Origin of the sequence: [Scytonema hofmanni] UTEX 2349 (genome assembly GCF_000582685.1) — a bacterium.
GTDB classification, from domain to species: domain Bacteria; phylum Cyanobacteriota; class Cyanobacteriia; order Cyanobacteriales; family Nostocaceae; genus Hassallia; species Hassallia hofmanni.
In genome coordinates this window covers 1-47373 of the sequence record NZ_KK073764.1, presented here as the reverse complement: position 1 = coordinate 47373, position 47373 = coordinate 1, and the positions used below count along the sequence as shown (strand labels likewise).

Genomic DNA, 47373 nt, shown 5'->3' with positions numbered 1-47373 from the left:
TTGGTTGCAGTTAATCCTGGCTCAGTTGCAATTAATCCTGGTTGAAGTGTAATTATAGTTGCAAATAATCCTGGTTTGGAAATGCGTTGATTGCAGGTTTGAGTGATTAGTATTGCAGGTTATTACAATTATGTTGGCTTTTGTGAAGAGTGGTAGCAGGGGGAGAAGATGAGTTACTTGAGCGATAAACACTCGGAACTAGCCTCAACTCAACAATCTAGCTTCATGCAATGGTTTGGGGGATTGTCCTTTGATAAGAAGATTGCCAATATTGGGGTTTCTCTCACCATTGGTATTACATCTGCTGCTATTGCTTGGACTGGGGAAAGTAGCAACCGGATTTATTTCTGCATCCGCACTCCCCAGAACGAATTACGCTGTGTCGATAATCACAACCGTCCCTACCGCATGACCTTGTGGCATTGGCAGCAGTGGAAGAAAGACGGAATGCCGACCACTGTTGTACCCAATCTCGGTATTTCACCCAAGGGCTTGGTTAAAGCCAGTAATCCCCACAAACCACTGTGGGCTTTGGGTGCATTCGTTGGGTTTGCCACTGCGGGATGGATGCTGCGGCATTTGCAGTCTGACGAACGCAAACTGGCTAATTTCCAAACTGTTGCTGAAAAACGTGACATAGCACAAGCTGAACTCAAAGCACAGTCAGAACTAATGGACAATTATCGTGAAGTGGCAGTCAAGCAGGTCGAATTGCAAGCTGATTTAGATTTAATCGCCAACGATCGCACTGTGGACATCCAAAAGGCTGAAATACTAGGTGAAACAGAAATCCTTATCACCCAAATGGAGGCAAAAGACGCGGTGTTTGAAGCAGAAACCGCTGGTATGAGTGAAGAACAACGCCAAGAATATATAAACTTCCTACGACAGCAGAAAACTCCTTACTTGCAAGGAACCCAGACTTTACAAGGAACCATTGATCCAAAGGACAAAGTATCGGATTCGGGGGAAAAAGAAATACTCTTTAAGGGTGAAAATACAGACTCCGAGTCCAACCACCAAACGAATGATGGAATTAGCCAAGAACCAACAAATACTTCTAACAATACTAATCCCACACTTGAACCACTTAACAGAATCTTGGCTGCAAAGCGTTCAACCTTAATTGTGGGTGGTACGGGTGCTGGTAAAAGCGTAACTGAGTCGTATATGCTGACCAAATTTAACGGGCGATTTCAAGGAGCCTCAGTTTGGGCGATCGCTCAGAAGAATGATTCTTTCTGCGGCTTAGATAAAAAAGGTCGGGTACTTTTATTTGACCCCCTAGAACCACAACTGGCGATGGCTGCTATCGACCAAGTTTACAACATTTACGATCAGCGCCGGAGGGTTCCAGAACATCGCCGCCATGAATTCGACAACCAACCAGTAAGGTTAATCCTTGCCGATTGGCATTCTCAATACGAAACAGTTAAGGACGAACAATGGTTTCAGCCTTATCTCAAGAAAATTAGCACCATTATTACAGTTGGCAGGGAACTGAATGTTTGCCTAATTATCGACACTCAATCATTCAATTTAGCAGCATTGGGTATCGGTGACAGCAATATTAGAAAGAACCTCTACATCATCGCACAAGGCAACTATAACGTTGAGCCAGACGGTACGGTTAATGATAGTTATGGTGTACTGTACAACCTAATAACTAACGCCAAGATTGTAGAAGATGCAGCACTAAGGCTTCAATTAAAAGAAAGATTTAACGAACTGAAACCACAATCCAAGCAATTAGGACAACCATTAATATTTATTTCAGTTGACCCCATGCAGTTGGATATTCTACCAGATATCACCAGCTATAAACCTGGACAAAAACCAGCTATCACACTCGATACTGTTAGCCCAGAATATCTCAACAATCTGCTGAAGCTGGAGTTCTATATCGACCAACCATCAACCAATGATTATGCCAGCGAACAAACCCAAGAGTCAAACATAAAGCTGACAGAAATCCAGGTGAAACTGATTGACTACCTCAAGGGTAAAGGTGCAAAAACTCCCAGGCAGATTAAACAGAATGCTGCCAAGTTGTTTAAGGGCATATCAGAGCAGACTATTAGAGATGAACTCAAAGTACTTGTAGCACTCGAAAAAGTAATTATTTCAGGTGAAGATAGCTACACATACGTCGAGTAAGTTGGACTGTTGGCATCGTTGTCATAACTGCGTTTATAAGTTTATATATGCCCATAAGCCAACACACCCTCTCACCAACCAACATACCAAAAGCATTGACATACATACCTGACAGCACCCAACACTTATCCAACATGCATCCAACTTCATCCATAATCCAACATCAAAGCAACTAATAATCCAACACCAAATATTTGTTAATTCAAAGCTGCAAATACATGATTTTTGTACTGAAAAAGCAGGTAAAATAACACTAATTGCATCGACAAAAATCCAGCATTCAATTAAATGACTCGCTTTATACATGACAAGTTTGCCAAGGATTATTTAGAAGAATTATTAAAAGATTATGGAGAGGTAAAATCATCCGAAAAAGTATCGGGAGAGATAAAAGAAATAGATGTATTGTTCACTCCTTCAGTCGAACAAGCCTCTAATTTACAAGTACTGGGTTTGCTAGGAAGACTTGCCGAATATCCTGCAATATTAGAACCATTCCGCAATCCTGCCTCTACCGACGAAATATGCGATTGTATTTTAAAATTATTAGAAGTAAAGGGTGGATTGCGACGAGAAGCACTCAGGAAATAAAACCAAACTCCAGGAGTCGGAAATACCCAAACTGTGGGTTCTGACTCCAACAATATCTGAACGCTTATTATCTAGCTTTAACGTTAACCAAAAAGAGGGATGGTTGTCAGGAGTATATTTTTTAGGTGATGCCTTACGGACAGCAATTGTAGCCATACATCAATTACCGGAAACACCTTCTTACGTTGTGGTTGAGATTATTGGGTAGAGGAAGTAAACAAGAACAAGCGATTGTTGAGTTGCAAGCGTTACCATTAAATCATCCATACCAAAAGGCAACACTCGAACTCGTTTATAACTTGCGTGAAAATTTGAGAGTAAATCAAGAATTAGATACTGATGATAGGGAGTTAATTATGCGATTAGAACCACTTTATCAAAGAGACAAAGAACAAGCTATACAGTCAGGAGAGCAACGTTTAATTATACGTCAGCTAAATCGCCGTATTGGTGAAATTGATGCATCATTAATCGAGCGAGTTCAAGGATTATCGATTGAACAATTAGAGAATTTAGGAGAGGCATTATTAGACTTTTCTAATGTTGCTGATTTATCAGCTTGGTTAAACCAACAACAAGGATAAATAACCGGGAAAATAGTTAAATTTTGACACTCTCAAAATCAGAATTCGGGAGAGTGTCAATGACAAATAGTTTATTACATTAAGCTGTCGTCAATGCCCATACCCCATACCCTTCTTAATCCCATAACGACACACTTGGATGTGAGTCGCTATTAGGTTTAAATGTTGATAAAAATTATTTCTTATGATAAAAATCCGCAAGGAATAGGGTCATCCCAACGTCAATTCACCCGATGGCATATCAACAACCAACCGTCGAGTAGTTAGCCATTGACGACCGAGTAAAACTTCAGTTAAATCTTTACCAACGTGAACGGGAATGTCGAACTCACTACCATCAATTCGTACCTTACCTGCGTAGATGTCAAATCTTACATCCCCCCGTGCAGGGAGCATTATTTGTTGGTCAAAATAAGTCCAACCAAGTGCATCTAAATCTTGGTCATTAATTGCTAACCAATACGAAAAACCCGTATCCAACATTGCATCAACTGGTAATTCTAATAAGTAAGGATGTTATTAAATTAATCTCAAAAAGTAGCGCATCCTCATCACCAAAAAAACCGTCTATCATATCGTGCCGCAAGCCCCAGACTCATTAAGGGATTGAGCCGAGATACGACCAAAATAGTGCCACTTATATTAGCAGACATCATTTTTAGGGGTTTTGAGCAGCATTAGCAGACATAAAACCCCAGTTTTCGGTCAATTTACGTCTGCTAATGTCAATTAGCGGACATGAAAAACTTAAAAACTAGTACAGCGCAAATGTATATAGGGTAAGTTTTTCGGGCGAAGTGGCACTAATTCGCACGTATCTCGGCTCAACCCCATTAATTCGGAAAGTATGGTGTATTTTACCAGGATGCTTTTCACGACACTGTTGCCAAACCACTTCTAAATTTTTATCGACGAAATACTCTCCACTATCGGGTTCAACCGCAACATACCAGTTGTAGTGAGTCTCAATCAATTCCGATTTGACTTTATCAAATATCGGTTTACAACGTTGGTAAAAAGCCTCACGTTCGGCTTCACGCTGCGCTTTTTGTTCCTCTGTCCATTGGATTTCGGGGAAAATGCGTCCCCTGCGTGCGGTACGAGTCGGTTTGGTTTCAGTCATGGTTGGTTCAAAGCACAATTGCAATATCTATATTGGACAGCATTTTCCGCGAGGAGAAGCGCTTTGGCAACCAAAATAAGCATATATGGAAGAAAGGGGAATTTAACAGGCTTTGTCAGTCCCATTAACCGATGCCCGCGCTCCAAGCCGCAGACGGCAGCGCTTCGCGATCGCGCTCTATCACCTTCCCAATTTTACATTCCATACCTTGCCCGCATTGTCAAACTTATCACCACAAAGGAACAATAAATCTCGATCAACCAATACACTCGCAATCTTTGATGCGCTGCTGATAAGTAACAGTCATTGCGTGGTAAATATAAGGAGAATCTGCGCTTAAAATATGTAACGCGCGTAGAATCTACCCTTGCCTACAACCGCGCATGACCAAGGAATATTATGACCCCATGACAGGCACAATTGATTTAGTCCATGCTCCGGATGAAGTCAAAATTTTTGAGATTGCCTACGGGGATTTTCTATGCCCAAGGTGTGAAAACTAACGTGCTGTTTTTCCAACGGGGAACGACGGAGAAGGGTAACACCAAGCAGGTGTGGTTTTATGATATGCGGACGAATATACCTGTTTTTGGCAAGCGGACTCCTTTAACTAGAGAGCATTTTAGTCCCTTTAAAGAAGTTTATGGGGATGATGCTAATGGGGGAAGTCCGCGTGTTGACCAAGGGGAGTTGGGACGCTGGCGCTGCTTTACACGGGAGGAAATTACTAAACGCGGCGAAAACCTGGATATAACTTGGCTGCGGGATGAAAGTTTGCAGTCGGGGGATAATTTACCGGAACCGGATATCATTGCAGCCGCTATTATGACAAGATTACAAACAGCGATGGAGGAGATGGAGGCGTTGACGGTGTTGCTGTCAGGTGAAGAAGAAACCGAGGAAGGTGCAGCACTTTTAGAATAAAAGCAAACCCACAATAATCAATTCTTATGACCCAAGCCTTACCAAAAATAGTTACCTTTGACGAATTTATCACCTGGTATCCTGAAAACTCTGGGGTACGCTACGAACTGCACAATGGGGAAATTGTCGAAATGTCACAGCCTACAGGGAAGCATGAAAGGATAAAAGGATTTTCGGCTGCTGAATTGACTGTAGAGTTTAGACGATTAAATCTCCCCTACTTTATTCCCAATCAAGCAATTGTAAAACCACCACAAAGAGAATCAGGTTATTTCCCTGATGTATTAATACTAAATGACGCAGCTTTGGTTGATGAACCTTTTTGGGAAAAGTCTTCTACTGTTACTAAGGGTGCATCAATTCCTTTAGTGATTGAGGTTGTCAGTACCAATTGGCGCGATGATTATTATCTCAAACTTGCCGATTATGAAGAAATGGGTATCCCCGAATATTGGATTGTTGACTATGCAGCATTGGCGGCTAGGAAGTTTATCGGTAATCCCAAACAACCCACTTTCTCAGTCTATCAACTAATTGATGGGGAATACCAAGTTAGTCTGTTTCGGGGTAGCGATAAAATTCTATCTCCTACTTTAAGAGAGTTAAATTTAACTGCGGAACAAGTTTTTCATGCTGGTCAATAATAAGTATTAAATTTACTAAATCATCAGAGGTAGGTAGTAAAGATGAGTGCAGAACAAGAATTATTAACTAAGTGGCGTTCTCTTCCACAAGACAAACAGGAAGAAGTTTTAGATTTTGTTGAATTTCTTCGCTTGAAAACCTCTGCAAATAAAACTCCCTTGGGAGAACGTTTACGCCAAATTCGCACTCTTATTGTTGCTGATGGTGAACCTTTATTAGATGAAGATGAAATAGAAAAAGAAATTGCTAGTCGTCGTGGTGGATTACAGGAAACATAACCCGTTAGAGTAACTTTTTATTAGGAGAAAAAGACGATGGATAGTATAAAAATCAGATCCCATGTGGGTAAAGATGGGATTTTACATTTAGATATCCCCTTGGGAATAACGGATAGAGAAGTTGAAATCATGGTGATTTATCAACCAATAGAAATATCAAAGCAGCAAAAAACACCAGAAGAATTAGGCTGGACTCCTGGTTTTTTTGAGCAAACTGCTGGTTGTTTAGCAGATGACCCAATTCAAAGATATCCTCAAGGTGAATACGAAGAACGAGAGCCGTTATTTGAATGATTTATTTGTTAGATACTAACGCTTGTATTGTTTATTTAAATCGCCCTATGTCTGGCGTGAGACAAAAAATACAATCGCTGTCACCACAAGATATTGTTGTGTGTTCGGTGGTAAAAGCTGAACTATTTTATGGTGCAATGCGAAGCAACAATACTACACGTACCCTAGCTTTACAAGAAGCATTCCTAAATAATTTCGTATCATTGCCTTTTGATGATTCCGCCGCCACTATTTACGGGAGAATTCGGGCTGAGTTAGCAGCTAGTGGTACGCCTATTGGTCCTTATGATTTGCAGATTGCTGCTATTGCAATGGCGAATAATTTAATCTTGGTTACGCATAATACGCGGGAATTTAGTCGAGTGAATGGGTTGCAGATTGAGGATTGGGAGGAAATGGAGTGAGTGAGGATAAATATCAATTATATGAAGTACGGAGTGCTTGGATCTGGACTACTACTAGTGAAGTGTGTTCGTCTGTAAGAGATGGAACTCATGATACGCCTAAGTACGTTGAAGAAGGGATTCCATTAATAACGTCTAAAAATTTAATTAACTATCCTTTTTCAACATACCAGTCAATAAATCCGACATTTCCAAAGAGTCTCTATTCCGATTATCATCATAAATCATCAATGTCCTGGGGTCAGCGTGCCGACTTAACTTCTGCACCTTCCTAATATTCCCATCAGTTGCATCCAACGCCGCCGTAATCGCGCTATGCCTCACCCTATGCGGTGACATCGGCTTTTTGACACCCGCCGCTTTAAACGCCCGTGCCACTATTTTATGAATAGCATCCCCCGTCAACCTATGCCCAGAGTTATGGAAATCCAACGCCGTAAAAATTGGTAAATTCTCATTATTATCCCCCCTCGCAATCAACCAAATAGCAATAGAATTCGCCACATCCTTAGACATATCAATATATTCTTCATTTGTCCCCTGACCCTTACCCAAAATCCTCAACTTCCGCCCATAAAAATCAAAATCACTCACATTTAACTGACACACCTCATTCCTTCTTAAAGCCAAACCCCACAACACCAGAAAAATTGCATAATTACGCTTACCAATCAACGTTTCCCTATCAAATTGTCCGATAACTTTAGCTATTGTTTTACTATCAACACCCCTAGTATCCCGGTAAGCTTTTACTTTCTCAGACTCCACATCTTCCAAAGAATAGTTACAAACACCCAACTTTCTCCCCATTTTAGAGAGCGATTTAATAGCAGCCAAACGCCGATTCACAGTAGCTTCCCGCACCCCACTTTGAATTAACAGCGCCTTATATTTCAACACCACATGCACAGCTTGCTCCCGCGTCAGGTGTAAAAACTCCAACACACTATCCCGATTGGGTAACACAGAAGTCATCTTTAAGAAGAAATCCTTAATATCTTTCTCATAAGCCCTTCTGGTATTCGGATTTCGCTTATCAGCCAAAAGTTGAGCTAACACATCTGGATCTGAGTGTAGCGGCTGGGAAAAATACCGCACCACCGGCGCATCCAAACAAGCCTCTAACGAGAGCTTGACAATTTCACCCCTTTCTGATTCATTTGGCATCAATACTCCCCCAGACGTTCGCGATAATGTAGGTTTCCACTAACGCATATCATATTACGTACACTCACTACCACAAAAGTTATATTTAATAATCCACTTGTGATGGGGTGCGGAATTCATCTGGTGTTTGATATCAATCGGGACTATGTGAAATTGCTGCTTTGATATCAATATTGATATCAAAAGCAACGGTCAGCAGAGTATAGAAAACTGTACAGAAAATTGTCTGTCGTGATAAGGGACAAGGACTAAGAAGAAATGCAGAACTTTGTTTATTAGATCCACGGGCAAAGTACGATACCGAGAGCGTGAAGTTTCTGCATTTTATAGAGCTATTTTGATTGCGAGCGATAGCGTTCGCGCTCATAGTCCTTTATAGCGGAAGCGCTGCCGCAATCAAAGCTCCTCGCATGGGGGTGTTTGTTCGTCGCTCCGAAGTGCCGGTGTGGTGTACATATATATAGATGTAGTTCAACAAATAGCGGTTGTCGCGGAGTTTTATTTCGACGAGTTACTTAGCATCGTTATCAACCTTTTAAGTTGCCCAACCCGCTTGCGCTGGTCGTACCTACGTTTGGCATCTGTGGTAATTTTCTCACGTAACGCATTATCTCCACTTGCAACTGTCCAAGCTGCTTCTAGGAAGGTTTCAACTGTAATTCCCCGTATGCGGCAAAATTGTGTCAGTTTTTGGTCGAGGTCTTTTTCTAAAACTATCGCCGAGTGCCGCTTGGTTTCTGGGTATTGTTCGAGTTCGGCGATTAGTGCAGCAATAGTATCAGCACCATTAGTTGTAGTTGGACTTTCTACTGACTCTACTGGCAACGGTAGTGTTGCAGCTTCTTCAAGTTCAAGTTCTTTTTCTGACTGAGATCCTTGCTGAACGAGCGCATCAATTCTTGGTTCAACAGTTCGGCGGTTGCGTTTGTTACGGAGTTGGTTAAGTATATTATCATCCATTGTTTATTTATTCCAATGTGTGCTAATTTTCTCGATTAAGATTTCAAACGGATATTCTAAGTCTTGATATCCCAACTCGCTAAGGGTTATACGTTTGTTGATTGCTTGTTTGAAACGTTCCGATTCCCGGATGGAGGGTAGAACTAATTGTTCGCCAACTTCCGAGCGCATAGAGTCAACAGATGCCCGACTTTCTTGCGCTTGGGTGTTTCCAAACCAGCGATCGCGGAAGGGTAGGACACCTAATACTTCGGCATCGGTTGCTCCCACATCGCGCAGACCATTGAGTAAGTCAAGGGTTCTGATTAAGGAACCATAACCTTTTACTGATGCTTCTGCGGGGATGACCAAAAAATCTGCCGCCCCCAGGACGGTTAAACAAATTTGCGATCGCTGCGGTGGAGCATCGATAATGCACACTTTGAATATTTTGGCAACTGCTTCTAATCTACGTTTGAGTAAGGTTGCACCCACCCCGCTATTAGATAGATAGTCCTGTACGGTGTCGAGTTGGTCGTCGGCGGGGATGAGAAATAAATTCTCGTTATATGCGGTGGGGTATATGCTATCTTCGGCGGGAACTGTTTTTTTGAGAAATTCCAGTAGAGTTGGTTGGTTGGGTTCCAACTCAAACCCTAAATAAGTAGTGAGGTTGTGCTGCGGGTCAGAGTCAATCATTAATGTGGGACAACAGGAGCGTGCAAGCAGCCGACCTAGAAATAAGGCTGTTGTCGTCTTCCCCTGTCCCCCACTGAGGCTGGCGATGCTAATTGTCAGCATATATACATTTTTGACTGCACTCTATTTAGCTTAAACTTATTTTATTATTTTAATAAATACTAAATTTAGTTTTTTAGCTATTCGTAAAATTAGCTTTTTAAGTAAAGCTACATGAGCGCGACCATTGATGGCACTCTTCTTCAGGCAGTCAGACGCGCGTCATCTCTAGAACAAAAAAACAACGCGCTGCTTATTAAAAATGACCCAAGCGATCGCGCAAGTACCGAACCGTATTGGGAATCATCCCGGCGGCTCCAAGGAGCAGCGACCGGGCATGAGGCTCGCAGAGCGCCCATTTTTTTCGCACTTTAATGAAGAGCGAACTCAAAACGAATGGGGGTTACTCTACCCTAGCCTGGAATCCCCCCAGAAACTGGGTTTCTCCAGAACGAATCGCACTCATTCGTATCTCGCTTCAATGCTCAAAAACAACGCAGAGTTATGGTTTATAGTTAATACTGAAGTACAAACCTTTGTCTTGAAGATTATCTCCCCTATTGCGTAACTCGACAAGTGGGATAGCATAATCCAGTCGCATATTAAGTTGTGGAAACGGTTGCCACAAGACTCCTAGACCAGCACCTGCGAGGAAATTATCGTCTGTTAACTGATTGGGATTTCCTGATTGATTCCACACTGTTCCCATATCAAAAAAGGGCGCAATTTGAAGGGTAGGTTTTCTAGCTTTATTGCGTTTCTAAAAGTTCTGATTCAGCTCGAAAGTCAAATTTGTCAAAAGGGTCTTGAACAATTTTTTCGCGTCTACGTTCTAACCTTAATTGGAGGGTACCGTTTTTGGGATTGAGTGGAACCTGATAACCTAAACTAACTGCATTCAAACCATCTTTATTAGAGAAGTGAAACGGGTCAGTTTGAAAGAATGTTCCTCCCCAAGCCTCAACCATTTCTTGGAGTAGTCCGTCTTCGTTGGGGAAGTTTCCGCAGTAGTAGCCTAAAAATTTAGCCATGTTTTAAAATCAGTGTGAAGTGTTGTTTTCGCTTTTTGAAGACTGCATTCTGATAGAGGCGATCGCTTATTCTTGGTCGGAGCGGCGATCGCCCTTGGCGGGCACTCCGTGCCATCGTCTCTTAGTCATCCGAACCACAGGCAACATTAAGCACCACAGCGGCAAAGCCAGTGCCTAACAGTCCAGAAAAGGTCAAGATTGCTACTCCCGTGTTAAATTTTGTAGCATTGGCAAAATATTCAGATAGTCCTGAAGTATTTCGGAAGTATATTGAGTATTTTTACTTAAAAAAATTCCTTGATTAAAAAAGATTTGAGAAGATTTGAGAAGACTGGATTTGTAAAAGAATGCGATTGATAAGCATCCAGAAGATTTTATAAGACCAATGCCCAAGAAAAACCCGATACTAAATACTTCAGTTATGCTTCTAATCTCAAGTTTTATGCTTAATGAATCTTTTGTATAACTATTGGATGCTTATGACAACCACTCGATTTGAGATAGTTTCTGGGGTAGCCTAGATGAAGTTTGGAACTCAGCAAGCCATATTTTTTCTATATCAGGTTCAGGCAAACGCTATTTGTCGTGTGAACCGCACAGCTTCACTTGCATTCTCTTCTAATTTCATTTCACCGGATGATAAAGTCCATCTTTTTCATAACGCCACCCCATCGGGCTTGGGGAGCAACGCAATGTTAATAAATTTATAAAATAGTTGTATTGTTTCAGCAATTGTACCTTTGGCAATGCGATCGCCAATCTGAAAATCCTTTGCTTCACTAAAATATTGTCGCTAAGTAGCTTTCTTCTCTCACCTTTGTAAGCATTGCCTGATTTTATCGTCTCCAAACTTTAATCGTCTGATCTCTTCCTCCACTAATTAGTGTTTCTCCATCAGGACTAAATGCGATAGATGTCACACCTCTGCGATGTCGTTCAGGCAAAATTTTTGATTCTTTTTTAGTAATTTCCCACTCTACAATTGTTTCATCATTACTTCCACTGACTAAAGTTTTACCGTCTGGATTAAATACAAGACAAGTAACGGCATCTGAATGTTGTCGCAGAGTTTGAGGTGTTTCTCCAGTATTTAGATGCCAAAGTTTAATGGTATTGTCATTGCTGCCACTAGCCAGAATTTCTCCATCTGGGCTAAATGCTAGCGTATAAACAGCGTCTCTATGTGCTGAAAGTGTACCTAAACATCTTTTACTATCTATATCCCATAGTTTGATAGTTTTATCGTAACTACAACTAGCCAGAATTCGTCCATTTGTTGGGTTAAAAGCAACACAGGTTACTTTATCAGAATGCCCAGATAATTTAGCGATTTCTTTGCCGCTTTCTACATCCCATAATTTAATATCTTGGTTATCATTAGCGGCTAAAATTTTGCCATTAGGACTAAAGGTGATTGAGTCAAACCCGAAAACATCCAAAAAATTACTCAAAAAAGTTTTCCCAAATGAATGAAGCACATTTGATGTACCTAACCGCCAAATATTTATTTGATAGGCTTTACACGCAGCAATTAGTTGACCATCTGGACTAATTGCTACAGAAGTCAGCCATAAATCAAAAATACCTGTTGGAGAAAATGGAACAGAAATTTCTTGTAGTATTTCCCGTGTGTTTGTTTGCCAACGTTTAATAACTTGATTGCCACCACTAATAAAATATTCTTGATTAGAATTAGGACTAAAAGCTAACTTTAATCCATAACGCATGACAGATTGTTGGGAAAAATCAGTTAAATTTTTGGCTAATATATCTATGATGCCAATTCCAGTAGATTGACTTTCAACTTGAGTATAATCATTCTCAGTTAAATTAGCGACACATAGCCAAGTTACTTTTTGAATAGCTTTAACTAAAGCTTGGATCGCTTGTTCATCCCACTGTTGATAAATGCGATCGCCTATATGTATCTCCTTCCCTTCCCCAATATTGACATTGTACTTACCTAGTTGCTGTACAATCTGGCGATCGCCAGCCAGAAGTAGCTGACGTAAAAATGTTATGTCCTCATCGGTTTGCTGTCCATTTTCAACCCGATGCAGAATTTGCTTGAGATGTTCATAAACTGTTTCAAATTCAAAATTTTGTAAAGAAGTTTCAATCTTAGATTGAGTAATTTGCGACCCAATTTCTAGATTATTAATATTACACTCTAATAATCTGTTAGCAAAATCAGAAAATACAACTGATTCTTGTCTTCTAGGAAAAATTCCTCCCAAATAAAAAGTCCACTTTACAGGGAGATGTCCTATTGGTGCTGACAAATCAAATGTAAACTTTGAGATATCTGATAGCCATTCATTATTAACATACCAGCCGATATCTTTACCTAATTTATACTCTGTTTCTTTATTGGCTTTTCCACCAGCTTCTTGCCACTTTTGAAGTTGTATACTAAATCCAAATCTTCCTTTACTGGCATTTATCCATAACTTGTCTATTGCATTTAAGACTATACAAGGAGCATTTTTAATTGCTTGATAATCTAATGTCCCTTCTTTTTCTCTATTAGTAGCTTTCAACATTAATCTAAATGTTTCTTCATCAGCTTCTCTCCATTGATTTTCTGCAAGTAGATTACGCAACTGTGTATAGTTAATTTCTTGATTTGAGTTTAATGTAACACTACTCAATATAGCTAAACTTTGCTCAATCCAATTCTGATTAAAAACTTCAGCATAAATTCTATTAGCAACTCTTAACACTTCTTCTTGTCTAATTACTAATCCTGTCAATATTAATTCTTGTATCACTTTCCTGCTAGGAGTAGTATATTCTTCTTGTAATATTAACTGATATAGTTTTAATATTTCACTTGCATTTTTAGAATTCAAAATTCTATTTTCAATTGTTAATAAATGTTGTGGACTGTCTTGTTCTTCCCAACGTTCTATAATTTTAGTTTTAACTAAATTGTCTAACCAAGCTTTTTTATTTCCATCTGCAACATATTCTTCTGATTCTTTTACCAATTGACATAGTTTTTGAGTTAAAAATGGTTGTCCACCTGTCCACTCTAAAATCTTTTTCAGTAATTCTTGTGGATTGTTTGTTCTTTCTGCTAATCCACGAGCTAAAGGTAAAGCCTCTTCATAAGAGAATGCTTCCAACTTAGTTCTTACATCAATGTTAAAAGGAGAAGTGTGTGGGTTTTCAATGGAGTGTAAGTCAGAAGGGGTAAAAATACCTGATAAAACAAAATTACAATAATAAGTATTATTTCTTGATTTATATTTTTGGGATTCATATAATCCTCTTAATAACATCAAAAAATCTTCAATCAAACCTGTATCAATAAGCCAATCGAGTTCATCTATGAAAATTATAATTTGTGAATTGACTTGTTTCAACAATATATCTTCAATAAAGCTGCTAAAAATCATACCAGCACTTTGCCATTCTTTATTTTCTTCCCACCAATCTTTTAGATTAATTGTATTACTTAGATTAAAATCTCTAACCAACATATAAATTAACAAGTAACAAAAATCATAAAAATTTATTTTATTACTACCAATCAATGTTAAATCTATTACAGCACAAACAAATCTTTCTTTTTTCAAACGTTTTATGATTTGCAGTATCAAACTAGATTTTCCCATCTGTATAGAAGCAGATATACTACACAAACGTCCTGCTTTTACAGCATTGTAAAATTTATCATCTACCTTGCGCTTAATATAAGAAGATGAATCTGAAGGTAAACAGCCTCCTATTTGATATTGAATATTAGGAAGAGAGTCTAAATATGCTTGAGTATTTTCTTGAGAATCTAATCTATTGTAGCTCTCCAACTCTTTAGCAACCTTTACATACTCCCCACCCAAACACCTCAATACCAGAGCCGTAACTGTTGCAAAACATCCTACTTGTTCAGCAATCTCACTATCCCCAAGTTGTTGCGGATTCTTCAATACAGCAGCGAAAGTCTCTAGCGATAACCCTGCTTTTTTGGCTACATATTTTGATACTTCATCCACCACATTCAAAACATACTTTGAAGGAACAGAATCAATTAATAACTCCCGTAACCCATCCATAAATTCGTATTGAACATAATCAGGATTGATATCTGCATTAATCTCAGATAAAGGCTTTAATAATCCGCCTAAAAACACCTCAGCCACATGAACTTGTTGAGCATCTTTTAACAGTGTTTCTCGAATTAATCGCACAATTGACAGACTAATTACAGGTGCAGAAGCTAACAATCCCGCCAATTTTCGTGCCATTGGTGAAGCTGTTACTCGAAACGCCTGTACACGCTGTTCTGCACTCAAATTACCATGAGTAATAAATAAACTAATTTCCTGATCAACAGGAGTTGCATTTAACTTAAACACATATCCCTGTGTCCAAATACTGCCCTTACCTGACAACATTTGCGCCCAAGTAGCGACCTTATCTTGTTCCAAGGTAAATACAGGAACTTTAACCCCTGTTTCCTCATCCAGTTCATCCCAAAATGACACTTCCTTAGCGATTAATTTCTGGTTACACGCTCCCGGAGTCAACCCCTGCAACCGCACTTCTGAGGCTCTACCTAAAGCAGTTCTTTTCCACAGCCACTTGGGGAGCATCTGGACAATTGCCATTGATCCTTGTTTTGCCCAGAGTTCTAATACAGGTGTAACCGCTCCATTGCGCCACACAGATGACACACAATCACTTACTAACAACACCAAACGCCGACCACTGGGATCAATTAATTCCTTGGGACTACGGGGAGTTTGACTTCTAGCCGTTGCAGCGATACCGCGACGAATCTGAACTTGTTCGTTTTCATCCGTAATCAGTCCCCATACCCGCACATCTCGGAAAATTCCATAGTTTTTCAGCAGTCGTTCTAATTCTCTAATTGTATGTCTCCAAATTTGCATGGAGATTGCTTCATCAACTACTAACTCCAAATCTAACCAAGGTTCTACTGCGGGTCTCAGTACAGGTATCCAAAGCCCTTCATCAGCAATTCGTTGGATAGTAGCGGCTTCATCTAAGACTAATTCTCTCCCAGAAGGAATACGACGCATTAGGGGCTTTAACGCCCGTGCTAAGGTTAAAGGCTCACGTAAAGAAGGAGCATCAGGGACTTTAAAGGATAAATCTGAGGATTTTGAAGCTCCTTGCCCATTTCGGGGATAAATACCTGCTTTTTGTTCCTCCAGTGACTGATTTGGTGTTTCTTCTAACTCTGAAATTTCTGGCTTGGATTTTGGCAATGTTCCCTGACTTGACTGACTTTCCTGGTTGTTAATTTCTCTTTCGTCTTCCGTTCTCAGGTTTAAATCAAAGGAGACTGACTCAGGTTGAAATTTCTGCATTTGCAGTGCCAGCCAAATTGTATCAGCAATTTCTTCGGCTGACATTTCTACTTCTTTACTCAATGCAGTAATTAACTGGTCAATCATCTGTCCTCCGCACTGGTTAAGTATTTCAGCAATACTTCTATCAAGTCTTTTTCTTCTTCTGGTGCTGGTTTAAACTCACGAGTGATTAGATAAATGGCATTTAACAGTTGATCTGTGGCTATATCCCCACCTTCTCGTAATGTTCTAAATTTTGCAACTAATTCATTGATTTTTTCTTCATCTTTCGTTATCACATCACTGCCTAAATGTGCTTTCACAATATCCTTTAAAGCAGTTGCATCAGGTTCATAAGGCATATTTAACCTTAAACAACGCCTCAAAAATGCTGGGGGAAAATCTCGCTCACCGTTATTTGTTAACAGAATAAAAGGGAAATTTTGACAACGCACTCGACCTGCTTTAATAGGGACATCCATTCCATCATAGGTGCGAACTTCTACCTGATTCACCTCTTTGGCAATCCGCGCTAATTCTGGAATTTCAAATTCCCCTTCTTCAAACAAGTTGAGTAAATCATTAGGTAAATTAATATCACTTTTATCTATTTCATCAATCAGCAGCACACGCGGACGGTGAGAAGGGAGAAGGGCTGTACCTAGTGGGCCTAGTTGAATGTAGCGACCAATATCTTTACTTTTATCACCCATCTGCACATCTTGCAGGCGGGCGATCGCATCATAACGATATAGTCCTTCCTGCAAGGTTGAACGAGCGGTAATATACCAAGGTAACACCTCCCCCAATTTTAATTCGTAAGCTACAGCATAAGCCAAAGATGTTTTACCTGTCCCTGGTTTTCCTGTTACTAACAAAGGTCGTCTTAAATACAGGGCTGCATTGACCATATTAATAACAGTATTTCTGTCATTATTTTTATCAGTGTGAATCCGAAAACTTTTACCCCGTTGCTCATTCCTTGTATTCTGCTCTAATCTCTGACAGAAACTTTGCCAGCGTTGCTCAATTTGTTCAACTATTTCATCATCTGCACCTATAAATTTACGCCAACTTGGGGGAGGAGGAAGTTGATTAATATTATCGTGCGGTTCACTATTGCCTTGAAAAATTTTCCAATCGGTCATGTTTTTAATTTAACTTCCTTGTTATTGTCCAGGTGCTTTTAATTCCAGCATGACATTAGGGGTAAGACGATGAGGATCTTCCCAAAGCAGGGCTAAATGAAACCCTAAATGTTCTTCAGTTTGAGCATCAGCTTTTTCTCTAGTCAGTCTAACTGATTCACACAAATGACATAATGGTTTAAAAGTTAATATTTCATCTATTGCAGCTACATGATCAAAATTAGGGATATCACATCTTGTCCAAATGGCAATTGGTGTCGTTGCTGTTAAGATAGCTTTAAATAAGTCCTTGGTTTTGGCTTTGGGAGGAGCGCAAGTTACCTTAAGTCCGATTTTTTCCTTTAAACTACTTCTCAACGACTTCCAATTAAAAGTTTCCATCTCCTCAAGATGTGCAAATAGTTCTTGAATGGGTTCATTATGTAAAACAGTTTTAACCTTGTCCCAATACTTGTACCAATCAGATAGATAAGAATCTAAATATTCAAGGTTCAAACGTTCTAGCGATCGCAGTCGAATTGGATACTTAATCCCCAAAGTTATTTCCTCTACTATTGGATCAGAAATTTTCCAGCGATCTACCTCTGTACCAATCAAATCACTGGGTAAAAATACCTCAACAATTAGCTGATATTGTTTACCTCGAAGATGTCTTAGACTTGTCTTCAAAAATTTGTTCAGTTGTTTTGGTATGTCATTAAATCTACACAATGTTCCCTGTTGCTGTTCATCTTTGTTCAGTAGTGATGTAAATTTAGATAGGTCATTTACTTGCACTGAGTCATCAATAATTAACCAAGCATTCAGTAAAAACTGCTCATTATCATCATCACAACGCTCAATGGTAGCGATTAAATAGGATTCAAGTAGTCCTTCTTTATCAGAAAAAAAATCTTTTGAGGATTTATTTGTCTTCTCCTCTGGATGCTTTTTTGATACTATGTTTTTAGCAACATTACTTAGTTTATTGCGAATTTCTTCAGGTAGACTTTCATCCTGACTTAAACAGTTAAAAAACTCAAATAATCTTCTAAATTCATTAAGCTCTTGTAAGATTTGTGTGATATTGTTTCCCTCTAAATTCCACACACTAGCATCGGGAGGTAAAGCATCTTGATACGCTTGTCGAATACTTTCTTGAGGGATATCAGAAAAATCTAAATCTTTTAAGGGTTCTTGAGAAAGATTACCAAGATTACTGTCTTTAGCCAGCAATTGAATAAATGTACAATTTTCGTAAATATTACGTTTATCAATATCTCTTTCGGCTGCATCGCCACCCTGAGTATTTTGATGAATACCGCTTGCTTCTTGAATTGCTTTAACTAAGGCTTCCATCGCTTCATTATCCCACTGGTTGTCAATGCGATCGCCTATATGTATCTCTTTCCCTTCTCCAATATTGACGTTATACTTACCCAATTGTGATGCAATCTGGCGACCGCCATCTGAAAGCGATCGCCGCAGTTGTTCAATATCATCTTCAGTCTGACTTCCTTTAAGGATACGCTCAAGAATGTCATTCAGATTATTTTGGTCAGCCACACTATTCCTTTCTACAAGAGTTTGATAGAATTTAACTATGCAAAATCAGCTTTCCAAATGTGAACTAGCACACACCTTATTGGACAAATTCAGCTAATAGCCAGCCAGATCGTCCATCTTGAGTTGTCACCCGTCGCCATCGGCGATCACTACTAAGTTCTCCCAAAATTACACGGGTACCATTTGGTAAAAAACCAATTTTTTGACCATTTGGAGTTAGGCGTAAATTAGCTGCGTTGACACCAGAACGATTCACTTGAATTACCCCAGAGATACGCTGCTTATGTTTCGTTGGTGACAAACCTCCTTTTGAAGAATTTTGTTGGAATGGTGAAATTTTAGATTCTTGGTTGGAAGAAACAAGACTTATTAAAAGTATAAAGAGAAGTGCGATACCGAAAGCAACTATACAACCAGCAGACGGATCTGTATAAGTAGAATTAGAAGATGTAGCTTTTCGGTAAATATTTGGACCAAAATTCAATTCAATACTAAGCTTAGGGAATAGCTCAATACCGACTAGTTTTTGAAGTTCCAGAATCAAACCTTTGAAAACCTTCCCCTGTGTTGCCCATTTAACTGGTTCAGCAGGAGAAAAACCTAATTCTTTGTTATAAAAATCGCTATTTTCTGGATGTGTGTAATATACCCGAAACTCAACAACAAGTGTACGCTCAAGAGAAAATACTTTGAATTTTTCTATAGCCTCATCTAAGTTAATTGTTCTTTCGGAACTCCTGCTATTCCAAAACTTGGTTTCCTGATTATTCCAATCAATATCATAGGCTAGCTCTATTCTAGCCAAATTTTGATTATCAAATCCGTAAATTGAGACTCTTTTAATCCATTCTTTAATAATTCCTTGTGTCACTTTCTCTACCCAATTTGGAGAAGCTGCATTTGTTTCTGTTAGTGCCTTTTCAATTTGAGCATTGACTAAATTTATCCAAGATTCCCTATTTATAATTCTTTGCTTTGACTCTTCTGAATTATTAGCTAGATTAATATCTGTATTTTGATTTGCATTATTATCTGACGCGGGAGGATCATCTAAGTTATAATTTGTACTATCCTCTAAAATTTTTTTTTCTTCATTGATATTATCAGACTTGATTAGACTAAAATCTGGATAAAAAGAGTTATTTTGTGATGAGAATACCCATTGTAACAAGTAAAGAACTCTCTTCAAAGTTGATAGCCTTGAGAGTTCCATACTCTGAGAGTTTCTATTTATGATTTGATTTAGCTCTTCTAATAAATTTGAGGCTGAATCGGTTGAAGGAGTTTGTGAACTTACATTGTACTTATCACTCAAACTTTTCAGGATATACTCTATGCGTTCAAAATCCCTTTCAAGTAAAGTCGTACCTTCTGTAATAATTTGTAACAATTTTTCTAGTTTATAGAGCTTTGGATCTTCTCTCTGCTTTAAGGGTGCTAAATTTATCTGAATCAACCTCTTTTGACGTTCCAGTTTGCGTATAATTCTAAAAATTGACTCGTCTCTACTTTCGATTTCCTTATAAAGGCGCTTGATAGTTCTCTCCAGAATATCTATACTATACTCACGTTTATTTAACTCGTTTAATCCTGAAATTCCCTGTTTTATCTTTTCTTCTAAAAGAAAAGCATTTTGTTGAATTTGATATAGTTTTAGTTGCTCTTTATTCAAAACTTTTGATAAATATTCTGGGCCTTTTAAGCAAGCGACAATTAGCTTCCAAACATAATCAATTGGGAACTCTGATTTGGCAAAAAATCCCAACAATATCCAAGTAATTAAATTACTAAGTAAAGACAGAAAAGTTATAACATAATGTATAAGGCGATAGTTTGCATCTATTGGCGGAAGCTCGATCTGTGCAGAGTCAGTATTTTCAGCCAGAACTTGCTGAAGAACTTGTCGGATAGTTTCGGCATCAGCACCTTGGTAAATGCGATCGCCCAGGTGGACTTCTCCTCCAGTTATCTGCCCAATATTAGTATTAAACTTGCCGTCTTGAGATACTAACTGCAACACACTGCCAGCCATGTTCAGTGATCGCCGCAGTTGTTCAATATCATCCTGAGTCTGACTTCCGTTAAGGATACGCTCAATAATATTACTCAGATTATCATGGTTAGCCACACTGTTCCTTCCTCACTACCCAATATCTTATTTTTGATTATTCTTGTTTTTAGATGATTCAGACTCGTAATAATCATCTCCAATCCTAAAATTACTGGCTTCGCCAAAATTCATATTTTTTTCTCCATTCTGTTGCACATTTTGTGTAACCTGAGTCCCGCCTTGTGCAGCAGACTGTTGGCTAGACTCGCTTGCAGCTTTATTACCCTGCGTCTCATCTCCCGCACTCTGACGTTTAAATAAATACCCATCCTGCACACGCATGAAGATGACAGGGGTAGCAAAATCGCGTTTGCGATACTGCGTATCGAGTGCAACTGTACGCCGTCCATTTTGCGCGGCAATATCTACCGGGTTATCTTGAGCTAATCGTTCGTAGAATTCGTAAGCAAACTGACTTGCCGTTAAATTAGATACCTCATATTGCATCGCCACGACTACCGATATATTCTGCTGCACAATTTTTGAGGCTACACTTACAAAAGCTTGTGATGCAGAGGACATTCCACTTTCACAAGCTTGCAACAACACAATACCTGGGCGATGTCGATTTAGTAACTCGGCAAAACCTCCAGCATCTACCCATGATGCTGTGTTCAATACTTTTTTTACTAAAGCAATTTGTCCAACTTCTTCCCCATCCTCATCTTGCAAACGACCATGACCGATAAAGTGGAAAATATGGGGCTGTTTTTCTAACAGAGCATCAATAGCGTTAGGAGTGGCTGGATTGACAATTGGCAATAACTCAATACGTTCAGATTGCTCCTTCGCTAAGTCTTCCAGTACCGATTTTACTGTTTCATACTCAACTGTACCTAAATCTTTTGGGGCTGCGATCGCTAATGCAATCCTTAACTTTTCTCCTTGTTCTAGCTGAATTGGCGGGGCTGGATGCCATTGGGCGCGTCGGCGAGAAAAGACCAAATTTGGATCTGTAGCTATCCAAATTTCACCTAAGTTTGCACTAGCAGGCAAGCACATGAATTCCCAAGGCAATGCAGCAATTTCAGGCATCCCCTGCTCATTAATATCTAGTTCGACTCGCAACAGTTGGCTTTCTTGCTGTACAACCTGGAAATGGAAATTTACAAAATCCTGACGCAGCGTATCGTCAAATAAAGTATTAAATAGCACTTCTCCAACCAGACGCGCTTGCTTAGAGTTTTTGATTTCGCCATTTCGTGCTGTATTAATCAGGGAGTTAATTTCTTCTAAGTTATCTTTGTAACGAAAGACACCAGAAGGTTCTCCCAAAAGCTTGTGTTGAGCGTCCCACTTTTCTACCTGCACGCGCTCAACGTTAGCTATACGGATGCGGTAAGTATAATAACTTTTATTCATATCAAAACTAGCTTTTACCCTTGCCGTAGCAATACATACATTTTAATGATGTGAATTAGGTTTATTTCGGAAGTGTTAAAGTCCAGAATTCGGCATCACCACGGGCGAATTGGCTTGCAGCATCATCTCCTTGTCCCAACAATCTCTGAAAACGCTCCGACAAGGCAGCAGCTACATCTTCTAAAGTAGAAGTTAACCAGTTCATCTTTGGTTCAGCCCATACTGTACCCCGCACAGTTATCGAATCAGTTCCCTTAGGTACTTTAAAGACAATTGCAAATTTTGCTGTCCCAATTCGTTGTAAATTGTCATCATTAATACGCCAATAACACAGAGAGTTACCTTCACCGTTAGTAATAATTTCTGAGTAACCAAGTTTATAGTCGTAAGCTGGAATAGCAAGAAACACCTTGAAATTATCCTTAGTGGACACGCTTGCTTTCAGGTTATCGGGAATTGATGGTAAAAATTGAGCCAACTGGGAGCTATCGATTCCTATACTCCATTCCAAGTCACCACCCAACCCCACATCCATACCTACACCAAAACTCATCACTGAGCGCCATTTATCGGAAGGGAATAAGCTTTGAATAATTGGCTCTTTGCTTCCTTTCGGCCCAAAATCCAGCTCACAGGTTAACCGCCAAAACTGAGCGCCTCGTTCAGGTCGTAAATCTACGGTGTGAGTCATGTAATAAAAATCGAAATGGTCGCGCATCTGCTGCTTGTAAATGTCAATCAGTTCAGTACCGCTATTTTTAAATGTCTCCTCTGTGAGGCGAATTAACTTGTCTTGAGGATTGCCAAAACTGACCTTTGTTTTAAACAGACTGTCAACAGCTTCCGCCCCAATGCCTAGTTTTGTACCACCAGCGAGAGTTCCCTCCCATTTTTGAACTTCTTGTAGCAAGTTAGATAATAGAGCATTCGTCTCTTCTGGGTTTGGCGGGGTTAGCTCATCGTTCATTTGTGCTGTCTCCTTTGTTAAAACTTCCGTTTTGAATAAAATAGAATCTACAAAGGTAGATACTGCGATTCCTAAATATTTCTTGGCTCACAAGTAGAATTTTTTCAATACAAGAATATTTTGCTAGCAGGCGAAAGCTAATAGAAAGATATTTCTAATATCCATCAGAATATGAGGTAAAACCCATTATTATCAGCTTTTTAATTCAAAAAAGCTAAAGAAAAGCTTAAATATTTTAGGTATTGAATTGTGTAAGATAAAACTAAAAACTTATAAAAGATGGTAGATTCTAACGACATTAACAGTATTATTGGTCGCATTGTCAGGGAAACCCACACAGAAGCAGATATAGAAACTCTGCGTCAAATTTTGAGTGCAGGCGATCGTGCAATGAGGATTATAGGAAACGATGAACTCTGAGGAACTGGGTAACCTTCTTGATCGCCTTGTTGAAGGCAAGCAGGCTGAGGCAGATATCAGTACTTTGCGTCAATTTCTGAAGGAAGGCAATAATCAGGCATTACTACAATTAGGCAAATACAACGTCAATATTGGTCAGGGAGAGGATATTCACATTGGCGATCGCGTCTTTGTTACGTGGAATGATGACGCAATTCAAGCACTTATTGAGGTTGTTCAAAAGCAACTTCCTAAAGCAACTGGAATTGTTGAAAACCTACCTCGCAGCGGTGTGGTGGAATTTATTGGTCGAAATCACGAGTTATATACCCTGCACCAGTTGCTCCAAGACAACCAAAGGATTACTGTGACCGCAATCACGGGTATGGGTGGAATTGGCAAAACCGAACTGGCTTTGCAATATGCCTTGAAGTACAAGCTACAATATTTGGGGGGAATTTGCTGGTTACAGGCAAGAGGTTTGAATATTGGGTCTCAAATTGTTCAATTTGCGCGATCGCGTCTACAACTCAACCCATCGGAGGAATTAGACCTACTAGGTCAAGTTGGGTTTTGTTGGTCGCACTGGCAAGCCGGAGAAGTGCTAGTTATTATTGATGATGTCATAGATTACAAACTAATTAAACCCTACCTACCACCATCAGAATCTCGTTTTAAAGTACTCATTACAACTCAGTTGCGACTAGGTAAATCAGTTAAACAACTGGAAATAGAGGTTTTGGATGAGTCCTCTGCATTAGAGCTACTAAAATCGTTAGTGGGAAAAGATCGTATTCATGAAACCTTAAATGACGCTAAACAACTCTGTGGCTGGTTAGGCTATTTACCTCTAGGGCTAGAATTGGTGGGGCGATACCTAGATCGCAAACCAGATTTATCCATTGCACAAATCCAGCAAAGATTAGAGAAGAAACGCTTAGAAGAGCGATCGCTGCAAAAACCGGACTCTGACATGACGAAACCACTGGGAGTGTCAGCGGCCTTCAACTTAAGTTGGGATACTTTGGATGACTCAACAAAGGACTTAGCCTTTCTATTGAGCTTGTTTGCCATCACTCCCATTCCTTGGAAGTTAGTTGAACAGGTTGCTTCTCATGAAGATCCAGATGACCTAGAGGAGATTCGAGATGACAATCTAGTGAATCTACACCTCCTACAACGTAAGGCAGACAGTATTTATCAATTACATAGACTCATACGAGAATTTCTCCAAGAAAAATATTCTGAGATAGATAAAGCAGATGCTCAAAAACAGAAATTTTGTCAAGTTATGGCATCAATTGCTCAACAAATTCCAGAGTCACCTACTCTAAAATTTCTCTTGCAGATGACACCAATGATGCCTCATGTTGCTGAAGCTGGGACAACCTTAATTAATTACCTAAGTGATCAAGAACTCATTCAGCCGTTTGCAGGTTTAGGTCGTTTCTACGAAAGCCAAGGATTCTACAATCAAGCAGAAATTTGGTACGAGCAATGCCGTATCAAAGCAGAAGAGCGACTTGGAACTGAACACCCTGAGATTGCAATTAGCATCAGTAATCTTGCAAGAATTTATCAATTTCAGGGGCGTTATACAGAAGCTGAATCCTTATATATGAACGCATTAGAAATGCGAAAACATCTACTAGGAAGTAATCACCCTGATGTAGCAGATAGTCTTAATAGTTTGGCTGTACTTGCTTTCAAACAAGGACGATACATACAGGCAGAAACTCTATTCACGCAAGGATTGGAAATATGGAAACAAACATATGGAAATGAACATCCTGAGATAGCCGATTGTCTAAATAATTTGGCAATGCTCTACAACGAGCAGGGACGTTATCAGGAAGCAGAGCCTTTATTTATTCAAGCTTTAGAAATGCGGAAAAAGTTACTGGGAGTTCAGCATCCACGTATTGCCACAAGCCTTAGTAATTTAGCATATTGCTATAACTTACAAGAGCAATATGATCAAGCACAACCTCTCTACATACAGGCATTGGAACTTTCTAAACAATTGCTAGGTGAAGAGCATCCCAACGTAGTAGATGGTTTAAATAACTTGGGAATGCTCTATCTTGCTAAAGCAAAATATTGGGAAGCTGAACCGATGCTTTTTCAAGCTTTGGAATTACAGAAGAAAATGTTGGGTGAAGAACATCCAAATGTTGCAACATGTTTAAATAATCTGGGGTATATGTATGACTTGCAAGAACGTTATTTAGAGGCTGAACCTCTCTACTTACAGTCACTTAATATGAGAAAACGGTTGTTAGGTGAAAAACATCCTTATGTAGCAATTAGCCTCAATAATTTAGCGAAAATTTACCGAGAGCAGAACCGTTTTTCGGAAGCACAACCCTTATACATTCAAGCAATAGAAATTTTGGAGACACAAATTGGTTCTGATCATCCCATAACGGTTCAAATTCGTACTAACTTAGAGAAATTACTGGTTTTACAAACTAATAACTCAGATAATTAAGGGTTTAAATCTGTAATTTTAGTTAGCCGAACCAACAAGTGTAAATGCTGCCCATTCTTTAGGATTGTCAGGATTTTTTTGCATCATCTCCAGCATCGCCCGACGCAATGCTTGAGCTTTATCTGTGTTTGGGTCATTGAGAAGATGTCCATAAAACTTGGTCATCAACTGCGCGGTCGAATCATCTGGTACTGACCAAAGGGATACGACAATGCTGGGAACTCCAGCAACACTAAATGAGAATGGCAATCCAACTACTCCTCCTGGTGTTAGAGGCCCCCGACCTGTATTACAAGCACTTAAGACAACAAGGTCAGTTTTCCGAAGTTTCATTTTGATGATTTCAGACGCATTAAGTAAACCGTCCTCATCTTTGGATGGAGCGAGTGCGATCACACCTGATGCTATCTTAGGTTGATACTGTCGGTATAAGTATAACAATTTATCCATGCGTTCTTGGAATTTTTCAGCTAACGATCCCTGAGGCTTTTGAGAAGATGAAGATGAAACTGAAGTATTAAGCTTGTCTGAGCCTGTATCGATAATACCGTGGGTTGCAAGGTGAATGATTCTTGCATCTCGCATTCGACGAATTACTCTATTTTCATCTGCTTGATTATCTGTGAGCAGATCAACATCAAATTTCTTTTGCTTCAAAAGTTGGGCAACTTCTCTTGCTTCGTTGGCTGCTCCTGGTAAAGGTTCTAGTTTTTGAGTTGAATTACCATTATCTACTTTAATAGTCGGCATCGTTGGGTTTCCCACAATTAAAGCATTTTTGCTACGCGAGGAACTCCGTTCTCGATTGCGACTGCTTAAAAGTAATGCACGCAGATTAGGAGATGTCAGAATTGTGTGTTTTTCAATTAGATATTTTCCAGATGAATCTTTGAGAATTGCAAAGGGAATGAAATAAAGTGACCCCTGTGGTATGAAAATCACACGTTCTTCCGGAACAGCAGGTAGTAAATCTTGAATAGGTGCAATTAGAAGCTGATAAAGCTGATTTAATTGCTTATTTTGTTCTGTAATTTGTTTTGGTGTGAGTGAAGAAGGTGCGTTTAAGGTTGTACCACGTTCTCTGACTCCCAGAGAGCCACGAAGTTTGGCAATACCTTGTGCCAAGGCAGTCAACTGCTCTCCACGGCAATCATCCGAAACATCAGTTAAAAGTTTGCACTCTTCAGGAAATGGGCGAGTCTGTCCATCATTCTGCAAGGCTCCCAATTGAAGAGGCCGCTCAACAAAGGAAATTTGTCCTGTAGGACGAATAACCCAAATATAAAGTTTACTTGCTGGTGGAGTGTTCCCTGGATTTTGAGGAGAACTAACTAAGTATTTTATATCATCCTCGTAGGAAATAATGGAGTAACTAACAATTGTAGAATTTTCATTTTTAGCAATCTTTTTTATATCTTCAATGGTTAACCTGGGAGATAAATCTTTGACAAATTTTGTCCAATTCCCATCATTTAAATTAAATAAAAGATTTTTATCTATGTCTATTGTTCTACTGTATTCAGCAGCTAATAACGCATCTTCTTTGCGATTTTGTGCAACATAAACCTGTTGAAGAAGTTTGAAAGTACTATTCTCTACGTCTCCTGTTTGATATCTAAGAGTTGCCGAGGAAGTATTACCACCGCCTATTGAGCACGTAAAACTAAAGTTAAAACCATCTGGTGATGTGCTAGAGTTACATTGGCTAGGAGTAGGCTTGTATGAAAAAACACTGACTTTACTGACAACTAGAGTAAGTACACGTTCTGCCCCCGCTAAAGCAGTATTTTTTTGGGAAAGATAACCAAGTCTTTCAGAGATTTGAGCTAAGTTAAAATACTTAAATCCAATGTCGTATAGAGTACTAAATTCACTGTCAGAATCATGGGAAGCACCAGATTGATTGAGTCGTTGTACAACAGATCGCTCTGTACTTTCTAACAATTCTATCTTTGAGGAAATTTCTTTTTGCTGCTCGATTGGAGTCTGAGCCAAGGTACGTGGATTTCCAGCTATTCTCAAAAAATCATTTGGTAGGATGATTGATGTGAAAACCAGAAAAAATAGTAGTAAAGAAATACTCAGTTTTTTTAGTTGCATATATGTGGTGGGTAGATAAGCTAAAAATTATATGTTATTTACAATACCTTCGCAGAGTACGAAGAACCGGAACAAATAGCTGCAAAGCTCGAACAAATGCAAGACCCTGATTTTATTGCCAGTGTTAGTAATGATACCACAGCCTCAAGGGGAGCTAATAAGATAAATATTGAATACAAGAAAGCTTAAGAATAACTTCAATATATATCCAATGCTTTATTGTCTAAAATAAAACTAAAAACTCCGAGTAAATGGCGAACCCCAGTAACCTCAACGACATTATTCAACGCATCCTCAACGGAAATCAAACCGATGGCGATGTTGAAGCTTTGCGTCAGTGGTTAAATAGTGGTGGTAGCCAAAATCTGCAAGTAGGTAAGTACAACGTTAATATCGGACAGGGACAAGATATTCATATTGGCGATCGCACTTACCAAGGACTTGATGCACAAGCAATTCGAGAAGTTGCTCGTGCAGTAATTCAGGGTTCTAATACCGCAGATATCCAAGAAATTATTCGCTCTATCCTCTTTGAAGAGTTTCAGAACTTAGCTCAACGGGAAAATCCTCAAAGTAGTTCGCGCAAAACTATTTTAGTGCTAGCCTCCAGCCCCACGAATGAAGCGAGATTGCGCTTAGACAAACAGATGCGAGAAATTGATGAGGGTTTGCGAAGGTCGCAGCAGCGAGAAAAGTTTACTTTGCAGCAACGTTGGGCAGTTCGTCCCGATGATTTACGTCGTGCTTTGTTGGATTTTAAGCCAGAGATTGTTCACTTTTGCGGGCATGGTTCAGGAGATGATGGATTAGCTTTGGAAAATGATGCAGGGTTAGCGCAACTTGTCCCAACTGAAGCTTTAGCAAATTTATTCAAACGATTTGCTACGCGAGGACTGGAATGTGTTGTTCTCAACGCTTGCTATTCGGAGATTCAAGCTTCGGCGATTGCCCAACATATCAATTATGTAGTCGGCATGAATAGTAAGATAGGAGACAACGCAGCGATTAAGTTTGCAGTTGGTTTTTATGATGAACTAGGGGCTGGTTGGTCGTATGAGGATGCTTATAACGGTGGTTGCGATGCCATTGCATTACAAGGAATCCCAGAAGAACATACCCCAGTCTTCAAAAATCTAAAAAAAAAATCCAATTAAGGGTAACAAATCCAGTTGATGACTTGGTGCAGCAAGTGCGATCGCGCATTCACGACAGCATTCAAAGTTTGCACGGTGTTATGCCATTATGGGGAGTAGACCATTGGGTTCCTTTGGGGGATTTGTTTGTAGATGTAAATATCCTGGAATCACTTAGCAGCACCCGCAGGTCGGAACTGGATGATTTGTGGCAGGATTTTACAACGGGTAATTCCAACTACCGCAGTTTAGATCGGATTGGTTTGGGAAAGGAACAGCAGCGCGTGTCGGGTTTGACTGTGCTGGAAAAAGATACGAATTTGATGGTGGTGGGTAAACCGGGTTCGGGGAAAACTACATACCTGCAAAGGATTGTCACCGAATGCAATAACGGAAAATTGCAAGCCCAACGAATTCCCGTGTTGATAAAGCTGCGGGAGTTTGTGGACGACGGACGCAAGTATGCATATAACTTGGAGCAGTTTTTGGGACAGCTTTGGCGGTTGAGTAATGTAGATATGGAATTGGTGCTAAACCAGGGTAAAGCTTTGGTGTTGCTGGATGGGTTGGATGAGGTGACGGGGGAAGCAGGAAAGCAAATTACCAGGGAAATCAAGCGGTTTGCTCGTGCTTATTCCCAAGTGCTGGTGGTGGTAACTTGTCGAACGCAAAGCCAGGAATCGCGGTTTGAAAGGTTCGATTATGTGGAGGTGGCTGATTTTAATGAGCAGCAGGTGAGAGCGTTTGCAGAACATTGGTTTGATACGGTATGTCGGGATACGGGGAAGAACAAAGCGCGGGATTTTTTGGAACAGTTGTTTAGGGAGGAGAACAAACCGATTCGGGAATTGGCGATTACGCCGATTTTGTTGAGTTTAACTTGTGCGGTATTCCAGCAAACGGGGAAATTTTACTCGAAGCGTTCCAAGTTGTATGAGGAGAGTTTGGAGTTATTGTTGGAACAGTGGGACAAATCGCGGGAAGTTGAGCGAGATGAGATTTATCGGGATTTGTCTGTGGAGCAAAAGTTGGAGCTTTTGAGTTTTTTAGCAGTGAAAAAGTTTGAGCAAGAGCAGTATGTGTTGTTTGAACAGGAGGAATTGGAGGCGTATATTGCGGGGTTCTTGAGAATTGAGCAGTGGGATAGTCGAGGGGTTTTGCGGGCGATCGAGTCACAGCATGGGTTGTTGATTGAGAGGGCGCAGAAGGTTTGGTCGTTTTCCCATCTAACGTTTCAGGAATACTTTAGCGCTAAAAAGATTGCTAGTTTCAACTCAGAAGAGTTCAAGCAGGCATTTCACAATCTAGTAACTCAGGTAATTAAGAAGTCTTTGCGAGAGATGTTTTTGCTAATGATAGAAATATCACCTAATGCTAACTATTTACTACAGCTAATGAAAACTCAGGTAGATGCACTCGTGTCAGAGGACAGGACTATACAGCAGTTTCTAATCTGGGTCAACCAAAAATCATTATCCGTTGAAGCTTCATCCAAATTAGCATTAGTTCGAGCATTGTACTCCTACCTTGCTAGCAACATTGCCACTAAGCTTGATTTGACCATTGCCAGCAATAGCCACCTAGAAAATGATGACTATATCGAAATTGAGCTAGACGGAGACCTGTTAAGTGCCTGGAATAGCGCTAACATTCTAGTCTGTACCATTTGCCGTAACCTTAACAGTGTGAGCTATATCTTTCGTAACCTCGACACTAACAGCGTAATCGTCAATACTACCAATGTTAATTTAAGTGACTTTACCACGGATATCAACCGTGCTCTTGCTCGTGCTATTGCCCGTGCTATTGCTTGCAATCTGGCTCCTGAACTGAATCAAGTGCTGCAAACATTGCAAGATAAATTACCTAATCCAGAAAATGCTCCCGAATTCCTTAAGCAGTGGTGGCAGTCAAACGGTAAAGGCTGGGAGGAGAAACTGAGAACTGTGATGATTGAGCATAGGAATATTGGTTATGATTGGCAGTTCAGTAATGAGCAGAAAGAATTGCTTCGGCAGTATTACGTTGCAAATGAGTTACTGGTAGCTTGCATAAATAGTAGTTGTGTAATGAGTGATGAAGTGAAAGACGCAATTGAAGATACGTTGCTGTTACCGAGCGCCGAAATTGAAAAACGCAAACGCGAAAAATCAGAGTAAGGCAATCTTACTCGCACTATACCTTCATATTAAGTAAAAATGCCAATAAATTTATTGATATTTTTAGTTGCTAAATTCAAATAAATAGGTTCTCTTGTAGTTGTGGTGATAAGCAAAGCTAATCATGCACAAAGCCTTTGCAGGCTAAGGGTTTCAGCCTAAACTTTTTAGTAACTTATCAGTAATTAGGCGGTTTTCCACTACAAGTACGGGAGAGCAAAAAAATATAAAGCTAACAATACTTTCAAACTTTTCCTCTGCAAATGCTTGTCAGTATTTTTGCTGTTTTCAACATTTACTATTCCATGCATTGTAAAAAACAGGATAAGGAGTTTTACTTGCGTAATTCCATAAACTGTCATAGCAAGCACCTCGATTTACATAGCCTGAAGATTGGTGAAGACATTCCTTCAATTTTACAACTACTGCTGCAAGCAAACGTTCTAATTTGAGATTACCCAGACAAGTCTCAGCAAAAGGAAAGCTTCGTATCTCTTCACCTTGAAAGGATAAATCCTTTAACAAAACATCAACAGCGTCTTTGCAATCAACATATAGATTCCCTAATGCTTCAGCAGCATAACGACGAGTACCGATCTCATCACTTTTCAGTAAATCGAAAAGTGCATCAATAGCCTTTTGTCGTTCGAGGTTATTCTTGAGAAGAATTTCAGCAGAGTAAAAACAGTAGAAGCCATATGTTGTGTCAAGCAACCCAGTCATAAAATTAAGTGCTTTTATATTTATATGGTCTATCTTTAATAAAGTTTCAGCAATATCGATAGCCGTATCAATATCTTTAGTGTTATCAATTAGCTCGTTTAAATAGCTGATTTTATCTGAATCATTTTTAGATAAACAAAGAACAGCCCAGAATCTAGCATCATCATCATGACTGGATTGATAAATAGTCCTTAATACTTTATTTGCTAATGGATGTTCAGTATCTATTTCTAGTAATTGTTCGGCTAATAAGCATTGGATATTATCATCTAATATATCAAATTCAAAAAAGCTTTCTAGTAGTGTCTTGGAGATTTTAAAAAAAAATTGAATCGAATTAAGTGTTGTAATTACATCTAAAAATAGGTATATATCTAATTTATTGCATCGAAAATATGTTGGTAGTTCTTCACTTTTTAGATAGCCAATAAAATCTACTTCCAAGTAATAATATAATAAGTATTCAAGTGTTTTCTCTACTTCAGATTTCAATTCGCCTAAATCTACTTCTCGAAAGTCTTTGAGAAGAGACTGAATAGTATTACGGTTTTTAGTCGTATTAAACACATTGATTAAATATAGTAATGCCGTTTGATTTCCAGGGCATAATGAAAGAACTATTTTAGCTATTTTTTCTTGATTTTCTTCATTTTTATTTTTTTGAAGTAATTGCAGTAATTTGCTTGTGGTGCTGGGATGGTAGCTTTTTGCCAAAACATTTCTGGCACTTTGAGAAATAGAATTGGGAAATATCTTTGTTTCTTTCGATGCCTCGTCAAGCGTGCCAAATCCTACCGTTATGAGCTTGTCCAGAATAACATCTACATAACCTTTACTTACTGAAAACTCTGAAATACCTACCGCAGCTAATAAATAAGCTTGAATTCGATAGAAATTACCACAATTATCTTTGAAATGAACTAATTCGTGTATTAGCTCTTCTTTACTATTTTTTGATATGGTCTTCCATCCAAGCCATAATACAATGGTTTCTCTCCAATAAACTTCAAAAATCCGATAATTCGCATCTACATGACTTGGATTTTCAGGAATATGATTCAAAAAATAATGCCAATCATCGATCGCCAACGCGGCAAAATACTCCTGAAAAGTCGGATGGAAAAACGCATAAACCCCCTTCCTGGGATTATCCCCATCCACCCCCACCTTATTCAACCATCCCAACCGCAACGCCAACCCAAACAACGAATCTGCATCATCCGGTTCACCCAAATACTCGCACACAAATTCCTGTCGCAACCGAAACCGCGTTGCTTCCTTATCGATCGCCTCCCGCGCCAATTCTCCCAAAGCTGCATTCAACCCCTTACGCTGCTCCCCTGTTGTCGCAAACTGCCCCTTCTTCCACTCATAAAAATCCGCCACAAACTGCTCGTACAACCCTGCTTTCGTCTCTGGTAATTTCCCTTCACCCAAATACCAGTTGAAACATAGCAGCGTCAGCCGCAACGGGTTTTTCACCAAATCCCGAATTCGTTCCTTCGCCGATTCCCTTAACGCCGCACACAACTGTTGTCCTGTCTGCGTTTCTGCTAACGGTAGGGAGCCAAACCAATTGCCAATAAACTGCTCCACCTGCTGGGGATAGCAAAACTCCAGCGTGCGATAGTTATCAAAGGAATCCAGGGCGTTACTACCACCGTCCCAAAGATTTAACCGACAAGAAAGCACAATCCGCGCCTGTTGTAGCAAAGTTCCGGTACGAATTTGCCGCTCAATCTCCCCTAAAGGATTGCCCACCGTCGCCTGCATTTCATCAACCCCATCCAACAACAGCCACACCAACCCCTGGTTAAACTGAGCCACAAAATTATCTTGAACCTGGGTAGATGCTTCGGCTTGTCCGACTTTTCGGGCTACTGCTTGCAACCATACCTCTAACAAATATGATTCCAGTTCACGCGTTCGCAAATCAGCCAAAGACACCCAAATCACAACCGACTGCGCCATCTCAAGAGACACCCATTGAGCAATCTGCTGCAACAGCGTTGTTTTCCCTGCCCCCGGTTCGCCAATAATCGCAATGCGTCTTCCCTGACTTTTGGGGCTTTGTCTGTGCCTCAGTACTTGCTCTAGAAACTGCTGATGCTCAAACGTTTGGGTAATTTCCGTTTCTCGGTAAAGTTCCGAACCCTGCTCTGGTGAAACATCCTCGCGTCGCCGAGTTGGCTTTTTACGCTCCACCAGTCCCAATGGCACATACACCTGCTCTGTCCGATAGGTAATTCCCTCGCCTGATGTGAGCGGGTTTGTCGTGAGTCGCTGCTGCTCGGACAGCATAGCTTGACTGATATTGTGCCAGTCGATTTCTAATTGTCGCGTGTTCTGGGACAATACCTCCAGGAATATGCTGCGAATAGTCTGTGCGTCGGCTCCTTGATAAACCTTGTCGCCGATATGAATATCCTGCCCCTCACCAATATTGATGTTGTACTTCCCCAACTGCACAACATTTTGACCACTGCTTTCTTTGAGGAATTGACGCAATATCGCAACATCCCCCTCATCTCCACAGCCGTCGAGAATGCGGTCAAGTATAGAAACCAACTCATCAGGGCGAGTCATTTATTATCCTTTCCTAGCTAGTCGAAATTGTCGTGCGTCTCAAAGCAGTGGAATTTAATCAGGAATTTATTTTAAAAGCGATGTCTACAACGGGCTACGCCTACGCTTAATATTGCTTTAGTTATTATTATCACATTTGCAAACCCTACTTAATAGCCGATTTTCCGTAAGAGGTAAATCTAAAGAGAACGAGATTTGAAGATGCGATCGCCAATTTGAATATCTTGCCCCTGTGCGATGTTGACATTATACTTGCCCAATTGCATGAGTTATTGGTTCTTGCCTATTGGCTATATCCCGCTGCGGCAACCAGGATCAATAGAGTCTCAAGCGAAGAAATATCCGGGGGCGATCGCCCCCTTTACGGAGATCACGTTACGAGTGGTGAAAGCGTTGGCTAAACGGACGGAGAATGTCCCCGTCCATAAGTTCTACCTGGGACTGGACTTTGAGGATGCGCCGATGGGAATAGCGAACGCAACAATTTTAGCGGAGCGATGCCCGTGAGGGCAAAAATTGTGGAGTGAGTCCACAAGCATACTTGTAAGTACCCAAAATCAGTATTGAAATAGAGCTACCAAGAGGCGCGTTAGCTCTTTTGGCGGTCTTGAATATAAGTCTTGACGTACACTCTTCAGACATTAATGATGCATTCTTTATGCGTAGGTAGAACGCACCCCCGCGTAAAAATGCGGTGAAAATCAAGGGCTAAAAGCCAACGCCCGTATATATTTTCAGGTCAATTGCTATTGACGCTCTATATACGCTTTATACAGGCAGTAGTCATCAGCAATAGTTGAGGTGTATGCGTGCAGCAATAGAACTACCGACGCACTTACAAAGCTGTTTTCTGTGAAATTTGCCGCAAAGTAGGAAAATATTTATACATGATGTTCACCGTAGATAACCTCTAACTTTTGCGACCCTTTGTTACTGCCTGCCACGTAACATCTGCAAAACGATGGCGCTCAAGCGAACCAGTACTCGCACAGCGAAGTCTTCTATGCTGCCGTCAGATAATTGCCTTGAGCATTACCTGCAAAAACACCATTCCTACCGATAAAAAAGAGATTCTCAGTTTCGCTCTTATGACTCCTTATACCATAATCTTATACTGAGAAAATGTCATCTCTGGCTATCCCCCACCATCCCTAAACTAACCCCCTACATAGTAGAAGTATTCCCAGTACAAAAGTATTATCACAAATCACCCCGCATTATGGGATAGTTGCGCCTACTCCCGTCATGCCACCGCATTGCTACTGATGCCCAACCACAAAAAACCGAACTATCGCGCTCTCCCCCCACGCTGACAAGACTTACCGCCTGAGATATACTTATCGTATACCCCCGTAGATTCAAGGAAGCGAGCAATGGCAGCGTATTACATTTATGGGTGTGATTTTTAGTTTGTAGCGCCACCAAGGGGTAAAGACAAGATACGCGCAAAATTTATCACGGTGTAAAGTTTTGTAAAGTAGCTATGTATTTCTTTCTTTCAAACATTGCCTAGTTTGAGTCAATTTAGGCAATGTATAATGAAGAGAGAAACAGACAATAAAGCTTTCAGCCATTCTTTCCCAACTACCCCAACTTCCCTTTTCGGCAAAGATGATTTCTCACCCTCCTCCCCCTGCCAAAGTAGCTTCAAAGCGAGAGCGGGAATATTTGCGTCCAAAGGAAGTTGAAGCGATGATCAAAGGGGCGCATTCATTCGGAAGGCATGGAGTTCGAGATGCAGCGATTATTTTACTCATGTTTCGGCATGGGCTTCGCACGGCAGAGTTAGTTTCTCTGAAATGGTCACAAATTGATTTAAGCGACGGCTATATTGAGATAAGAAGAGCAAAACACGGGCATGATAGCACTCATCCCCTACGCGCTCCTGAATTGAGGGCATTACGTCAGATTAAACGAGATAAGAGCGAAACCCAGTATGTGTTCGTCTCCGAGCGCAAAGCTCCCCTATCCACCCGAACTATTCGTCACATTATAGCCAGAGCCGGAGAATTAGCGGGACTTAACGAATCTGTTCATCCCCATCAACTGCGTCATGCTTGTGGCTATTATCTTGCTTCACAAGGTCATGATACCAGAGCGATTCAGGACTACTTGGGACATAAGAATATTCACCATACAGTTCGCTACACGCAGATGTCCCCCCAAAGATTTGAATCTTTTTGGACAGATTGAGCCGTTAGGGGTGATAACAATGCTCCTGTAAACTGAAAATAACCATCTTTTCTCTCACTCGTGGCATCAATTGAACGGACAGCTTATCCCAGATTCAAACGATACTATACCCCCAATGAACTCGATAAAATTTACACTCCTACTAGGATAGAGATAGCATTCGCCTTAAAAGTTACGACTGGGGAAGAGAACTATTTTAATCTGCTAGTTTTACTCGTGGTTCTTTCTATTAAAGAAGGCAAAATTTCTTCAGATATGTTGTTACGAAAATTGGGAAACTATAGTCGGAAGAATAAACTCTATCAAGCATTTCGAGAGTTAGGGAGAGTTATTAGAACTATTTTTTTATTACAGTTCATCTCTGACCAAAAGTTACGTCAACAAATTACAGCAATGACCAATAAAGTAGAAGCTTATAATGGCTTTTCTAAATGGTTTTGTTTTGGAGGAGAAGGGGTGATTGCCAGTAATGACCCTGAACAACAAGAGAAGACGATTAAGTACGGTGATTTAGTAGCTAATGCTGTTATTTTCCATAATGTGGTTGATTTAACTGAGGTTTTGCTTCAGCTAAGAAAAGAAGGTTTTTTCTGGGAGCGAGAAGATTTAGCGGCTTTGAGTCCTTATTTAACCAGTCATATTAAGCGTTTTGGTGATTATCTGATTGATCTCGATGCGATTCCACCAGCACTAGAGGAAACGTTAAATTTAGGCTTTTGAGTAAATTTGTTACAAAACTTTACGTCGTGATAAATTTTGCGCGTATCTTGTCTTTACCCCACCAAGCTCGCCAAAGGGGACAAGCCCCCTTTGGAAACCCCCAAAACTCGATAAAATAATAGTGGATTTAATATCACCGAACCACCTCGCTTTGGAAGCTCTGGCTTCTAGCCGTGGGGTTGCTTACCAATATTAAGCGTGATTATCATTAATCGCCTATAAATTTATCGACTTACTATAGATTAAAAAACTTCTTTTATTTATAAAAACTTCCCTATATATAGATGGATAAAAAAACTGAAGCCAAAAAAGTTTTCTCTTCTGGACGCAAGTCAAAACCCAAACCAAAACGGACAAGTCTTATTAGTCTCAGACTAACCGAGGAGGAAAAAGAAGATTGGGAAGCTAAAGCTCTTGCTGCTGGTATGGGGAAGAATCTCTCCAAATTTATCCGCTACTGTGTTGAGCGCGAACGCATTTATATCGCCCCACCAGTACCAGCTATCAACGAACACATATATATAGAACTGGGGAGAATTGGCAACAACATCAACCAAATTGCCTATGCAATTAACCGTGCTGTCAAGTTAGGAGAGGCGATCGCCATCGCTGCTGACCCCCGGACGGAAATCGAAGCCCTCAAACCATTGCTGCTGGAAATCAAACAAATACTGGTGGGAATGCCCTCTGAACCCTTACAGTCAGAACATGCCGAATATCTCGAACATCTCGAACAGCCCGAAAAGTTAAAACAATCTGCTGTTGAGCGCTAACCAACCCGAACAACCAGACTCTTTTGTTGCTTTCCCCCTGGAGGACTAGTGATTGGCAATATCACCAAGGGAAATGGCTTCTACGGTTGTGTTGCCTATGTCCTGGGTAAAAAAGACGCGCAACTAATCAATACTAATATGGCAGGAGAAACACCCGCCCAACTTGCTTGGGAGTTTCGCTCCTTTGCCAATAAAAACCAAAGAGTCAAAAAACCCGTACTGCACCTGTCGTTTAGTCCTGCCCCCGGTGATAGAACCCTCGACGAGTGGGAATTGTGCCAGATAGGACAAGACTTGCTTGACGCTTTGTTACTATCCAACAACCAATTTATTTTGGTGCAGCACAATGATGCCGAATTTGACGGACAACCCAGACCCCACGCTCATATGGTCATCAATCGGGTATCCTACGACGGTGAGTGCAACGACGATTATTTAGATTACTACCGTACAGAAAAAATCCTGCGCCAAATCGAACAACAATACGATTTAATTATCCAACCGTCCAGTTGGGAAGTCCAGAAGAAAAAAGCATATCCCAAACACGTACAACAAACTGAAGAATCGGGCGAACCAAATATAGTCGAACGGTTGCAAAATAGTATAGAACAAGCGGCGGCAGACCAACCAGCCATGCCAGTATTTGTAGCACGGTTGTTAAAAGAAAATATCCAAGTCGATTGTAAATTTACCCGTACTGGCAAGCTCAAGGGGATAAGCTACTGCTTGGAGGGACAACCGTTCAAGGGTGGGGATTTAGGGAAGTTATATACACACATTGGTATCCGGGAACATTTAAAAGTTAGCTATCTTGAAGATTATCGAGATCCAATTGAGTCAGTAATTGAAAGTTTTAAACGTGGGCGAACAATTGACGATAAGTGGGTTAATTATCTGGAAAGTTGGATTGAGTGGAATTTTAAACAAGATTCTTCATCCGATGGAGCATCAGAAGAAACAGCAACTATTGAAGTATTAAGTACACAAGATAATTCAACAGCAAACTTGGAGCCAGCACTTGAAGAAGTTCCAACAATAGCAAATGAATTATTCGCTAAAAAACAAACTGTGGTAGGGGAGCCACCCCCTTTGAACACAACCGAAGAAACAACCCAAAGCCAAGAATTTGAGGAAGTACCAGCACTTATAACTGAGGAGGGCGATAGTGAAATTATTCAATGCGGTGCAGCCGAACCACCCGCACCACCACCGGAGGTATCCACTGTAGCACCAACTGGCGAAGTGACAATAACGTTATTGTCCGATGACAAAACACCGTCTATTGAGGGTTTACCCTCTTCAATGGCGAGTGAACGCCCGTCCTACGCGGCGAACGCACGACTTGAAGCATCAGGAGTTGCAACCCCAACCAATAGTGACGACAGCACACAGGTGCAACACGAGAACGCAAAAGCGATCGCACAAACTGTACTCTTGTTGTGGTCACAACAAGACCTAGTTAAAAAGTCGAAGAAGTACGACCTCCAGCTTGGTGAGGACAATATTATATATGTAAGCCACAAGTCAGGAGAAATAATTGCGTTCATTCCCCTCAATGAGAATCAAACTCCCCAAGGAATTGCACTGACAAAAGTTGATGTAGATAATTTCCAAAAAATACAACAAATATTGGATGCTCGTCAACAATCACAGACTAAACCAAGTAATTTAGCTGATGGTATAGAACTGTAAAGCAGCCAGAGCTATAGTTATAAGGGTTAGATTTTTCTAACACATTTTACAAGCGTCTCGGCACAATGCCATTACTGCTCAACCCTACCCCCCTACATTAATTGCGGTTGGGAATGTTTTTTTAAGAACGCTAACCTTTCCCTCTCGTGTTGAGAAAGCAATGCCCAAGCCACTTGCCTCTCCTTACGTTCATAAAGTTCAAGAAAATCCACGACCAATTCCCACGAGTCGCACCCACATAGAATTTCAGGCACACTCAATTCAAATTCTACTATTTGTTGCGAGTCGCGGTTTAACCGAATTTCCTCCAACTGTTCTTTATCCACAGCCGGTTCGACTTTTATAAGCTTATTAATCAAATGCGGATTTTCTAACGGGTCTAAATCCGGTACAAAAACTGTCCCCGACTGGCTGGAGATATAGTATTTCTTATATCTTTGGCTAGTTGGGGACAGTTCTGGAGGTTTAGAAAATCTCTTGTCAATCGCCTCTAGCACAAAACGTGTCGTGTCGTCAAGTTTCGGTAAGGTGGTAGGGTCAAAGTGGTAGAAATACTTTCTTTTCCCCCCTCCAACACGATGGCGATCGCGCACTATCACAACACCAATTTTCGACAAAACTCGTCTTAGCAAATAAACCGGATCGCTATCAGCAGCAGCATTAATCGCCAACACAGCACGCAGTTTGTAAGAATTTTTAACACAAACCCGTTTAAAATCAAGAATTAATTCCTCTTCCCCAGTCCATCCCCCTGCAACAACCCACGACAAATGGGGACAGGCTTGTTTTGTAGATCCGCAATTACCCACGACTATTTTTGATGAAGCCTGTCCCCATTTGTCTAGGGAAGGACTCGCCCCAGATTTTCTACTCAACTTATCAACCAAAGAAGGCACACCCAAATCACACAACATGCTTGCTTGCATTGCACGGGAACGCATATCCCAAATCTCATCACCGTAATTAAGGGATTTTAGCCAGCGCTCAACATCAAACATTTTTTGTTTTTCCAGATTATCCATAGCCCAGCGTAATTCCAGCTGACTGATATAATCTGGGTCTTTAAAGTGTTTAGAGTATATAAAATCAGCATCAAAATCAAAACCTGGTAGTTTATGTTTTAAAATTGCTTTTGTAGCTTTGTGTCTATCTGAGGGTGTTAGCATCATCGATTCCCAAAGCTTTAGAGCAAGCTTGTAACTTATATCTTCCGCTTCATAAATAGATTCAGATTCCTCTTTCAACCATTCGTCGCGAGCCTCATTAATCTTCTTAAAAGACTCGTAAACTTGCATGGGCATTTCTGAAGCATTATGTCCTATATTCTGTAAATCTCGAATCAGCGCAGAACGCAAATTAGCACGACTGTGATTATCAAGTGCCGTATAGCTGCAAACAGCTTTAAAATGTGGTGATTGCCACTTATTAGAAGTAGGATTCATCAATTGTTCCAAATTTTCAATCACACTACTAGCCTCGTTTTTCTCAGGTAAATAATTGCAAATACCCAACAAATCTATAGCTGATTGGTGGTTGTTAAAATAATTGCGAGCCACAACTTCTGGAAGCGGAGAGCGAGAGGCATGATTATCCAAGAGAGAATAAGTTTTACAGAAGACAATTCGCTCTACAGGCTGTCTGTACCGTGCCAACATCTGCATAATTTGACGGTGGTTTATCACCCCAAAAAATGTACCGTACACCCGCTCAAAATAAGGAAGAGTAATATCCAAGCTACTTTCAGCAGTAGGAGATATCAATACTACTTGCGGTTTATTTTCTGCTAAATACTCGTTGGGTTTTTGCAAGAAACTGTTAACAGCATGGCTTGTCTCTGGGTCAGCTTTTGTCATGCTATCAACTCGTAAAACATCAAGATTAAAAGACTCTAAAACGCTTTGTAAACCAACTAAGTTGCGTTGTGCGTCACTGACAACTAGCAATTTATTGCCAAGAGCAGCATCATAAACAAGTCCTTTCTCAAAGCCCCCACGAGCATTTTTCATTTCCCGGACTTGACCATTTTTAAATACTTTCTTTTCACCACCATATACGCTTACATTCCATGCTGGAACTTGTCCTTTGTTCCAAATTCCAAATATGTTTTTACCAGAGATTTCTTGTAAATATCTAGAAGAAATTGCAGTGAGGTCAGCGTCGAAGCAAAATACATAATCAGCTTCACGTATCAGGCGAACAAAACTTTCAATAATAATCTTACGACGCTTGCGACAGGTGCTTCCTGCTAGCATCTGCTGCAATAGTTTATCGACTTCTTCGAGGATTAAGACTTTTCGGGATGATAATAAAAAGCAAGAATCAACACAAGCTGCAATCCAAGAACAAAGCGAGCGGAACCTTTTATTTAAACGCTTGTCGGTAGTGGAAATATGATGGAGGTGAATGACTTTATCTTGAGATTTTTCACAAAATTGTTGTAGTAAAGAATTGCGGTAAGATAGTACGGTGCCTTCGCTAAAATGTTCGACAATTTTGAGGGCAAGTGTAGATTTACCAGTTGCCATTCCCGATTTAAAAAGATAAACACCTTTGGTGAGATTATTGAGGTTTAAGTCTAAAAATCTCTCTTCTTTTATCGAATCTGCCCACGGGGAGAAATCTTCTAAAGATTGTTGCGTTTTGGCAACTCGTTCTTTATAATCACCAAAGTTAAGTTGTTTAGAGTCAAACCAATTATCGTCTGACTGGAGTCCACCATGCTCACGGGCATACGCTAGGAATTGCTGCCAACTGATATAACCAATTTCGGTAAAGAGCGGCAGTTCGTCGATATCCTGGTGCTGTTCCTTATCAAGCTGTCCCCACCAACCAACACGGACGAATAACCCCAGGCTGCGGAAGAATTCGTATTGACGAATCCAGCGACGGATTACTTGGGGGTTTTTCACGTCTCCGGCATCTGGGAGAATTGTCGCGGTGGTTATATTAAAAGATGTTACAATTTCTTGAAATTGTTCGGGGGAACCGCTGAAGTTACCACTTGCTGCACCAATTGTTAGGCGATCGTGTTTGTGAGCGGCAATGAGGGGTTTGAGTAAACCCTCGGTAATCCATGCCTCTTTATAGTGAGCATCACCACCTGGAATAATGGTAATTGGTAGTTCGCCGTTTTGCAGGTGGCTGGATTTATAGCCTTTTAGCCAGCGGTACTTGCCACCGTCGGCTTCGTTATCAAGCCGAATTTGTCCGCCGTGGATTTCCCCAAGCTTGTTTATTGCAGGGCAGTATATCCCCTCAGATGCCACGCTAAGACTACCAGAGCGTACACCGGGGTAGTTTACGGGAAATAGGGCAGGTAGCCTAGAGCCAGGGGAAACGCTGAAAAATCCGACTTGATCGATTTGTTCGTTCGTTAAACCCCGTGCTAGCAGGTTGTCCCGGTGACGGCGAGATAATCCAAAATGTTGGGCTAATTTCTTAGTTGCAGCATCAATTTCTGCTGACGCGAGTTTTCCCTTGGCTAAAGCTTCTGTTGCCTGTCTACGGTTAATTTCCCGTTGGGAGGAATTGCGCTCCCAACGCTCTAGTGAGCGATCGTCTCGCCCAGAGTCGGCACTTTCTGCAACCAGAATACCCCAAAATGCACCGCCCTTGGCATCACCTAAATATTTCCAGCCGGGAATACTTTGGTGGGTGTTGAGGCACATTATAAGAGTGCCATCGCGTTTAATTTGGCAATCCCACTTGTTATTACCGCAGGCTGGACACAATAAGTGACGGTTAGTGCGGATAAAATCTTTTTTGTTAAAAAAAGCAACCATGTTTACATCTCCTGGCAATTGTTGATGTTGCCCCGTGGAGAGAGTTGGCGCTAGTTGGTTCTACGAAGTCTTAGCCAGAATGAATGGAAATTATTCGCATTCACGATCCCCGCGCATTCAATCAAGATTAAAAATTTATTTGCGTGTCCTGTATCAGGCATCGTACCGAAAATCGTGTAATTTCCTGCACTTATGGTCTGAAAACCCATATCCTGTCAGGGTTTGATAGAAATCGAAGCACGCAAGTAAACAGTTGTTTCAAGTAAAGAATCGCAGGAAGCTGGCTTTCCCTCAGGAGCCAGCTATAGAGAAACCAAATCTTTCTCACGGGAAAAAGTTGGACTCTATAGATGGGTGAAAAAATTATCCGATTCGGTTAAGGAGCGAAAGTTAGAGTCGTTATGAAGCCAAAAGTCAGATAATTTGTGAAATGTCAGCAAGTTCACACAATTTGAAGCTTGCGTCTTCCAAGCTTGCTGTAATCGGTAGAAATTAATTTGTCCACAGCAAGAAAATCCCAACTCGCGTAATGCTTTTACTAGTGCTGGGATATACAGCTTCTTGAAAGCGGCATCTGGTGATGATTTTCGTTCTGATGCTTGCTTCGATTGGTTTTTAGAGCTTTTATCTACGGTCGAGTTTAGTTGATGCTCTGTAAGTAATACCATTTTTCGCTACCGGATGATTGTGGTGAACATCGGGTAGCCGCTATGGATCGTTAGCAAAAAACTGCAATTTAGCCTAAAATTGAGCTGTTACACAAAAAAATATTTTGTTTCAAAGTTAAAGTTGAAAAGTTGGTTGGTATTCCAACTTTGTTGTGAGAGCGACTGGTAATCGTCTCATTGGACTAGTGACTAGCAAGGCAGGCAACAACAGCGGTTGTAGTATTTTAGGCTTCCTTCAGTTTCTTGGACTAACAACAAAGCGACTACCAGCTTTTTTCTTTTTTAGGAAATGCAAATTTACTTTTGGTCTTCATAGTCTCTTCACCTCTTAGATGCTTTTGTTTAACCCAGAGAGTAGTACAATGAGCTACTCTAAGTAATCAACACTACTATACTGTAAAAAGTAGCTGAACATCTCTCAACTACCTGCTGATTTATGTCCTTCGTAAAGATTGACCCAAAGGACTGCTCGCCACTGGGAAAATTTATCCTTGAATATATGGAAGAAACGGGCACACCCATGCAACACCTCGCTGACCGGGCTGGTTTAACACGACCTGGATTGCGAGGGATGTGCTTTGTACAAGGGAATCCGACAGAAAGCAGCTTGATAAAACTTGCTCGCGCAATGGGAGTACCACCTGCCCAACTTTATAAATTGGCGTGCCAAAACAAAATTGAAAATCCCTACAACGCTGATGCAATCGACCTCTTCATTGAGGGAGTTGATACTATTCTTAAAGCAATGCGTAAAGTAGTTGAACAACAACCCGAACATCAAAGACCTTCCGAATCGGAGCTTCTTGAGAGAGCTATTAGGACTGTTAAGTCGTTACAAGGGTAGGAATTTTTTTGCTACCACGCTCCCATAGGTCACAACCAACACTCAGGCAAACACCAAAAAAGATAAAAGACTGGAATTATAAGTTTAAAAGTCAGTTACTACTGTGAAAATCCAGATTTTTATAGTAGTAACTAAAAATCTTGATGCAAACCAATTAACTATGGCACTTCTGTTATTTAAAAAGCTGAAACCCTTATAGAATCAGCAAGTGCAGTAAGAGTCAAAAAAGTGCAACTACACGTTATGGCAGTTCAATTTTAATGAGTGTGTCGCCACGTTGCAATGCCTGCACTCAACACATGTCACAACATCAAACCCTTATAAACACAGGGTTTAAATCTGCTGCAATAATATAAGCAATACAAGAAGTAATCTTCAAATACTACAAACGGCAGAACTACTCTTTCAGCCCTATAGCTGTATGGCAATATGGCAGTTTTGGCAGTAAGAAAATAAACCAAAATTTAGGATTTTTCCTGTTTTTTTCGTCTTTGCTCCAAAGCTTCCTTCATTAGAACCACCATCATTTGACTGACGGTTCGGCTTTCGTCAACAGCCAAATTATCGATTTCGCTATAAATTTCAATAGGTACAACTATACTAGTTTTCTTACTTTTTTGTGGATTGACGGGCATCCCTATCTTCCATGTGCTTCACTCATCAGCCCCGCTAATTATCGCATAAGTTTTTTGTCAAAAAACTTAATGACTCCAAGGTGAAGTTTAGTGCTTCACTTGGCTTCACTTATGCTAGTATTATTCTGTTTGGTAATACGACAATTATGGCACTGACAAATAATGCACGATTGAAAGCTTTTTTTGAGCTTAAATACGGCAAGCCAATTTCAGATAGGTCATGGTACAGAATTAAATCTGATATTAGAGTTTTAGGGCTGGAAGTAAACCTTGAAACAGTAGGTATGGCAGCAGATTTAAAGAAAAAAACCATGTTCCTAAAATTGCCGTTCTTCATACTTATGGAACAGTATTTAGCAGCTGTAAACGACACCAACAATATAGTTGTATCCGGTGAAGAGGTCTTCAAATATCTCCAAAAAATAACAGAGAGTAAGGCTCATAAGACAACAATTATTAGGTGGTTCGCTTCCGTTGAACCTGTAAATAATCGACACTTTGATAAAAACAGAAAATACGCAGGTAAAGAACTAATACCTGTAGTATTAGCAGCAAGATTATACGTCAAAAAACACTTGCCTGACGCAACCAACAAATCAGTAAATCCCCAGACTGTTAATATCAAATCCAAACAAGTTGCGTAACGGTCGCTAAAGGAGAAATCAAATGACCACCTACACCAAAAGAATCCAATCTCGGCTCAACCGCATGGGCATTAAAAAATCACTAGCTGAAATAAGAGAAGTTTACACTTCTATTGTTAATGATAAAGATAACCCAACAGAAGAAGAAATTACTTCTGTAGTAGAAAGTTTTCTGACTGCAATCGCAGCAATTGAAACAGCCTCAGAATTAACAACAATCCAATCTTCAGATGAACAACAATCGCCCCAGCCGGAAAAAGTCAGGACTTACGCAACTGGCACAAAATGCGGGCGGGGCTTCGCCCCACCACGCGGTAATTTAAATCAGACCAAACACATATAAACGTCTGGACGTTTTAGCTGCTGAATTAGATAATTAGAAAGTAAGTTGTGCTTGATTTTATAAATAGTTTGACCTGTTTGATAAGCTAAATTCTTCAATCTTAACCAAACCAACATAGCACAAGCAATATGATTTCGCTGAAGACGAGCTTTACGACATT

At 40.3% G+C, this 47373-nt stretch carries 38 protein-coding genes and 3 pseudogenes; 20 read left to right on the top strand and 21 right to left on the bottom strand.

The window, feature by feature from the left end; all coding sequences use genetic code 11:
* Positions 1-168 precede the first annotated feature (168 nt).
* Both TOL9009_RS41940 and TOL9009_RS37665 read left to right on the top strand, forming a co-directional pair.
* Positions 169-2157, top strand: coding sequence for a type IV secretory system conjugative DNA transfer family protein (locus TOL9009_RS41940; protein WP_051502761.1), 1989 nt, complete (start codon positions 169-171; stop codon positions 2155-2157).
* Positions 2158-2445: 288 nt separating this feature from the next.
* Positions 2446-3332, top strand: a pseudogene (locus tag TOL9009_RS37665) (DUF4351 domain-containing protein).
* 210 nt (positions 3333-3542) lie between these two features.
* Here TOL9009_RS37665 and TOL9009_RS37660 read toward each other — a convergent pair.
* The gene (locus TOL9009_RS37660) at positions 3543-3815 is read right to left on the bottom strand and encodes an aspartyl protease (protein WP_313770039.1); all 273 of its coding nucleotides are present in this window, start codon (positions 3813-3815) and stop codon (positions 3543-3545) included.
* A gap of 271 nt (positions 3816-4086) precedes the next feature.
* Positions 4087-4455 carry a hypothetical protein gene (locus TOL9009_RS37655; RefSeq protein WP_242055545.1) on the bottom strand — a complete coding sequence of 123 codons (369 nt, stop codon included), beginning with the start codon at positions 4453-4455 and terminating at the stop codon, positions 4087-4089.
* Positions 4456-4518: 63 nt separating this feature from the next.
* Here TOL9009_RS37655 and TOL9009_RS45010 point away from each other — a divergent pair, with 63 nt between their 5' ends.
* The 6 genes from TOL9009_RS45010 to vapC all read left to right on the top strand — a co-directional run bounded on the left by TOL9009_RS45010 (position 4519) and on the right by vapC (position 7000).
* Complete coding sequence (locus TOL9009_RS45010; protein WP_144238125.1) at positions 4519-4704, top strand: hypothetical protein; 186 nt, start codon at positions 4519-4521, stop codon at positions 4702-4704.
* Positions 4705-4896: 192 nt separating this feature from the next.
* Positions 4897-5379, top strand: coding sequence for an N-6 DNA methylase (locus TOL9009_RS0102545; RefSeq protein WP_242055547.1), 483 nt, complete (start codon positions 4897-4899; stop codon positions 5377-5379).
* 26 nt (positions 5380-5405) lie between these two features.
* Positions 5406-6023 (top strand): Uma2 family endonuclease, encoded by a 618-nt coding sequence (locus tag TOL9009_RS0102540; RefSeq protein ID WP_029630981.1) that lies wholly within the window; start codon positions 5406-5408, stop codon positions 6021-6023.
* Between the two features lie 42 nt (positions 6024-6065).
* A complete protein-coding gene (locus tag TOL9009_RS0102535) occupies positions 6066-6302 on the top strand; it encodes a DUF2281 domain-containing protein (protein WP_029630980.1) in 237 nt (78 codons plus the stop codon).
* 36 nt (positions 6303-6338) lie between these two features.
* Positions 6339-6596: a hypothetical protein gene (locus TOL9009_RS0102530; RefSeq protein ID WP_029630979.1), complete on the top strand. Its 258-nt coding sequence runs from the start codon at positions 6339-6341 to the stop codon at positions 6594-6596.
* Positions 6593-7000, top strand: a complete 408-nt coding sequence (gene vapC / locus TOL9009_RS0102525) for a type II toxin-antitoxin system tRNA(fMet)-specific endonuclease VapC (RefSeq protein WP_029630978.1) — start codon at positions 6593-6595, stop codon at positions 6998-7000. Before TOL9009_RS0102530 ends, vapC begins: the two co-directional genes overlap by 4 nt.
* A 147-nt stretch (positions 7001-7147) precedes the next feature.
* On the opposite strand, the gene TOL9009_RS0102520 is transcribed toward vapC, so the two are convergent.
* From TOL9009_RS0102520 to TOL9009_RS0102495, 5 genes are all read right to left on the bottom strand, one after another.
* Positions 7148-8167, bottom strand: coding sequence for a tyrosine-type recombinase/integrase (locus TOL9009_RS0102520; RefSeq protein ID WP_029630976.1), 1020 nt, complete (start codon positions 8165-8167; stop codon positions 7148-7150).
* A gap of 498 nt (positions 8168-8665) precedes the next feature.
* Positions 8666-9127, bottom strand: coding sequence for a hypothetical protein (locus tag TOL9009_RS0102515; protein ID WP_029630974.1), 462 nt, complete (start codon positions 9125-9127; stop codon positions 8666-8668).
* A gap of 3 nt (positions 9128-9130) precedes the next feature.
* Positions 9131-9907, bottom strand: a complete 777-nt coding sequence (locus TOL9009_RS0102510) for a ParA family protein (RefSeq protein ID WP_029630972.1) — start codon at positions 9905-9907, stop codon at positions 9131-9133.
* Between the two features lie 439 nt (positions 9908-10346).
* On the bottom strand, positions 10347-10571 hold the full coding sequence (locus TOL9009_RS0102500) for a BamA/TamA family outer membrane protein (protein WP_260675820.1): 225 nt from the start codon (positions 10569-10571) through the stop codon (positions 10347-10349).
* 22 nt (positions 10572-10593) lie between these two features.
* Complete coding sequence (locus TOL9009_RS0102495; RefSeq protein WP_029630967.1) at positions 10594-10875, bottom strand: hypothetical protein; 282 nt, start codon at positions 10873-10875, stop codon at positions 10594-10596.
* 22 nt (positions 10876-10897) lie between these two features.
* Between TOL9009_RS0102495 and TOL9009_RS46785 the strand changes: the two genes are divergently transcribed.
* Positions 10898-11053: a hypothetical protein gene (locus tag TOL9009_RS46785; protein WP_186227458.1), complete on the top strand. Its 156-nt coding sequence runs from the start codon at positions 10898-10900 to the stop codon at positions 11051-11053.
* 446 nt (positions 11054-11499) lie between these two features.
* Here the strand turns inward: TOL9009_RS46785 and TOL9009_RS45005 are convergent, their stop codons facing one another.
* From TOL9009_RS45005 to TOL9009_RS0102465, 7 genes are all read right to left on the bottom strand, one after another.
* Complete coding sequence (locus TOL9009_RS45005; RefSeq protein ID WP_144238124.1) at positions 11500-11724, bottom strand: hypothetical protein; 225 nt, start codon at positions 11722-11724, stop codon at positions 11500-11502.
* A complete protein-coding gene (locus TOL9009_RS44265; RefSeq protein ID WP_084763081.1) occupies positions 11712-16301 on the bottom strand; it encodes an SAV_2336 N-terminal domain-related protein in 4590 nt (1529 codons plus the stop codon). Before TOL9009_RS44265 ends, TOL9009_RS45005 begins: the two co-directional genes overlap by 13 nt.
* Positions 16298-17344 (bottom strand): AAA family ATPase, encoded by a 1047-nt coding sequence (locus TOL9009_RS0102485; protein WP_029630966.1) that lies wholly within the window; start codon positions 17342-17344, stop codon positions 16298-16300. The genes TOL9009_RS44265 and TOL9009_RS0102485 overlap by 4 nt, the downstream gene beginning before the upstream one ends.
* A gap of 21 nt (positions 17345-17365) precedes the next feature.
* On the bottom strand, positions 17366-18889 hold the full coding sequence (locus TOL9009_RS0102480) for a VMAP-C domain-containing protein (RefSeq protein WP_029630963.1): 1524 nt from the start codon (positions 18887-18889) through the stop codon (positions 17366-17368).
* A gap of 76 nt (positions 18890-18965) precedes the next feature.
* Positions 18966-21017, bottom strand: coding sequence for an SH3 domain-containing protein (locus TOL9009_RS0102475; protein ID WP_029630961.1), 2052 nt, complete (start codon positions 21015-21017; stop codon positions 18966-18968).
* Between the two features lie 27 nt (positions 21018-21044).
* Positions 21045-22361 (bottom strand): CHAT domain-containing protein, encoded by a 1317-nt coding sequence (locus TOL9009_RS0102470; RefSeq protein ID WP_029630960.1) that lies wholly within the window; start codon positions 22359-22361, stop codon positions 21045-21047.
* Positions 22362-22422: 61 nt separating this feature from the next.
* Positions 22423-23328, bottom strand: a complete 906-nt coding sequence (locus TOL9009_RS0102465) for a hypothetical protein (RefSeq protein WP_029630958.1) — start codon at positions 23326-23328, stop codon at positions 22423-22425.
* A gap of 279 nt (positions 23329-23607) precedes the next feature.
* Here TOL9009_RS0102465 and TOL9009_RS46780 point away from each other — a divergent pair, with 279 nt between their 5' ends.
* Positions 23608-23748 (top strand): hypothetical protein, encoded by a 141-nt coding sequence (locus TOL9009_RS46780; RefSeq protein WP_186227457.1) that lies wholly within the window; start codon positions 23608-23610, stop codon positions 23746-23748.
* A complete protein-coding gene (locus TOL9009_RS37645) occupies positions 23738-26218 on the top strand; it encodes a tetratricopeptide repeat protein (RefSeq protein WP_084763080.1) in 2481 nt (826 codons plus the stop codon). The genes TOL9009_RS46780 and TOL9009_RS37645 overlap by 11 nt, the downstream gene beginning before the upstream one ends.
* A gap of 18 nt (positions 26219-26236) precedes the next feature.
* Here TOL9009_RS37645 and TOL9009_RS37640 read toward each other — a convergent pair whose 3' ends face one another.
* Positions 26237-28318: a CHAT domain-containing protein gene (locus TOL9009_RS37640; protein WP_029630956.1), complete on the bottom strand. Its 2082-nt coding sequence runs from the start codon at positions 28316-28318 to the stop codon at positions 26237-26239.
* Between the two features lie 251 nt (positions 28319-28569).
* On the opposite strand from TOL9009_RS37640, the gene TOL9009_RS0102445 reads away from it, so the two are divergent.
* Both TOL9009_RS0102445 and TOL9009_RS0102440 read left to right on the top strand, forming a co-directional pair.
* Positions 28570-29472: a CHAT domain-containing protein gene (locus TOL9009_RS0102445; RefSeq protein WP_029630954.1), complete on the top strand. Its 903-nt coding sequence runs from the start codon at positions 28570-28572 to the stop codon at positions 29470-29472.
* A gap of 26 nt (positions 29473-29498) precedes the next feature.
* Positions 29499-31610, top strand: coding sequence for an NACHT domain-containing protein (locus tag TOL9009_RS0102440; RefSeq protein ID WP_029630953.1), 2112 nt, complete (start codon positions 29499-29501; stop codon positions 31608-31610).
* 288 nt (positions 31611-31898) lie between these two features.
* Here the strand turns inward: TOL9009_RS0102440 and TOL9009_RS41935 are convergent, their stop codons facing one another.
* Together TOL9009_RS41935 and TOL9009_RS50280 are read right to left on the bottom strand one after the other, a co-directional pair.
* Complete coding sequence (locus TOL9009_RS41935) at positions 31899-34919, bottom strand: NACHT domain-containing protein (RefSeq protein WP_051502760.1); 3021 nt, start codon at positions 34917-34919, stop codon at positions 31899-31901.
* 179 nt (positions 34920-35098) lie between these two features.
* A complete protein-coding gene (locus TOL9009_RS50280; protein ID WP_221928629.1) occupies positions 35099-35185 on the bottom strand; it encodes a hypothetical protein in 87 nt (28 codons plus the stop codon).
* A 1345-nt stretch (positions 35186-36530) separates the two neighbouring features.
* On the opposite strand from TOL9009_RS50280, the gene TOL9009_RS0102420 reads away from it, so the two are divergent.
* The 4 genes and pseudogenes from TOL9009_RS0102420 to TOL9009_RS0102405 all read left to right on the top strand — a co-directional run bounded on the left by TOL9009_RS0102420 (position 36531) and on the right by TOL9009_RS0102405 (position 40297).
* The gene (locus TOL9009_RS0102420) at positions 36531-37112 is read left to right on the top strand and encodes a tyrosine-type recombinase/integrase (RefSeq protein ID WP_029630950.1); all 582 of its coding nucleotides are present in this window, start codon (positions 36531-36533) and stop codon (positions 37110-37112) included.
* A 207-nt stretch (positions 37113-37319) separates the two neighbouring features.
* Positions 37320-37832 (top strand): annotated as a pseudogene (locus TOL9009_RS42535) (Tn3 family transposase); the annotation flags it as partial.
* A 284-nt stretch (positions 37833-38116) separates the two neighbouring features.
* Positions 38117-38605 (top strand): plasmid mobilization protein, encoded by a 489-nt coding sequence (locus TOL9009_RS41930; protein ID WP_051502759.1) that lies wholly within the window; start codon positions 38117-38119, stop codon positions 38603-38605.
* Positions 38606-38653: 48 nt separating this feature from the next.
* Entirely contained in the window at positions 38654-40297 is a 1644-nt protein-coding gene (locus tag TOL9009_RS0102405) for a relaxase/mobilization nuclease domain-containing protein (RefSeq protein ID WP_029630946.1), read from the top strand.
* Between the two features lie 92 nt (positions 40298-40389).
* On the opposite strand, the gene TOL9009_RS0102400 is transcribed toward TOL9009_RS0102405, so the two are convergent.
* Together TOL9009_RS0102400 and TOL9009_RS0102395 are read right to left on the bottom strand one after the other, a co-directional pair.
* The gene (locus TOL9009_RS0102400) at positions 40390-44079 is read right to left on the bottom strand and encodes a plasmid replication protein, CyRepA1 family (RefSeq protein ID WP_029630945.1); all 3690 of its coding nucleotides are present in this window, start codon (positions 44077-44079) and stop codon (positions 40390-40392) included.
* Between the two features lie 344 nt (positions 44080-44423).
* Entirely contained in the window at positions 44424-44747 is a 324-nt protein-coding gene (locus TOL9009_RS0102395; RefSeq protein ID WP_029630943.1) for a hypothetical protein, read from the bottom strand.
* 499 nt (positions 44748-45246) lie between these two features.
* Here TOL9009_RS0102395 and TOL9009_RS37625 point away from each other — a divergent pair, with 499 nt between their 5' ends.
* Positions 45247-45591 (top strand): helix-turn-helix domain-containing protein, encoded by a 345-nt coding sequence (locus TOL9009_RS37625; RefSeq protein ID WP_144238122.1) that lies wholly within the window; start codon positions 45247-45249, stop codon positions 45589-45591.
* 464 nt (positions 45592-46055) lie between these two features.
* On the opposite strand, the gene TOL9009_RS42845 is transcribed toward TOL9009_RS37625, so the two are convergent.
* Positions 46056-46226 (bottom strand): ribbon-helix-helix domain-containing protein, encoded by a 171-nt coding sequence (locus tag TOL9009_RS42845; protein WP_072022075.1) that lies wholly within the window; start codon positions 46224-46226, stop codon positions 46056-46058.
* A gap of 146 nt (positions 46227-46372) precedes the next feature.
* On the opposite strand from TOL9009_RS42845, the gene TOL9009_RS0102380 reads away from it, so the two are divergent.
* Positions 46373-46870, top strand: a complete 498-nt coding sequence (locus TOL9009_RS0102380) for a hypothetical protein (RefSeq protein WP_029630940.1) — start codon at positions 46373-46375, stop codon at positions 46868-46870.
* Between the two features lie 22 nt (positions 46871-46892).
* A complete protein-coding gene (locus tag TOL9009_RS0102375; protein WP_029630938.1) occupies positions 46893-47213 on the top strand; it encodes a hypothetical protein in 321 nt (106 codons plus the stop codon).
* Here the strand turns inward: TOL9009_RS0102375 and TOL9009_RS50690 are convergent.
* Positions 47195-47373 (bottom strand): annotated as a pseudogene (locus TOL9009_RS50690) (IS701 family transposase); the annotation flags it as partial. The gene TOL9009_RS0102375 and the pseudogene TOL9009_RS50690 overlap by 19 nt on opposite strands.

Coding starts and splice junctions, on each gene's coding strand:
- TOL9009_RS41940 (WP_051502761.1), top strand. CDS start 169: ATGAGTTACTTGAGCGATAAACACTCGGAACTAGCCTCAACTCAACAA.
- TOL9009_RS37660 (WP_313770039.1), bottom strand. CDS start 3,815: ATGTTGGATACGGGTTTTTCGTATTGGTTAGCAATTAATGACCAAGAT.
- TOL9009_RS37655 (WP_242055545.1), bottom strand. CDS start 4,455: ATGACTGAAACCAAACCGACTCGTACCGCACGCAGGGGACGCATTTTC.
- TOL9009_RS0102545 (WP_242055547.1), top strand. CDS start 4,897: ATGAAGTCAAAATTTTTGAGATTGCCTACGGGGATTTTCTATGCCCAA.
- TOL9009_RS0102540 (WP_029630981.1), top strand. CDS start 5,406: ATGACCCAAGCCTTACCAAAAATAGTTACCTTTGACGAATTTATCACC.
- TOL9009_RS0102535 (WP_029630980.1), top strand. CDS start 6,066: ATGAGTGCAGAACAAGAATTATTAACTAAGTGGCGTTCTCTTCCACAA.
- TOL9009_RS0102530 (WP_029630979.1), top strand. CDS start 6,339: ATGGATAGTATAAAAATCAGATCCCATGTGGGTAAAGATGGGATTTTA.
- vapC (WP_029630978.1), top strand. CDS start 6,593: ATGATTTATTTGTTAGATACTAACGCTTGTATTGTTTATTTAAATCGC.
- TOL9009_RS0102520 (WP_029630976.1), bottom strand. CDS start 8,167: ATGCCAAATGAATCAGAAAGGGGTGAAATTGTCAAGCTCTCGTTAGAG.
- TOL9009_RS0102515 (WP_029630974.1), bottom strand. CDS start 9,127: ATGGATGATAATATACTTAACCAACTCCGTAACAAACGCAACCGCCGA.
- TOL9009_RS0102510 (WP_029630972.1), bottom strand. CDS start 9,907: ATGCTGACAATTAGCATCGCCAGCCTCAGTGGGGGACAGGGGAAGACG.
- TOL9009_RS0102495 (WP_029630967.1), bottom strand. CDS start 10,875: ATGGCTAAATTTTTAGGCTACTACTGCGGAAACTTCCCCAACGAAGAC.
- TOL9009_RS44265 (WP_084763081.1), bottom strand. CDS start 16,301: ATGATTGACCAGTTAATTACTGCATTGAGTAAAGAAGTAGAAATGTCA.
- TOL9009_RS0102485 (WP_029630966.1), bottom strand. CDS start 17,344: ATGACCGATTGGAAAATTTTTCAAGGCAATAGTGAACCGCACGATAAT.
- TOL9009_RS0102470 (WP_029630960.1), bottom strand. CDS start 22,361: ATGAATAAAAGTTATTATACTTACCGCATCCGTATAGCTAACGTTGAG.
- TOL9009_RS0102465 (WP_029630958.1), bottom strand. CDS start 23,328: ATGAACGATGAGCTAACCCCGCCAAACCCAGAAGAGACGAATGCTCTA.
- TOL9009_RS46780 (WP_186227457.1), top strand. CDS start 23,608: ATGGTAGATTCTAACGACATTAACAGTATTATTGGTCGCATTGTCAGG.
- TOL9009_RS37645 (WP_084763080.1), top strand. CDS start 23,738: ATGAACTCTGAGGAACTGGGTAACCTTCTTGATCGCCTTGTTGAAGGC.
- TOL9009_RS37640 (WP_029630956.1), bottom strand. CDS start 28,318: ATGCAACTAAAAAAACTGAGTATTTCTTTACTACTATTTTTTCTGGTT.
- TOL9009_RS0102445 (WP_029630954.1), top strand. CDS start 28,570: ATGGCGAACCCCAGTAACCTCAACGACATTATTCAACGCATCCTCAAC.
- TOL9009_RS41935 (WP_051502760.1), bottom strand. CDS start 34,919: ATGACTCGCCCTGATGAGTTGGTTTCTATACTTGACCGCATTCTCGAC.
- TOL9009_RS50280 (WP_221928629.1), bottom strand. CDS start 35,185: ATGCAATTGGGCAAGTATAATGTCAACATCGCACAGGGGCAAGATATT.
- TOL9009_RS0102420 (WP_029630950.1), top strand. CDS start 36,531: ATGATTTCTCACCCTCCTCCCCCTGCCAAAGTAGCTTCAAAGCGAGAG.
- TOL9009_RS41930 (WP_051502759.1), top strand. CDS start 38,117: ATGGATAAAAAAACTGAAGCCAAAAAAGTTTTCTCTTCTGGACGCAAG.
- TOL9009_RS0102400 (WP_029630945.1), bottom strand. CDS start 44,079: ATGGTTGCTTTTTTTAACAAAAAAGATTTTATCCGCACTAACCGTCAC.
- TOL9009_RS0102395 (WP_029630943.1), bottom strand. CDS start 44,747: ATGGTATTACTTACAGAGCATCAACTAAACTCGACCGTAGATAAAAGC.
- TOL9009_RS37625 (WP_144238122.1), top strand. CDS start 45,247: ATGGAAGAAACGGGCACACCCATGCAACACCTCGCTGACCGGGCTGGT.
- TOL9009_RS42845 (WP_072022075.1), bottom strand. CDS start 46,226: ATGCCCGTCAATCCACAAAAAAGTAAGAAAACTAGTATAGTTGTACCT.
- TOL9009_RS0102380 (WP_029630940.1), top strand. CDS start 46,373: ATGGCACTGACAAATAATGCACGATTGAAAGCTTTTTTTGAGCTTAAA.
- TOL9009_RS0102375 (WP_029630938.1), top strand. CDS start 46,893: ATGACCACCTACACCAAAAGAATCCAATCTCGGCTCAACCGCATGGGC.